Genomic DNA, 54829 nt, shown 5'->3' on the forward strand with positions numbered 1-54829 from the left:
TCTCGCCGAGGCCCTTCATGTCCACGACCGCTCGGAGCGACCGCCCGATGAGCCGCGAGATCTCGTGCGTCCGTCCACCGACCTTGCCCTTGATCGACTCGCGCTGCATGCGCTCGTTCGTCGACCGCGGCAGCATCGAGTACTCGGCGGTGACCCAGCCGGTGCCCTTGCCGGCCATCCAGCGCGGCACACCGTTCGTGAAGGACGCCGTGCACAGCACCTTCGTGTTGCCGAACGAGATGAGTGCGCTGCCCTCGGCCTGCGAACTCCACCCCCGCTCGATGCTGACCGGACGGTGGTCGGTGGCACTGCGGCCGTCGATGCGGGTGCTCATGGGGTCCTTTCGGTTCGGGGCAGCGTGATGGCCCCGGTCTGGAGGTGTCCGACGCTCGAGACCTCGGGACCGAGGAAGCGCCGGGCGAGCCGGATGAAGCCGTTCTTGTCGTCGCCGGTGGCCTCGAACGCGTAGGTCGGCGGTTCCGGGGTGGTGCGTTCGAGCCCGTGCTCGACGAGCCGACGGTAGACGTCGTTCGCGGTCTCCTCGGCGCTCGACACGAGCGTGACGTCCGGGCCCATCACGTACTGGATCGCCGCGGACATCAGCGGGTAGTGGGTGCACCCGAGCACGAGCGTGTCGACGTCGGCGGCGCGGATCGGCGCGAGGTACTGCGCCGCCACCTCACGGAGCGCCGGCGACGAGGTGTCCCCGGCCTCGACGAACTCGACGAAGCGCGGGCACGCCGCGAGGGACAGGGTGACGTCGGCAGCCACGGCGAACGCGTCCTCGTACGCCCGCGAGGCGATGGTCCCCACCGTCCCGATCACCCCGACCCGACCGGTCCGGGTCTGCTTCACGGCGGCACGGGCGGCCGGCTGGATCACCTCGACGACGGGGATGCCGTACGCCTGCTCGTAGCGTTCCCGAGCATCGCGGAGCACGGCGGAGGACGCGGTGTTGCACGCGATCACCAGCGCCTTCACGCCCTGGTCGACGAGGTCGTCCATCACCTCGAGCGCGTACCGCCGGACGTCGGCGATCGGCTTCGGGCCGTAGGGCGAGTGCACGGTGTCCCCGACGTAGCGGATGCTCTCGCGCGGCAGCTGGTCGATGATCGCCCGCGCGACCGTCAGTCCACCGACCCCGCTGTCGAAGACTCCGATCGGTGCATCCGTCACCCGCCCAGCGTACCGAGCCGCACCCGCCCGGCGCCCGACCACGCGCGCCCCGCGCCTCGGCACCGCGACGTCGCCCCGGCTCCGCGACGTCGCCCCGGCTCCGCGACGTCGCCCCGGCTCCGCGACGTCACCGCGGCACAGCGACGTCACCTCGGCACCGGGAGGTCACTAGTGTCGGACGCGTGACCAGCGCGCTCCTCACGGACCAGTACGAACTCACCATGGTGGACGCCGCCCTCAAGGACGGCACCGCCGATCGACGCTGTGTGTTCGAGGTGTTCGCCCGCCGCCTCCCCGACGGCCGCCGCTACGGTGTCGCCGCCGGTCTCGGGCGCTTCCTCACGGCGCTCACGGAGTTCCGCTTCGGCGACGAGGAGATCGGCTTCCTCCGCGACCGCGGCGTGATCGACGAGGGGACGGCTCGGTGGCTCGCGGACTACCGGTTCACCGGGGACGTCCGCGCCTACCGCGAGGGCGAGGTCTTCTTCCCCGACTCCCCCGTGCTGCAGGTCGAGGGGACGTTCGCCGAGTCGGTGGTCCTCGAGACCCTCGCGCTCAGCATCTTCAACGCCGACTCCGCCATCGCCGGCGCAGCCGCCCGCATGGTGTCCGCCGCCGACGGCCGTCCGCTCGCCGAGATGGGCTCGCGACGCACCGGCGAGTGGAACGCCGTCGCCGCCGCCCGCGCCGCGTACATCGCGGGCTTCGGCGCGACGAGCAACCTCGAGGCCGGCCGCACCTGGGGCATCCCGACGATGGGCACCGCCGCGCACGCGTTCACGCTCCTGCACGACTCCGAGGAGGCCGCGTTCCGCTCGCAGCTCGACGCCCTCGGCGACGGCACCACGCTGCTCGTCGACACGTACGACATCGAGGCAGCGGTGGAGACCGCCGTCCGGCTCACCGACGGCCGGCTCGGCGCGGTCCGCATCGACAGCGGTGACCTGCCGAGCGTCGTCGCCGCGGTCCGCGCGCAGCTCGACCGGCTCGGTGCCCCGGCGACGAAGATCACCGTGACGAACGACCTGGACGAGTACACGATCGCCGCGCTCCGGGCCGCGCCGGTCGACTCCTACGGTGTCGGCACGAGCGTCGTGTCCGGTTCGGGCCACCCGGCGGCCGGCATGGTGTTCAAGCTCGTCGCGCACCAGACCCCGGCGGGCGACGAGTGGGTCCCCGTCGCGAAGAAGTCCGCGGACAAGGCCTCGACCGGTGGGCGCAAGGAGGCCGGCCGGCGCCTCCGCAACGGCATCGCCACCGCCGAGGTCGTCCTGACCTCCGGTCGCCTCGGCCCCGACGAGCGACCCCTGCTCGTCCCCGTGGTGGACCACGGCGAGGTCGACCCGGCGTTCCTCGGGGTCGCCGGCGTCGAGGCGGCTCGGGCGCACCACGAGCGCGCCAAGGCGGAGCTCCCGGTGGACGCGTCCCGCATCGGACGCGGCGACCCGGCGATCCCCACCCTGGTGGTCTAGCGGACTACTCGGACTTCATCTTCTCGTAGATGGCCTTGCAGTCCGGGCACACCGGGAACTTCTCCGGGTCGCGGCCCGGCACCCACTTCTTGCCGCAGAGCGCCTTGACCGGCTTGCCGGAGAGTGCGGACTGCAGGATCTTGTCCTTCTTCACGTAGTGCGAGAACCGCTCGTGGTCGCCGGGCTCGATCGCCTCTTCCTCGAGGAGCTTCTCGAGCTCGCGGTCCATCACGTCGAGGCCGCCGCCGGGTTCCGTCATGCTCATGGGTCCAGGGTACGACGATGCGGCCGACGCCGCGACGGACGGGAGGCACGGGTTCGCCCCGCCACGCGGCTCACCTGCACCGAGGACGGACGGGAGGCACGGGACGGTCCCGCCACGCGCCTCCCGTCCGACGGTGCGTGCCGACGGGAGGCACGGCGTCGGGCCACAGCGTGCCTCCCGGCCGGCAGTCGCTCAGTTCCGCTGCGCCGCAGCGAGCAGGTCGGGACCGCGCCGGTCGAAGAGCCGACCGCCGACGGCCACGCCGGTCACGAGCACGACGACACCGACGGCGATGCCGACGAGGAGCGTCGCGAGTGCCCAGGGTTCCGGACCCTCGACCGCGGTGAGCACCGCCAGCCAGCCCGCGGGGACGAGCGACGCCAGGATGCCGACGATCATCGTCGTCTGCGCGACCGCGGCCGTCGTCCCGGCGGCCTGCGGCTGCTGGAACGGGTGGTCGCCGGGGCGGACGGTCGGGTACGGCAGCAGGACGGAGACGACGCTCGACAGCCCGAGCCCGGCGAGCAGTGCACCCACTGCGATGCCGGTGAGCACCGGGAAGGCCGTGGGGTCCCCGAAGAGCGCGGCGGACACGGCGGCGCCCGCCACGACGAGCGGCAGTCCGACGACGAGCAGGGGCACGAGTCGCCCGAGCCGGTCGGTCCAACCGGGAGCGCCCGACGCCACGTGCAGCCAGACCGCGGTGTTGTCGTAGGAGACGTCGTTGTGGGGCAGGAACCCGGCGATGAGTGCCATGAGCGGCAGCGGGACCAGCGCGGTCCAGTGCCACGGCACGCCGGCGACTCCGAGCGGGAGCACCACGAGCGGCACGAACAGGATGACCAGGTAGGACATCCGGTAGCGCGGGTCACGGCCCCAGTACGTCAGCGCCCGGGCGGCGACCGCGCCGACCGGCGTCGAGCCCAGGCCGGCGAACCAGCCGAGCCCGCGGTAGCGGCGGGTGCCGGCGCGTCCGTCCGCGGCCTCGAGTGCGGCGCCGACCAGCGCCCACCAGGCCCACGCGAGCAGTGCGACGGTGACCAGGGCGACCAGCAGCTTCAGGAGCCCCTCGCCGACGCGACCGCTCGCCACGTCCGCCGGGACCGCCCAGGCGGCACCCCACGGCGTCCACCCGGCGACGTCGGCGATCCGCTGGAGCTCGGTGCTGGCGGGGTCGAGCCAGTCGCTGCGGAACAGCAGCGACGCCACCGGCAGTCCCAGCACGACGATCACGAGGGCGGCGAGCCAGCCGGCGTCGCGCGACCGGTGCGGTCCGACGAAGGTCGCACCGACGGCGCTGCCGACCCGCAGCAGCAGGGCGCAGGTCAGGGTGCCGAGCAGTGCGGCGACGACGGCCAGCACCGCGGTGCCGCCGCTGCGCGACCACGCTCCGACCTGCCCGACCGCGACGACCGCGACGGCGAGCACCGGGACGCCCACGAGTCCGGCGACGCCGAGACCGACGGCGAGGTGACGGCGGTCGATCCCGTACACGGCGAAGCGGCGCGGGTCGAACTGGTCGCTGCGGCCGACGACGAGCGGCACCAGCGTGAGTGCGAGGGCGACGAACGTGCCGACGGGGACCGCGACCGACCGCGCGACCTCGACGGGTGCCTGCCGCAGCGCGAGGAGCTCGCCGGCCACCACCACGGCGGCGACCAGGCCGAGCAGGGACCCGAGCACCACGAGGACCGACCGTCGGGCTCCCCCACGGACCTCGCCCGCGAGCAGGTCGACCCTCAGTCGGAGAAGCTGTGCAACCATTCCATGCTCTCTGCCACGACGCGGCCGCCCGCGAGTTCGACGAACTTGTCCTCGAGGCTCTTGCGCCCGCGGACCTGCGCCATCGTGCCGGAGGCGAGGACCTTGCCGCCGACGATGATCGCGACGGAGTCGCACGTGCGCTGCACGAGCTCCATGGAGTGGCTGGAGAGCACCACGGTGCCGCCGCCGCGGGTGTACCGCCGCAGGATGTCCGTGATCGTCGCCGCGCTCACCGGGTCGACCGACTCGAACGGCTCGTCGAGCACGAGGACGCGCGGCGAGTGGATCAGGGTCGCGGCGAGCGCGATCTTCTTCGCCATGCCGACCGAGTAGTCGGCGACCTGGCGCCCGAGCGCCTCGCCGAGACCGAACGCCTCGGCCAGGTCGGTGCTGCGCTTCCGTGCGGTCGCACCGTCGAGCCCACGGAGCGTGGCCGAGTAGTGCAGCAGCTGCGCGCCGGTGAGCCGGTCGAACAGCCGGAGCCGGTCGGGCAGCACACCGAGGGCGCGCTTGGCCGCCGTCGGGTCGGACCAGACGTCGTGGTCGAGGACGGTCACGGTGCCCGCGTCGGGCCGGAGGAGACCGGTGACCATCGAGAGCGTGGTGGTCTTGCCGGCGCCGTTCGGTCCGACGACGCCGAAGATCGAACCCTGGCGGATCTCGAGGTCGACCTCGTCCGCGGCGAGGGTCTGGCCGTACCGCTTCACGAGGCCGCTCGCGCGGAGCACGACGGGCTGCTGCGCCTGTGCGGTCTGCGTCGCGGCGGCGGTGGCGGTCGGCTGGCGTCCGGGAGCGCGCTTCTCCTTCGCCGTGGAGCCGGCCGCAGCGGTCTTCGGCGTGCCCGCACGCTGGGTCGTCCCCGTGCTCGACGCGTCGTCCCCGGCCGCGCCGGAGCCGGTGGCGGTCGTGTCGGTGGGCTGTGCGGGCGTCGCGGGGCCCGAGGGTCGTGCGGCACGCCCCTTGCCCTTGCCCTTGCCCTTGCCCTTGCGGGGAGTGCGGTCCGACGCGGCGGCCGTGGCCGTCGGTGCGCCGGTCGCCGCAGCAGCGGTGGCGGGTGCGCTCGTCGCAGCAGCTGCCGGTCGCGCGGCGACGGCGGTCTCCGGGTCGGCGCCCTGGTCGGGTGCACCTTCGTCGTGGCCGACCGCGACGGCCGCACCCGTCGTGTCGTCGGTCATCTCGTCATCATCGGAGGCGTCGTCGCGCGCATCCTCGTCCCCCGTGTCGTCGTCGGCCGCGTCACCGGACGGTCCGTCCGCGTCCGCCAGCCAGGCGGCGTCGGACGTCGCGTACACGTCGTCGTCATCAGCTGCAGCCACCGCCCCACCGTACCAACGCGCCGGACGCGGCCGACCCCGACCGGCGGCGCGTCCGCGAGGGCCTCGGTACCGAACCGGTCACAGGATCACGAAATGAGCACGAAGCACGCAGGGGTGTACCCCGGAGCGCACTCGTTCCGTATCATTCACCAGGGCACGACGGAGTGTTCACCACATGGAAACCTGCCCGGACGGGCGCCCGTGGCCGCTCGTCCCCCGCACGAAGGTGCAGGAAGCGCACGCTCACGGCGAACTCGGACCCGGAGCGGGCACACTCGACGAGGCCCGCCCGTGCCCCACGCGGCGCGCGGGCGGACACCAGAAGGGACCAGCATGACCACGCAGATCGTCATCCTCGCAGCGGGGATGGGCAGCCGACTCGGTCGGAGCCTGCCGAAGCCGCTGACCGAACTCAGCGACGGCCGCACCATCATGCAGCAGCAGTTCGACAACATCCGAGCCGCCTTCGGCTCGAGCGCCCGCGTCACGATCGTCGTCGGCTACAAGTCCGAGTACATCGTCGAGGCGTTCCCCGAGGCGAACTTCGTCTACAACGAGTCCTACGACTCGACGAACACGTCGAAGAGCCTGCTGCGCGCGCTCAAGGCGACCGGCAAGAGCGGCGTCCTGTGGATGAACGGCGACGTCGTCTTCGACCCGCGCGCCCTCGTCCGTGCCGCGGACATGATGGACCAGGACCGCTCGTTCGTCAGCGTCAACACCGAGAAGGTCTCCGACGAGGAGGTCAAGTACACGGTCGACGCCGACGGCTGCATCAAGGAGCTCTCGAAGCGGGTCGTGGGCGGACTGGGCGAGGCCGTGGGCATCAACTACGTCTCCTCGCGCGACAAGCAGGCGCTCATCCGCCAGCTCGGCCGCGTCGACGACCAGGAGTACTTCGAGGGCGGCATCGAGGCTGCCATCGCCGAGGACGGGCTACGCTGGTCGCCGATCGACATCTCCGACCTGTACGCGGTCGAGATCGACTTCGCCGAGGACCTCCAGCGCGCGAACGACCTGTTCGCCTGAACCACTGTCAGGACCCCCTCGGCGGTTCCGCCCGGAGGGAAGCCGCGTGACCACAGCGAGTGCGCCGACCGCGCCCGCGACGACCGCATCGACGTCGTCCCGGAGCGCCGGTCGGCGGTACCGCCAGGCACTCTGGCTGCTGACCGTGCGGGACCTGCGCGTCCGGTACTCGACGTCCGCGCTCGGGTACCTGTGGTCGATCCTCGACCCGCTGGTGATGTCGGCGATCTACTGGTTCGTCTTCACCCAGGTCTTCCACCGGGGATCCGTGGGCGAGGAACCGTACATCGTCTTCCTGCTGTCGGCGTTGCTGCCGTGGATGTGGTTCACCGGAGCGGTGTCGGACTCGACCCGTGCCTTCACGAAGGAGGCGAAGCTGATCCGGTCGACGACGATCCCCCGGAGCATCTGGGTCGCCCGGGTGAACGCGTCGAAGGGCATCGAGTTCCTGCTGAGCCTGCCGGTGCTCGCGGTCTTCGCGATCGCCGCCGGTGCGCACCTGCACTGGGAACTGGCGCTGTACCCGCTGGCCATCGTGCTGCAGTGCGCCCTGGTCTACGGGATCGGGCTGATCGTCGCACCCCTGGTCGTCTTCTTCCGTGACCTGGAACGCGCCGTGAAGCTCGTCCTGCGGTTCCTGTTCTACGCGTCGCCGATCATCTACGGCACGCAGGCCCTGCCCGACCGGCTGCACGACATCGCCGCACTGAACCCGCTCAGCGGCATCTTCGGCCTGTACCGCTCCGCGTTCTTCCCCGGCCAGCTCGACTGGCTCGAGGTCGGCGTGTCGGTGGTGGTCACCGCCGTGGTCCTCGCCGTCGGTCTCGTCGTGTTCCGCCGGAGCGAGCACCGCGTCCTGAAGGAGCTGTGATGACCGCGACCGACCGGACCGCGCCGTCCACGAGCGTGGCGCCCGTGATCTCCGTGCGCGACGCCGGGATCCGGTTCAAGCGCAACCGCCGCGCGAGCCGGAGCTTCAAGGACCTGTTCGCCGGGAGCAACCGCCGCAAGCGCGCGGACGAGTTCTGGGCGCTCCGCAACGTGTCGTTCGACGTCCGACCGGGCGAGGCCATCGGCGTCGTCGGACGCAACGGTCAGGGGAAGTCCACCCTGCTCAAGCTCGTCGCGCAGGTCATGCTGCCGGACGAGGGACGGATCCGTGTCGATGCGGGTGTCGCTCCGCTCATCGAGATCACCGGCGGCTTCGTCGGCGACCTCACCGTCCGGGACAACGTGTACCTGACAGCGGGTCTGCACGGGATGTCCCGGGCCGAGATCCGCGACGCCTTCGACGAGATCATCGACTTCGCCGAGATCGGCGACTTCGTCGACACCCCCTACAAGCACCTGTCGAGCGGCATGAAGGTGCGCATCGCGTTCGCGGTGATCTCGCGGTTGGACGAACCGGTGATCCTGGTGGACGAGGTCCTGGCGGTGGGTGACAAGAGCTTCCGCGAGAAGTGCTACAAGCGCATCGAGGAGCTGCTGTCCGGTGGCCGGACGCTGTTCTTCGTCTCGCACAACGACAAGGACCTGCGTCGCTTCTGCGACCGGGGGCTCTACCTCGACAAGGGGCGTCTGCAGCTCGACGACACGATCGAGGCAGCCCTGGCGCGGTACGCGGCCGACCACGGGGCCTGAGCTCCGCTCCTCCACACCCGGGCCCCGCCGTCCCCTCGTCCACAAGCCGAGGCACCAGCGCACTCCCCCGGGCTCCCGACGTCGGCCCCTCCCCCTACCGTGGCCCGCATGCACCACCCACCCACGGCCTACGCAGTCCCGTTCACCGTCGACCGATCCTGGGCACCACGTCGCTACGACCTGGTGAACACCGGGCCGGAGCCGCTCCACGCGATCTCCCTCACGCACCTCGGCAGCGGGTACTGCCCGCCGCTGGCGGTCAACCGTCTCGACCCGGGTCGATCCCTGTCGATCGCGGTGTTCGGCGCCGACCCCGAGCAGACCGGCATCGTGGTCGTCCGGTGGCGGCGCCCGGACCGTTCCGAGTACCTGTGGCGGATGTCACTCGTGGGCGACCGTCTGGTCGGCCTCGCGTCGTGACGACCGCAGGGTCAGCCCTCGCCGCGCTCCCGGGCGACCTCGTGCCAGCGCGCCACGAGACGGTCGACGGCAGCGTGCAGCCGGCGCGTCGCGACGCCGGGTGTGGTGTCGCCGAAGTACCGCTCGACCCAGTGCTGCAGCGTCGCGAGCTCCTCGGCGTCGTTCGCGGCGGCGTCCACCCGCGCGACCACGTCGGCGGCGTCCTCGGCGAGCAGCCAGTTCGCGGCGCCGAGGTACCCGCGCTCGTCCACGTCGGCCTCGGGTGCCGCAGGACGCGTCACGAGCAGCGGCTTGCCGACGGCCAGTCGGTCGTAGATCATCGCGCTGATGTCGGTCACGGCGACGTCCGCGTCCGCGAGCTGCCACCCGAGCTGCGGGCCGTCGTCGTACACGTGGTGCGCAGACGGGTCGGCGGCGTTCGCGGCGGTGATCGCGGCGACGATGCGCTCGTGGGCAGCACGGTAGTCCTGGTCGAGCACGCCGCTGCGCGGGTGCGGCCGGTACACCAGCCGGTGTCGACCGGTCGCGAGCAGGCGCTCGGCGAGCTCGACCCCGTGCGACGCGATCGAGCCGTACGCGGCGGCGGCGCGGTCGCCCTCCCACGTGGGCGCGTAGAGCACCACGGTCCGGTCGTCGTGGGGGTACGGCACCGCGCCGGCGAAGTGGTCGGCCTGCGGGCGTCCGATGGCGATGGTGCGGTGGTCCACGTCGTAGTCCCACAGGGCGGCACGCAGGCGGTCCCTGGCGGCGTCTCCCGCGATCAGGGCGTAGTCGTACGCCTTGAACTGGTTGGTGGTCATGTACATCTTGTCGCTCTCGCCGTGGTTGACGAAGACGTGCCACATGCGCCCGTACCGCATCATCTGGAAGTTGCGGGCGTTCTGGTTGACGTACAGGACGATCTTCGGTGCCTGCTCCTCGACGAACCGTTCGAGGTCGACGACCTGGCGGGCGTACACCGCCGGGACGGGCGACTCGTCGAGCAGGGTCGTCATCGTGCCGGGGCTGCGGGAGATGATCGCGACGGGGTGCTCGCGGGCGAGTTCCGCCAACGGTGCGTACCACTGCCGGAGCTGGTACATGTTCACCTTGCCGTCGGCGAAGTAGACCGCGACCTCGATCGAGCGCGGTGCGAGCTCCGGGACCGCCGGGAGCCGGCGGGCGAGCTCCTGCCGGTTCTGACGGGCACGCAGCAGGCGGCGGGCGAGACGGATCGCGGTCCGGACGTCCTTGGTGATCGGCATGGTGGTCCTCAGGCTACGGGCGGTTGCTGGGCGGTGTGCTCGGCGACGACGGCAGTGACGAAGGGTGTGGTGCGGGCAGCGACGGGGTGCTCGACCGCGGACGCCCGGTCGGGGCGCCGGGACGTCCGGGCGGCGGTGTCAGACGACGGGTGGCCGACCGGCCAGCGTCATCCGGGCGATGGTCAACCACCCCATGGGCCGCGACGGTCCGCAGTCCGCCGTCCAGCCCTCCCGGATCCCCGCGAACCACGTCCGCAGGCGCACGGGGTGTCGCCACCAGCGCGCCACCTGGATCGCGGCCCACGACCCGACGTAGACGGGTCGCAGTGCCACCGGCAGGTTGCGGCGTGCCAGGAACACGCGGTTGCGGGCGTTCAGCCGGATGTACTCGGCGTGCCGGGCGGGGTCGATCGCCGGATGGTGCGCGACCAGGTCACCGGCGTACCAGGCGCGTCGACCGGCGTCCCACACACGCCACGCCAGCTCGATGCCCTCGTGCGCGTAGAAGTACGGTGCACCCCACCCGCCGACGGCGCGGTGGACGTCCATCGGCAGGAGCACGGCCCCCTCCCACACCGAGAAGACCGGCGACGAGTCGGTCGCAGCGCCCTTGCGGATGCGCGGCACCCAGCGACGGGGGTTCGCCGATCCGGTCGGGTCGACCACCCGCGGCTGCACCAGGCCGAGCGACGGGTCGCGTTCGAGCAGTGCCACGGCGTCACGCAGGAAGGTCGGCGACGGGATCGACGCGTCGTCGTCGAGGAAGAACACGTAGTCGCCGTCGACGACTGCTGCTCCGGCGTTGCGACCGGCGGGGATCCCGACGTTCTCGGGCAGCGCGAGCGCACGGACGCCCTCGGGCAACCCCGTCGGCTCCCAGCCGTTGCCGACGCACACGACGTCGAGCTCGACGTCCTGCTGCGCGAGCACGCTCGTCAGCCCACGGCGGAGGTCGTCCGGACGGGTGCCCTGGGACAGGCTCACGACGGCGATGCGCGGGCGCTGCCGGTGCGGGACGGCGTTCCGACGGTGGGTCCCGGGCAACGCCTCCGGTGTGGCGCCCGTCGTCGCCCCCGAGGTCATGCCCGCACCCGCTTCGACGAGATGATGGCGACGAAGTGACCGGCCGTGGCGAGGACGGCGAGCGGCAACAGCGCCCCGACCAGGACCCGGTCGACCAGCGGGCTGCCGACGACGAGCCCGAGCAGTGCGAACACGAACGCCAGGATGGTCAGCTCGACCGAGTGGTACAGGCGGTGGAAGGGCAGGAAGCGTGCGAAGCGACGGAGCGTCGCCAAGCGCCGCCCGGACGGGGCCGTGCCGGCGTCCCGGCGGTCGACGAGCTTCTCGAGCCCGGCGTTCGCGCGGGCGACGTGGACCATGTCGTTGAGCGCCTTGTTGAGCACGATCACCAGGCCGAGCGCGCACCCGATCGTCGTCCACATCCAGTCCGCGCCGTGGACCGGCCAGGTCGCGGCGCGGACGCCGAGCGCGATCGGGATGAGTCCCTCGGTCGTGTAGTGCCCGACCTTGTCGAGGAACACCCCGGCGGGCGACCGGATGCCGCGCCACCGGGCGACCTCACCGTCACAGCAGTCCACGAGCATCTGCAGCTGACCGAGCACGAGTGCGAGCAGTGCACCCCAGATGCCCGGGATCAGCAGCGCGGCGGCGACGCTCCACCCCACCAGGATCATCAGGCCGGTCACCTGGTTCGCCGAGACCCGCGTCCTGAGCAGCACCCAGGTCAGGTACGGCGACACGTCGCGCAGGTAGAGCGACGCCGTCCAGTGCTCGGCGTTCGCCCGCGAGCGGACCTCGTCGGGTTGGGCGACCGCACGGAGTTCGGCGATCGAGGTCGGGCGGGCGCTGCCGCGGCCGGTGGTGTCGTCGGTCAAGGGGTCAGGTCACCGTCCCGTGTGCGTGGTCAGCTCGGAGGTCCGGGTCAGGAACCCGATGATGAAACCGATGCCCCAACCGACGTGGATGCAGGGCAGCACGACGATCAGCCAGAGCATCGTGGGCAGCCCGGAACGCCGCGCCACGAGGACGGCGCCGAGCACGACGAAGAGCAGGTAGACGGCGGGGACGACGAAGCCCAGCGCCGCCCAGGCGACGGGCGACCCGAGCACGGCACCGACGATGCCGACGAGTCCGGCCACGATCCCGAGCGCCATCGCCACGACCATCGCCGGGGGCGCGAAGTACCGCAGGCCGTTGTTCGCCGGGAAGCGTCGGGCGAGCTCACCGCGCCACAGGCCCGTCGCGACGAACTGGCGCACCAGTCGTCGGAGGCTCGGCCGCGGCCGGTAGGTCACCACGAGTTCCGGGGTGAACCACACCGTGCCACCGGTCTGGCGCAACCGCCGGTTGAGTTCCCAGTCCTGGCCGCGCTTGATGCCCTCGTCGAAGAGTCCGACCTCGAACAGCCGGTCGCGTCGGAACACCCCGAGGTAGGCGGTCTCGGCCGGACCGGCCTTGCCACCGACGTGGTGCGGTGTCCCACCGAGGCCGACCCGGCTGCCGTAGGCGAGGGCGACAGCACGCTCGAACGGCGTGCGGCCCTCGGCGTGCATGATGCCACCGACGTTGTCCGCACCCGACTCGAGCAGCACGCGGACCGCGATCCGGGTGTAGTCCGACGGCAGCACCGAGTGGGCGTCGACCCGGATCACGATCGGGTGCACCGATGCTCGGATGGCGACGTTGAGCCCGGCGGGTGTGGAGCCGACGGGGTTCTCGATGGCCCGGACACGAGGATCGGCGGCGCTCATCTCGGCGACGAGTTCGTTCGTCCCGTCGATCGACGGTCCGAGCGCGAGGATCACCTCGAACGGACCCTCGTAGTCCTGCTCCAGCAGGCTCCCGACCGCCGCACGGACCTCGGTGACCTCGTTGAGCACCGGCATCACGTACGAGACCCCCGGCAGGGGCTGTCCGTCTGTCTGCATGCGGTCCTCGGGGTCGTGGCTGACGCGCGGAGCGCACCGTGGACCGGTACCGCCCCGGAGAGCAGCCATGAGCCTATCAAGCGGCCGGAGCACCCACCTGCGTCGGACCCGCCAGGGCGCCGACCGGCGGACCGCACCACGAGCCGCGGCGTGGCCGGACGACGGACGGGAGGCGCGGTGCCAGCCGGCACCGCGCCTCCCGTCCGTCGCTGGTCGCGTCAGCTCTTGTAGGTCCCGAGCGTGACGTCGGCCTCGCGCGTCTGACCGTCGCGGACGTAGGTGATCGTCGTCTTCGCACCGCCGGCGAAGAAGCGGACCTGCGCGGTCAGGTCGGTGGCGTCCGCCACCGATGCCGAGCCGATCTTCGTCACGACGTCGCCCTTCTGCAGACCGGCGTCCGCCGCCGCTCCGCCGGACGACACCGACTTGATGAGCGCACCCATCTGGGTGGCGTTCGCGTCCTCGGAGGCGTCGCCGACCGTCGCGCCGAGCAGACCGTGCGTCGCCGACCCGTTCTCACGGATCTCGTTCGCGACGCGCTGGACCAGGTTCGCCGGGATGGCGAAGCCGACACCGATGCTGCCCGACTGCGCGTCGGAGGACTGGGAGCTGCCCGCGCTCGCGATCGCGACGTTGATGCCGATCAGCTTGCCCTTCGAGTCGAGCAGGGCGCCGCCCGAGTTGCCGGGGTTGATCGACGCGTCGGTCTGGATGACCGGCAGCGAGACGGTCGTCTTGGTGGAGGATCCGCCGTTGCCCGGGAACTCGAACGGGCTGTCGCCGTTGCCGCCCTCGTTCGAGTCGCCGCCCTGGCTGGGGGCGCTCGAGGCGACCTGGATGCTGCGGTTCAGGGTCGAGACGATGCCGTCGGTGACGGTGTTCGACAGGCCGAGCGGCGCGCCGATCGCGACGGCGGTGTCACCGACGTTGAGCTCGGAGGAGTTCGCGAAGGAGATCGGCTTGGTGCCGGTCGCGTCGATCTTGATGACCGCGAGGTCGACCGTCGGGTCGGTGCCGACGAGCTTCGCCGGGTAGATCCTGCCGTCGGACGTCGTGACCGTGATCGTGCCGTTCGAGCTGTCACCGTCGAGGGTCACCACGTGGGTGTTCGTGACGATGTACCCGTCCTTCGTGAAGAAGACACCGGAGCCGGTGCCGCCCGCGGAGCCCGAGGAGACGTTGATCGTGACGACGGACGGCGTCGCCTGCGCGGCGACCGCGGTCACGACGGTGGCGTTGTTGTAGTCGTTGACCGTGAGGTTGCCGCCGTTCTGCGACGAGCCGGAGCCGATCACGGTGGTGCCGCCGCCCTGGGCTGCACCGGCCGCCCAACCGGCGCCGCCGCCGACCAGGCCGGCGAGCACCAGACCCGCGACGATCGGCAGGACGAGCTTGTTGCGGCCGCCCTTCCCGTTCGCGGTCGTGCCCGTTGCGGCACCCGTGGCGGTCCCGGTCGCCGCACCCGCGGCAGCGCCGCCGAAGTAGTGGCCGTTGCGCTGGTTCGAGCCGTCCACGTCGCCGAAGGCGCTGGCAGACGAGGGGGCCTGGGCGGAGCCGGGGTACGAGGCGCTCTGCGGTGCGCCGTACTGCGAGCCGACCTGCGGCGTGCCCTGGGCGTACTCGCCGTAGCGGGGCTGGCCCTGGGAGCGGCCGTACTGGTCCTGACCGTACGGGGTCGGGTTCTGGGTCTGGCCGTACTGGCTCTGGCCGTCCTGGCCGTACTGGCTCTGGCCGTACTGGTTCTGGCTCTGGCCGTACTGGTTCTGGCTCTGGCCGTACTGGTTCTGGTCCTGGCCGTACTGGCTCTGGCCGTACTGGCTCTGGTCCTGGCCGTACTGGCCCTGGCCGTACTGGCTCTGTCCGTACTGGCCCTGGCCGTACTGGCCCTGGTCCTGGTCCTGGCCGTACTGGCCTTGGCCGTACTGGCTCTGACCCTGGCCGTACTGGCTGTGCCCGTACCGGTCGTCGCCCCGCCCGTGGTGAGCGTTGTCGGAGCCGTAGGGGCTGGCCTGCTGCCCGGCATCGCTGCCGTCGCGGTCGCGGTCGATGGTCGGGTAGGGCGCGGTGTAGCGGTCCGTCGTGGTGTCGGTCCCCGCAGCGATGACGTCGGTCTCGGCCCCGTGGGCGTCGTCGATGACGTCGGTGTGGTCGTGGTCCGTACGGCGGTCGGCGGGCTGTCCGGAGACGTCCTGCGTCGACGTGCCCTCGCCGGAGGTGGCGCGCGAGGCGTCCTCGGCTGCGGCCCGGTGGTCGGTTTCCTCGGGGCGGTTGTCGTCGCCCTGGCCGTGTGGCGTGGTGTCGGTCATGCTGGACGTGCTCCTTTCAAGCTCGTGCAGTCTTCCGGACCCACCTGAGCGGTGCTCCTGCTGGCGCTGCAAGCGACCTATGGCGATCTTATGCGTGGGCTGTGGACGCGTTCCCGGTCTCGCGGCGCCGGGTGACCCGCAGGACGCGCACTGCCGATCCGTCCGACTAGGTTGGGGCCTCCAGGCCGTCGACCCGCGCCGCGCGCACCGGAGGGACCACCATGCACCGCACCGGACCCTGGCTCCGAGCTGCCGAGGGAGCGATGCTGCTCGGTCCCGACGGTGTCCCTGCGCCGACCGTCTTCGCCGAGATGAGCGCGCTCGCTGCCGCCACCGGCGCCGTCAACCTCGGCCAGGGCTTCCCCGACCAGGACGGCCCGGTCGAGGTGCTCGACGCCGCGGTCGACGCGATCCGCCGCGGTGTGAACCAGTACCCGCCCGGCCGCGGGGCGCCGGAGCTCCGGGAAGCGATCGCCGAGCACCAGACGCACTGGTACGGGCTGACGGTCGACCCGGACCGCGAGGTCCTCGTCACCGCCGGCGCGACCGAGGCCCTCGCCGCGACGCTGCTCGCGTTCGTCGAGCCGGGCGACGAGGTCGTCACCTTCGAGCCCTTCTACGACGCGTACGGGGCGCTGATCCGTCTCGCCGGCGGCACCCACGTCACGGTTCCCCTGACGGCACCGGACTTCCTGCCGGACGAGGACACCCTGCGTGCCGCGTTCACCGACCGCACGCGGGTCGTGCTGGTGAACACACCGCACAACCCGACCGGGCGGGTCCTCCCCCGCGAGGTCCTGGCCACCGTCCTCGAGCTCGCCGAGCGGCACGACGCCCTGGTCGTCACCGACGAGGTGTACGAGCACCTCACCTTCGGCGCACCGCACGTCCCCGTCGCGACCCTGCCCGGTGCAGCGGACCGGACGATCACGATCTCCAGCGCTGGCAAGACCTTCAGCACCACCGGCTGGAAGATCGGCTGGCTCACGGCGGCACCCGCACTCGTCGAGGCCGTCGTCTCGGTCAAGCAGTACCTGACGTTCGTGAACGGGGCTCCCTTCCAGCCCGCGGTCGCAGCCGGGCTCCGTCTGCCCGACGAGGTGTTCCACGGCATCGCGCGGGAGCTGTCCGAGAAGCACGAACTGCTCGCGGGCGGGCTCCGCGCGTCCGGCTTCGAGGTGATGCACCCGGACGGTGGGTACTTCGTCCTCGCGGACACCGCACCGCTCGGGTACGACGACGCCCGGGAGTTCTGCCTGCGGCTCCCCGGACTCGCCGGGGTCGTCGGCGTCCCCGTGTCGGCGTTCGTCCGACCGGAGCGCGCGGCGGGCTACCGGTCGCTCGTGCGCTTCGCGTTCTGCAAGCGCCGCGACGTCCTGTCCGAGGCCGTCAGCCGCCTCGCAGCCCTCGGCCCGACCCGCTGACCCGGAGTCGTGCCCGCACCCGCCCCCACGGCACATCCCGTGCTCCGGTGCGCCGCACCCGACGTGCACGTCCGCCGCCGTCCCGCGCGGACCAGCCGAGCGGGCCTCTTCTGCACTTCTCGCCGCACCGAGCCGCCGTTTCCGCCCGCTCGGCGAGGCCGGTCACCCGGTCACCGCGAGCGGGCCTTCTCTGCTCGTCTCGCCGCACTGAGCCGCCGTTTCCGCCCGTCCGGCGAGCGCCGGCCACCCGGTCCCCAGCCACCGCGAGCGGGCCTCTTCTGCACGTCTCGGCGCACCCAGCCGCCATTTCCGCCCGTTCGACGAGCGCCGGTCCCCTGTCACCGCGAGCGGGCCTTCTCTGCACGTCTCGCCGCCCCCAGCCGCCGTTTCCGCCCGTTCGACGAGCGCCGGCCACCCGGCCACCCGGCCACCCAGCCACCCAGCCACCCGGTCCCCCAGCCACCGCGAGCGGGCCTTCTCTGCACGTCCCGCCGCACTGCGTTCGGGGAGCGCAGCTCGTCGATCCGTCACCGGCCCGCGCCGGCTGTCCCCGCGAGCGGGTCGTTCCTGCATCCTTCGACACGCGGCTCTCCCGGTTCCGCCCGTTCGCCGTCGTTCGCTGGTCCGCGCGGCTCGTCTGGTCGCAGCAGAGGGCGAACACGACTGCACCAGGGGGGGGGCGCGAGCGGGCGGAATCGAGGGCGGAGCTCGCGCCGCGGTGCCGGTTCCGCCCGCTCGGGGAGACAGACGTGCGGCAGAGGCGCGGGCAGGCGCAGCCCGGGTCGCACGGGCGCGGGCGGGCGAGTGCACAGTCCGTGCCCGTGCGGGGCGTGCGCTCAGCGCGGGTGCACGTCGAATCGACGGAGCGCGAGCGAGGGGTTGACCGCACGGACCGCCTCGGTGGTCGCGGTGTCGATCGTCGCGACGACGGTGCCGGGCTGGGCTCCGCCGGCGGCGACCGCGACACCGGCGGGGTCGATCACCACGGAGTCGCCGATACCGATCGGCCCGGTCTGACCGACCCCGACGACCCAGACCGTGTTCTCGATCGCACGGGCGGTCAGCAGTGTGCGCCAGTGGTGTTCCTTCCCGGGGCCGCGCACCCACTCGGCCGGCAGGACCACCGCATCGGCTGCGCCGACCTCGGGTGCGGCCAGGCGCCGGGTGACCTCGGGGAAACGCAGGTCGTAGCAGGTCTCGAGGCCGATGCGGACCCCGCCGAGCTCGAACACCGGCAGCTGGTCGGCATCACCCGACTCGATGCGGTCGGACTCCTTCGACCCGAACGCGTCGTACAGGTGCACCTTGCGGTACGTCGCCGCGATCGATCCGTCGGGCAGCACCGCGACCAGGGTGTTCCGGAACCGTCCCGGCGTCCCCGCGGTCTCGGCCACACCCACGACGAGCGCGATGGCGTGCTGTCGCGCGATCGCCCGGAGCCCGGTCACGAAGGGCCCGTCGAGCGGCTCGGCGGCGGCGACGAACCGGTCGTCGATCTCCGCGCTGAAGTACGACGTGTACTCGGGCGTCACGAGCAGGTCGACCCCGCGCGCGGCGGCGTCCTCGGCAGCGGCCTGCACGGTGCGGAGGTTGGCTGCCGTGTCGTCGACGGGAGCGAACTGCGCGGCGGCGACGGTGAGGGTTGCCATGGCCCGAGCGTAGCCGCGGCACGTCCTCGCTGAACGCAGCGGCGAGGACGACCGGCGCGACGAGCACGACCAGCACGACCAGCACGACCAGCACGACCAGCACGACCAGCACGACCAGCACGACCGGCACGACCAGCAGCCCTCGCACGTCCGGGTGGAACGACGAAGGCCCCGGTCCGAGTGGACCGGGGCCTTCTTGTGACGCTTGGTTGCGGGGGCAGGATTTGAACCTACGACCTCTGGGTTATGAGCCCAGCGAGCTACCGAACTGCTCCACCCCGCGGCACATCCAATAGCCTACACACCCCGGTGGCGGGGCACAAATCGAGTGCCCCGCCACGGCGTGTCAGTTGCCGTTCTCGGCTTCGGTCGCGGCCTCGATGGCGTCCTGCAGGCGCTTGTCCGCCTCGGCCGCAGCGACCAGGTCGTTGTCGGCGTAGGCCTTCTGGCGGTCCTGCAGCGCGCTGCGCGCGTCGGCCAGGGCCCGGTCGAGCGCCTGGTTGCCGGTGTCGCTCGACGAGCCGCCCGAGCCGCCGGAGGAGGAACCTCCGGACGACGAACCGGAGCCACCCGAGGAGTCGGACGATCCCGAACCCGAGTCGGCCGAGCCTGCGCCCGACGAACCCGAGTCCGACGAACCGGTCGAACCCGACCCGTTCGCCGCGCCCTGGTCACCGGCGGCAGCACCGGAGTCACCGTCGAACAGCTCGTTGAGCGCCTGGTCGAGGGTGTCCTCGAACGCGATCTTGTCGCCGAAGGCCACGAGCACCTTCTGCAGCAGCGGGTACGAGCCACTCGAGGTCGACTGGACGTAGACGGGCTGGACGTAGAGGAACCCACCGCCGACCGGCAGCGTCAGCAGGTTGCCCTGCTTCACGGTCGAGTTGCCCCGCTTCAGGATGTTCAGCTCCTGCGACACGGTGGTGTCACCGTTGAAGAGGCTCTGCACCTGCGCCGGACCCGGGATGTTGTCCGTCTTCGGCATCGTCAGCAGCGTGAGCTTGCCGTAGTTCGACGCCTTCTCGCCCTTGCCGGCACCACCCGCGTCGGAGTCCACCGCCAGGTACCCGGTCAGCACGTTGCGGTTGTTCGCTCCGGCCGACTGCTGCGGGATGTAGGTCGTGTACAGCGAGTAGGCGGTGTCCTGCCCCGGCACCTTCATCGTCAGGTAGTACGGGTCCTGTAGGTTGCCCTGCGAAGCCGTGGTCCTGGTACCGAGGGCGTTCGTCGTCGTCTGCGACACCGTGTCCGAGTTGGCCTCGGAGTCGGTCGTGCCCGTGGTGGTCTCCTGCGGGGTGTTCCACGCGTCGTCACCCGAGTAGAACGAGTTCGCGTTCGTCACGTGGTACGTGCCGAGGATCGAGCGCTGCACCTTGAACAGGTCGGTCGGGTAGCGCACGTGGTCGAGGAGTTCCGCGCTCATCTGCGAGACCGGCTGCGTCGACGTGGGGAAGATCTTCTGCCACGTCTTGAGCACCGGGTCCTCGGTGTCCCACGCGTAGAGCGTCACCTTGCCGGTGTACGCGTCGACGGTGGCCTTCACCGAGTTGCGGATGTAGTTCACCTGGTCCGTGCGGAACGCCGACGAGTCGGTCCCGGCGACCGTGTCCGACAGGCTCTGGCTCTGGGAGTACGGGTAGGCGTCGCTCGTCGTGTAGCCGTCGACGATCCACTGGATGCGGTGGTCGACGATCGCCGGGTACGCGTCACTGTCGAGCTTCAGGTACGGAGCGACCTTCTGCACGCGCTGGATCGGGTCGCGGTCGTACAGGATCTGCGAGTCGCGGTTCACCGCGTCCGACAGCAGGATCTGCTCCGACTGGAACTTCGCCGCGTAGACGAGGCGGTTGAAGAACCCACCGAGGCTCGGTCCGCCGTTGCCCTGGTACGTCGTCGTGGCGTTGCCGCCGTCGCTGTCGTCGGAGCCGGCCGGGTAGTCGAGCTCGATGTTCTTCGAGCCCTCGGGTCCGCCCACGATGGAGTACGGCGGCGAGGTCTCACCGAAGTAGACACGCTCCTGGTAGTTGCCGAGCTGCCCGTTCGACGGGATGCCGGACTCGAGGAACACCGGCTTGCCGTCGCTCGCGCGCTGGTTGCCGTAGGCCGCGGTGACGCCGAAGCCGTGGGTGTAGACGAACGTCCGGTTGTACTGGGTGTTCGCCTGCGAGCTGAGCCCGTCGAGGTCGATGTCGCGGACCGCGATGACGGTGTCCTCGGTCTGGCCGTCGATGTCGTAGCGGTCGACGTCCAGCTGGTCGGGGAACTGGTAGTACTGCCGGTACTGCTGCAGCTGGCTGAACGTGTCCGAGACGATCTTCGGGTCGATCAGACGGATGTTCGCCGTGGTCTGGGCGTCCTGCGCCAGTGCACCGGAGCTCGCCTCGGTCGTGGCGTCGTAGTTCTGCTCCTGCACCCCGCTCACGCCGTACGCGTCGCGGGTGGCCTTGATGTTGCGCTCGATGAAGGCCGACTCGTAGGTCCGCTCCGACGGCTTCACCTGGATGCGCTGGACGATCCAGGGGTAGATGCCGCCGATGACGATCGCCGCGACGAGCAGCAGCCCGGTGCCGACGATCGAGATGCGCCAGCGGCCGATGACGGCGGTGACGATGAAGAGGATCGCGACGATCGCCGCGATGCCCGCCATGATCTCGCGCCCCGGGATGACGGCGTTGACGTCGGTGTACTGCGCACCCGTGATGAGCGGGTTGTCCTTCGTCAGCGCGGCGTACTGGTCGAGCCACAGGCTGACGGCCTGCAGCGCCACGTAGACCGCTGCGGTGACGGCGAGCTGGACGCGCGCGGCCTTCGAGATGCGGACCTCGCGACCGCCGAAGCGGAGCGCGCCGTAGAGGTAGGTCGCGGCGAGCGCGGCGATGCCGGCGATGAGGACGACGGCCGACGAGTACGCCACGATCGAGCGCCAGAACGGCAGCTCGAACACGTAGAACCCGATGTCCAGCCCGAACTGCGGGTCCTTCTGGCCGAACGGGGTCCGGTTGAAGTACTCGAGCACCATGCTCCAGCGACCGGCGGTCGCGAGCCCGGCGAACAGGCCGAGGACGACCGGGATGCCGATCATGACCGCGCGGCGCAGGGGCTCGATGACCTGCTGGTAGCGGTCGAGCTGCGAGTTGAGCTTGGCGTAGACCGGGCGGAAGCGGAAGGCGAGCGCGATGCTCACGTAGACCGGGACCGCCATGCCGAGGAACCCGGCCACGAACATGAGCGTGCCCGCGATCCAGCGCGTGGTGAGGACCTGCTGGAACCCGAGCTGCGCGAACCACGCGTAGTCGGTGTACAGGCTGGCGAAGATGAAGAAGCCGATCACCAGTGCGGCCAGCACGATGATCGTGACCACGATCGGGACCCGCGGCGAACGCCGCCCAGCAGTGCCCGAGGTGGACGAGGTTGTCGTCACTTGATGTGCTCCAGACGTGTCGGACCGGCGGGCCCGGCGCGCCGGGCCGTCAGTGCTCCGATCCTATTGGTCCGGACCGACAGCGAAACTGTACGGGGACTCAGGAAGGCGAGCCGAGCCTCCAGGCCGGTCGGCCGGGAGGCGCGGATCGCGTCGAGCGCGCACGTCGCGCCGTGCGGGTGATCGGGTCAGGAGCCGCAGCGTGCGAGCCCGGCGGTGCTCTTCCCCGCGGCGATCGTCTCGAGGTCGGTGACCGCCTGGTCGAGCGTGGCGACCTTGTAGACGTCGAGTCCGTCCGGCACGTGGCCGACGACCTCGTCGCAGTTGTCGGCCGGCGCCAGGAACACGGTCGCACCGGCGTCCTTCGCGCCGTAGAGCTTCTGCCGGATGCCACCGATCGGGCCGACCTCGCCGTCCGCGGTGATCGTGCCGGTGCCCGCGACGTGCTTCCCGCCGTTGAGCTCGCCCGGCGTCAGCTCGTCGATGATCCCGAGCGCGAACATCATGCCGGCGGACGGGCCGCCGACGTCCTGCAGCGCGATCTTCACGTCGAAGGGGAAGTCGTACCGTTCGGTGACGCCGACCCCGAGGAGCGGGGTCCCCTGCTCCTCGCGGGGGGTGACCTCGACCTGCTCGCGCTTCCCGTCGCGCAGCAGCGTCACCGTCGCCGGCAACGAGGTCCCGTGCTCCGCGACCGCCGCACGGAGCGACCCGGCGTCGACGTTCTCGGTCAGCTGCTCCCCGTCGAAGGCCGTGATGACGTCGCCCTCGCGGATGGTGCCGTCCGCAGCGGAGCCCTCCTGCACCGTCCCGACCCGGAGCTCGGTCGGCAGGTCGTGGCCCTGGTGGATGAGCGCGGCGGCGACGGCGGACTGCTGCGACGACCGCATGTCGGCCTCGTCCTGCTGGTTCACCTGCTCGGTGGTGGTGCCCTCCGGGTAGACGGCGCTCGCGGGGATGACCGCCTCGGAGCGCGAGAACAGCGCGCGGATCACGCTCGTCCACGACGGGCGGTTCGTGGCGTCACCCTGGATGCCCACGGTGAGCATGTCGAGCGCGCCACCCGTCGGGTACGTCTCCGCCCCGTCGATCTGGATGAGCTCGACGTCCTTCGCGTCCTTGCCCTGCCCCTGCCGCTGCGTGCCGATCGTGTTGTAGACCGGCCCGGGCACCTCGATCAGGTAGGGGCTCGGCAGGAAGCTCGCCAGGAGTCCGAGCACGACCGCGCCGATGACGAACGCCCAGCCGACGGTGCGTGCGCGGGAACGGCGACGGGGCGCGGGGGCGAAGAGGGTCACGGACGTCCTTCCACGGGCGGGGCGCCCGCGGGTGCGGGCGGTGCACCCGCGCGCTGGCGGGTCGGTCGCCCGCGTGCTCGCGGGCTGTTCGCCCTCGGCGCAGCGGTCCGGGCGTCCCCTCGGGAGCATCCCGGGCGCGGCCCCGTGAGCAGCGGTTAGCGTAGTCGTCATGCCTGATCAACCGCAGCCGGGGCCGGACGACGACTTCCAGGAGATGCTGCGCAAGCTGCTCTCCGGAGAGGGACAGATCGACCCGTCGCAGCTCGCGGGCGCGGCCGGACTGCCGAACGACCCGGCGTTCGTGGCGAACCTGATGAGCCAGCTCCAGCGCGCGGCGCAGTCGGGCAGGGACGGCATCGACTTCTCGGTCGCGTCCGAGCGTGCGACCGCGATCGCGCGCGACGGCGGGCACCCGGTCGACCCGGCGACCGCCCAGGCATCGGACCAGGCGTTCCAGGTCGCCGCGCTCTGGCTGGACGAGGCCACGAGCGTCCCCGAGCTCACCGCGACGCCGAGCCTGTACACGCGGGAGCAGTGGGCGAAGGCCACCACCCCGGTCTGGGCGCAGATCGCCGAGCCGGTGGCGCTGAGCATCGCGAACGCGCTCACCGAGGCGATCGACCAGCGCGCGCCCGAGCAGCTCAAGGCCATGCTCGGCGACGTCTCGAAGGCGATGCGCGGCGTCGGCGGCGCCCTGTTCGCGATCCAGCTCGGCCAGGTCGTCGGGCAGCTGTCGAAGGAAGTCGTCTCCGGCGGCGACGTCGGCGTACCGCTCCTGGACGAGCAGGTCGCCGCACTGCTGCCGCAGAACGTCGCCGAGTTCGCCGAGGGCCTCGACGTGCCCGAGGACGAGGTCCGGATCTACCTGGCCGTCCGTGAGCTCGCGCACGCCCGGCTCTTCCGGTCGGCCCGCTGGCTCCGGCTGCACATCATCTCGTCGATCACCGACTACGCACGGGGCATCCACATCCCGTTCGACCGGGTCGAGGAACTGGCCTCGGAGATCGACCCGACCAACCAGGAGCAGCTGCGCGACGCACTCGCGTCCGGGGCGCTCATCCCGCCGCGCACGCCCGAGCAGGAAGCCGCGCTCGGCCGGCTCGAGACGATGCTCGCGCTCGTCGAGGGCTGGGTCGACACGGTCACCGCCGCCGCGACGGTCCGGCTGCCGAAGTCCGACGCGATCGCGGAGATGGTCCGCCGTCGCCGTGCCGCCGGTGGTCCCGCCGAGTCGGCCTTCGCCACGCTCGTCGGCCTCGAGCTGCGCCCCCGCCGTCTGCGCGAGGCCGCTGCGCTCTGGCAGCGCGTCACCGAGGAGTTCGGGGCCGAGGAGCGCGACGCCCTGTGGTCGCACTTCGACGCCGTGCCGACGTCCGAGGACGTGGACGACCCGGACGCCTTCGTGCTGCGGCTGCGGAACCCGGGTCGCTCCGCCGAGGACGACGCGTTCGACAAGGCGCTCGAGGACCTGCTCAACGACGCCTCCGGCGACCGCCCGCGCGAGGACGAGAGCGGCGGCATCGAGGACGAGGGTGGCCCCGCGGACGACCGCGCTGCGGGCGACGACACCCCCGGCGCCGGACCCCGCTAGTTCTCCACAGATCGTGACGGCCGGTCCCCACGGGGCCGGCCGTTCCGCCAGCGTGGGTGCATGGGCATCCGCATCGACCCCACGCTCGAGTTCGTCTGGCGCGACCCGGGGACCGTGCAGCTCGGCGTCGACCCGCCGCGCGCCGTCGTCCCCGTCCCGACCGTGGCCGAGGAGCGCTTCCTCTGCGCGCTCCGGCGGGAGACGAGCCGCGACGCCCTGACCGCCCTCGCCGGGACGACGGGGTGCAGGCCCGAGGTGGCGGCCCGCGTGCTCGGTGACGCCTCCCCCGCCGTCGTCGACGTCCTGCCCGAGCCGCTCGCCCGGGTCGAGGTCCACGGGGACGGCGTCCTCGCCGACACCGTCGCCGAGATGCTCTCCGGCGAGGGCGTGACGGTGGCCCGGACGGCCGCGCCCCGCGGTGGGCCGGTCGTGCTGCCGGACCCGACCCCCGCACTCGCGGTGGTCGTCGTCGACCACGTCGTCGACCCGGCGCTCCGGTCGGCGTGGGCGCGGCGCGGGACCCCGCACCTGTCGCTCGTGGTCGGCGACGGACGGATCCGGCTCGGGCCGGTGGTCGTCCCGGGCGACGGCCCGTGCCTGCAGTGTGTCGAGTACGCCCGCGTGGACGAGGACCCGGCGTGGCCCGCGCTGGCCGCCCAGGTGTGGGGTCGGCCGGCAGCACCGCTGTCGCCCTGGCGACGCGCAGCGGTCGCGTCGGCCGCGGTGCGGATGCTCGTGCAGCGCCTGCCCCTGCGGACCCAGGTCCCCACGACGGAGCAGGTCGTCTTCGACCGCGACGACCTGACGGTCAGCCTGCTGCCGGTGGCACAGCACCCTCGGTGCGCCTGTCGAGCGCTGCCAGGAACCGACTCGGCGCCCGGGCACCCCCGCGCGTGGAACCCTGCCGTGACCACGTGACGGTGACCGAGCGACGCGCGCGGGTCAGCCCGACGTAGAACAGCCGGCGCTCCTCGTCGACCTCGGCGTCGGTCGTGGCGTGGGAGATGGGCAGCAGCCCCTCGGCGGCGCCCACGACCACGACGTGGGGCCACTCCAGACCCTTCGAGGAGTGCATCGTGGCGAGGGTCACGGCGTCGAGCTCCGGCTCGTGGTGGGTCGCCGCACGGTCGACCAGGTCCTGCGTGAACTGCTGCATCGTCGTGCCGGCGGGCGCGGCCTCGGCCAGGCCCATGACCGCCTGCAACGCCTCCCACTGGTCGCGGACCGCGCCGGTGCCGTCCGGCGGCAACGGGGTCCAGCCGCTCAGCTGCAGCACGAGCCCGACCCGGCGGGTGAGCTCGTCGTCGGTCTGCCGGACGGCCTCGCCGCGCATGTGGTGCACCGCGAGCTTCACCTCGGGCCGGTCGAAGAACCGCGTGCCGCCCTGCACCCGGTACGGGATGCCGGCGCGACCGAGGGCGGACTCGAGCGCGGCGGACTGCGCGCCGACGCGGAACAGGACCGCGCAGTCGCCGAACGCCGCTCCCGACGCCACGAGCTCGCCGATGCGACGGGCGACGGTCTGCGCCTCGTCGCCGTCGTGCACGCAGGGCAGCACCTCCGGCTCCGGGCCCCGCTCGACGGACTGCGCGACGAGGTCGAGCGCACCGGGCTGCCCGCGCATCAGGGTGTTCGCGGCGTGCACCACCTCGGGCGTCGACCGGTAGTTCCGTTCGAGGCGCACGACCGACCCGCGGGGGAACTCCGACCCGAAGCCCAGCAGGTACCGGCTCGACGCGCCCGCGAACGAGTAGATCGTCTGGCTGGCGTCACCGACCACGCACACGTCGTCGCGGCCGCCGAGCCACGCGCGCAGCAGGTCGTGCTGCACGGGCGAGACGTCCTGGTACTCGTCCACGACGAAGAACCGGTACTGCTGTCGGACGTACGAGGCCACCCGCGGCTCCGACTCGACCATGCCGAGCGTCGCGAGCAGGACGTCCTCGAAGTCGAGTTGCCGACGGTCGTCCTTGAGCTGCTCGTACGCCTTCATGAGGTCGATCACCCGCCGGGGCGGGGTGTCCCGCGGCATCACCCGGTCGGCCGCAGCGGCCTCGTACTCGTCGTAGGTGAGCATCTGCACCTTGCGCCACTCGACCTCGGCCGCGAGGTCGCGGAGCACCGGGGTGTCCACGTGGATCCCGACCGTGTCGGCGGCGTGCGCGATGACCCGACCCTTGGACTCCACGATGCGCGGGGCGTGCCCGCCGACGGTGTCCGGCCAGAAGTAGCTGAGCTGTGCCATCGCCGCGGCGTGGAAGGTCCGCGCCTGGACCGTCCCGGCGCCGAGCGCGCGCAGCCGCGACCGGAGTTCCCCGGCCGCCCGTGTCGTGAAGGTGAGCGCGAGGACGTGGTTCGGCGAGTACGTGCCGGTCGCGACCCCGTACGCGATCCGGTGGGTGATCGCCCGGGTCTTGCCGGTCCCTGCGCCGGCGAGCACGGCGACGGGGCCGAGCAACGTCCGGGCCACGGTCTGCTGCTCGGCGTCGAGCGCCGCGAGCAGTTCGTCCGGCGACGGCGGGCGCACCGGTGCGGCACCGGTCGACGCGCGGGGATCGGTCACGGCACGTCCAGCGGCCCGCCGTACCACTCCTCGATGATCGCGCGGGCGATCGACGTGCGGCCGGGCAGCAGCAGGGTGTCACCGGCACGCTCGCGGACCTCGTCGCGCGAGAACCACCGGACGTCGAGGATCTCGACGCCGTCCGGTCGAGCGGTCGAGGGATCGCCGTCCACGGCGCGTGCGCGGAAGCCGACCATGAGCGACGCGGGGAACGGCCAGGGCTGCGACCCGAGGTACTCGGGCTCCTCGACGCGCACGCCGGACTCCTCCCAGACCTCGCGGCGGACGGCGTCCTCGAGGGACTCCCCCGGTTCGACGAAGCCGGCGAGCAGCGAGTAGCGGTCGGCGTCCCACGCGGCGTTCGACCCGAGCAGGATGCGGTCGTCGGCGTCGGTGACCCCGACGATGATCGCCGCGTCGGTCCGCGGGAAGAGCTCGTGCCCCTCGGGGTCGCGGCGGACCCACCCGCCGCTGACGACGTCGGACGGCGAGCCGGTGCGCGGGGAGAACCCGTGCACGGCGTGCCAGTTCGCCATCGCGACGGCCTCGACCGCGAGGCCCTGGTCGCGGGCGGACAGCTCGGTGCCGAACATGCGCAGGCTCGACCACGCCTCGTCGTCGGGCTCGATCGCGGCGGCGGCCGTCGCGTCGAGCAGCGCGGCGGCGAAGCGCGTGCCGGCAGGAGCGTCGGCGGCGTCGGTGACCGCTCGGCCGAGGTAGAGCGTCACCGCGTGCTCGGGCACCGCGTCGGCGCCCACGAACCGGAGCGCGCCGTCGGCGTCACGGAGCAGCTCGGCACCGCGGACGGGCAGCCACCGGGTGTCCGGGTCGGCCCGCAGGACGCGGTCGAGGTCGGGGGTGGTCCGGAACTCCGCGTCGCGGTCGAGTTCGTTGCGGGACAGCGGGAGTCTGGCGGCGAACTCGACGGTCACGGCGGGGTGCTCCTCGATCGGGACGGGCTTCTCAACGGGACCCTGTGGACGGTGCCCGGGCTTGCACAGGCCAGCGTGGCGTGCGCTCCGGCACCGGACGCGGACCTACCCTGAGGGGCATGGCGGGATCCCAGTTCACTCTAGCCGCGTTGGCGACCACGGCCGTTCCCGGTCTGGTCGTCACGGGCACGCGCACACTCGGCTCGGCCGCCTCCGGTGACTACGAGTCGGCCGTCCTCCGCGACGCGGACGGCGCGCTCAGTGCGATCCGTCGCCCGCGCAACCAGCGGGCCGAGGCCCGGCAGTCCGCGGACCTCGTCGCGATCCGTGCCCTGAGCGCCGGCATCCGTTCGCGTCTGCCGTTCGCCGTCGCCGAGTACCGCGGTCAGGCGCCGATCGGTTCGACCCGGGCGATCGTCACGACCTACGTTCCGGGCATCCACCCGACGCTGCGCGACCTGACCGAGCGTCCCGACCTCGCGACCGCCGTCGGCCGTGCCGTCGCGGCCGTCCACCAGCTGCCGACGAGCTTCGTGACGGACGCGGGACTGCCGTCGCTCACCCCGTTCGAGGTCCTGCGCTCCGCCGTCTCCGTGATGGACCGCGCGGTCGCCACGAAGCTCGTGCCCGCCGCACTCGTCGAACGGTGGGAGGGCGCTGCGCGCGACCAGCAGCTCTGGCAGTTCACCCCGACGGTCGTGCACGGTGCGCTGGGCACCGGGGTCGTCCTGGTCGACGGCGACTCGGTCACCGGCGTCCTCGACTGGGGCGAGCTCCGACTCGGCGACCCCGCGAAGGACCTGGCCTGGGTGCTCGCCGGTCACCGCGACGCCTTCGACACCGTGATCAGTGCGTACGAGGCGAACGGCGGGGGTCGGGACCGCCAGCTCGCCCAGCGCGCCCGCGTCCACCACGAGCTCGAGACCGCCCAGTGGCTGCTGCACGGCGTGCAGGCGAAGAGCACCGAGGTGGTCGACGACGCGGTCGCGATGATGCACCGGCTGGTCGACGCCGTGCAGACCCCGAGCGCGGCGCCGCTGCAGTCGGTCTCCCCCGAGACGATGGAGATCGGCGAGGTCGAGCAGTTGCTGTCGTCGACCGAGCGTCGACACGGCTGACCCGGCCACCGCCCCGTCCGTCGCGACCACCCATCGGACGGGAGGCTCCCCGCGGCCCCGCCCCGCGCCTCCCGTCCGACACGGCGTCGGTCCACGTGCCGCAGCGGCCCAGCCCTGATCCGGCCGGCCGACGCACCGGGCCCGGCCGGTCGACGCACCCGGCCGGTCGACGCACCGGATCAGCCGAGTGCCTCCTGCCAGGCGCGCTCGAGACCGGCACGATCGAGCAGCGCCGTGGGCCGTACCTCGAGGTCGTCCGCGACGAAGTAGAAGACGGCGTCCACCTCGTCGACCGGTCGCCCGGTGAACTCGGCGTACGCCACCCGGTACAGCGCGAGCTGCAGCTGCCGCGCGGCCAGGTCCGCCGTGCCGGTCGGTGCCTTGCCGGTCTTCCAGTCCACCACCTCGGCGCGACCGTCGATCTCGTACACCGCGTCGAGCTTGCACACCACGCTGTGCCCGAGGAACGGGATGTGGATCTCGCGCTCGACCTCCACCGGCGTCAGGTCGGCCCAGCGTGACCGGGCGAAGGTCGCCTGGAACGCCGCCAGTCGTCGTGCGTCGTCGTCGGTGACCGCGGCGTCGGTCGAGGCGTCCACGGCCTCGTCCGCGTCGAGGTCGCGTTCGTCGTCCCACAGGTCGAGGGTCTCGAGCGAGCCACCGCTGCGCGCGCGCTGCTCGACCCACTGGTGGAAGAGCGTGCCGAGCCTGGTCGCACGGTACGGCCGCTCCGGCATGGGCCGGCGCAGGCGCTCGGCGACCGCGTCCGGCTGGCCGATGTAGTCCTTGAACCCCGAGGCCGGGACACGGTGCGGGATCGCGACGCGGCGCCGGTCCGACCGTGCAGCCTGCCGCTCGGCGAGCAGCAGGTCGATGTCCGCCGCGAAGCGCCCGGCCGCACCGGGGTTCGCGTTCCGGACGCGCTCGGCTGCCGCGAGGACCCGGGCACCCCGCTGCCCGAACGGCACGTGCGGCCAGGCCTGGGTCGCCCCGTCCCCGCCGAGGGGGTTCTCCTCGTGCACGGTGCCGTCGGGGACGGCGTCGGCAGCGACGACCCCTGCCGCGACGAGGTCCCGGAGGTACCGACTCGGCGGCGTCGGCTTGACCCCGCCGGCCCACGACGACCCGGACACGAGCAGGTCGTGCCGTGCCCGCGTCAGCGCCACGTAGGTCAGCCGACGCTCCTCGTCCTCGTTCCGGGCCTTCACCTGCTCCTTGTAGGCCTCGATGGCGTCGACGACGCCCTTCTGGTCCGCGTGCCCCCGCCACTCGAGCCGCGGGAGCTCGTCGGCGTCCCCGCGGAACTCGTACGGCAGGCGGCCGAAGCCGAGCCACCCCGAGGATCCTTCCTGCGGTCGGGCGGGGAGCGCGCCCTCGACGAGCCGCGGCACCGCGACCGCGTCCCACTCCAGGCCCTTCGACCCGTGGATCGTCAGGATCTGCACCGTGCCGGCCTCCGGCTCCTCCGACCGCGGTCCCATGTCGTCGCGGCGGGCGGCGGCGTCGATCCAGCCGAGGAAGGCACCGAGGTCGGCGCGGTCGTCGGTCGTCACGAACCCGGCGAGCTCGTCGACGAACGCGTCGAGGAAGGCGGCGCTCCCCTGCTCGTGGGCGGCGACCTCGACGTCGAGCCGCATCTCCTGCACGACCAGGGTCACGAAGTCGACCAGGTCCCCGGCCGCCCGGGCCCGGAGCGCGGCGAGCTGCTGCCCGAGCTCGCGCATCCGCTGGCGGCCGGCGGGACTGATGCCCTCGAGGGCGCCGTGCTCGTCGGGGGCGCTCGCGACGAAGTCGAGCGCGTCGACGATCGATCCGTGCTCCCCGGCGGCGACGGACGCGCGGAACGCCGCGGTCAGCTCGTCGTCGAGGCGCTGCTGCGTGTGGTCGCGGCGGAACAGCCAGCGGGCGAGTTCGTGCAGCGCGGCGACGTCGGCGGCACCGACCCGCCACCGTGCGCCGGCGAGCAGGCGGATGAGGTCGTTGCCGGCCGCCGGGTCGTGGAGCACCCGGAGACACGCCACCAGGTCGACGATCTCGGGTCGCTGCAGGAGGCCGCCGGTGCCGAGCACGTGGAACGGCACCCGGTGTGCACCGAGCGCGGCGGTGAACGCCGACAGGTCCTTCCGCGAGCGCAGCAGCAGCGCCATCGAGCCCTCCGGCGAGGCACTCCGGCGGTCCGCGAACCAGCGGGCGACCGCGTCCGCCTCCTCGGGCAGGGTCTCGGGGAAGACGGCCGTCACCGTGCCGGCGTCCGCACCGGGTCGCGGCGCGAGTCGCTCCACGGCGACCTCCGACGCAGCCGACAGCGGGTCGACGACGGCGTTCGCGCCGGCGAGCACGTCGACCGGGTTGCGCCAGCTCGTGGACAGGGCGAAGGTCACCGGCGCCGGCGTTCCGGCACCGTCCGTCCCCGCGACCGGTGCGTCCGGTGCGACCGGTGCGTCCGGTGCGTCCGGTGCGACCGGTGCGTCCGCGAAGTCGCGCGGGAAGCGGGCCAGGTTCGCCGCGCTCGCCCCGCGGAAGCCGTAGATCGACTGGTGCGGATCGCCCACCGCCATCACCGGGTGTCCGCGGAAGAGCCGGGCGAGGAAGCGTGTCTGCACCACGGACGTGTCCTGGTACTCGTCGAGGAGCACCACACGGAACCGGCTCCGCAGGTCGTCGACCACCCGCGGGGCGGCCTCGGCCGCGGCGAGCGCGAGGGCGATCTGGTCCGAGAACTCCACGAAGCCGCGGTCGACCTTCTGCCGTCGGAACTCCTCGACGAGGTCCACGAGCGGCTCCAGCGCTCCGATCGCCGCGACGGTGTCGGTCACGGCCTTGTAGGGGTTGCCCCTGGCGTTCCCGGGCAGCTCGAGCAGCGCGCCGAAGTCGATCGCGAAGCGACGCAGGTCGGCCGGGTCGACGAGGTGCTCGGACACCGCGCCGGCGAGGGCCACGACGGCAGCGGTCACGGTGTCGACGTCGCGGTCGAGCCCGGCGAGCCGGTCGTCCCGCGCACCGACGACCACCCGACGGGCGAGCTGCCAGGCGGAGGGCTCGGTGAGCACCTGGGACTCGCCGTCGCGTCCGACCAGCAGGGCGTTCTCGCGGAACACGGCGTTGGCGAACGCGTTGTAGGTGGAGACCGTCGGGGCCTCGAAGGCGTCGCCGGCGGTCAGGAGCCCGACGTCCTCGAGCGCGCGGATCCGGTCGTTGATGCGCACGGACAGCTCACCGGCCGCCTTGCGGGTGAACGTCAGCCCGAGCACCTCGGCGGGACGGACGAACCCGTTCGCGAGCAACCACACCACCCGCGACGCCATCGTCTCCGTCTTGCCGCTGCCGGCTCCCGCGACGACGAGCGCGGGAGCGAGCGGCGACTCGATGACCGCACGCTGCTGGTCGGTCGGGCGCGGTCGGCCGAGGGCGTCGGCGATCGCGTCGGCATCGTGGATCGCCGGGGGCGCGTCGGCGTCGTGGGCCGCCGGGGGTGCGGCGGTGTCGACACCTGCGTCGGCCCCGGGCTGCGTGTCGGTACCGGTCGTCACCAGGTCACCTCCCCCACCACGTGGATGCGGCACTCGACGCCGGTCCGCGCCCGGTCGCAGTGGTCGTCGACGTTCGCCAGGAAGGTCCGGCCGGCCATCCCCCGCGCGACGGCGTGCAACCGTTCCCGGTAGGCCTCGCGCGCCTCGTCGTCGAAGGCGTGCTGCGTGCGCTCCGAGTACGCCTGTCCCGAGCGGGGGTTCTGCACGAAGACGAGTCGGGCGTCGGCCATCGGCGCGCCCGCCGGGACCCCCTCGACCGCGCCGTCCTCGACCGCGAGCTGGTACGCGCCGAGCTGGGGGTGCTCCGGCATGTCGTTCTTCTCGCTCGGCATGGAGCGCCCGGTCTTCAGGTCGACGACGCTGACCCGCCCGTCGGGGTCGACCTCGATGCGGTCGATGCTGCCGCGCATCCGCGCCGGCCCGGTCACGAGTGCGAACGACGTCTCCGCGCCGAGCAGCCGTCGACCGGCGCTCGCGAACGTGCGCAGGTAGTCGCTGAGCCCCTCGATCATCCGCCGGGTCCGCGCGCGTTCGCGGTCGGCGACCCACGGCGACTCGAAGGTCAGCTCGTCCCAGCGCCCCTCCACGTGGTCCCACAGCGACTCGACGTCGACCGCGGTGGCCTGCTCCATCGCCTCGTGGACGATCGTCCCGATGCCCATCGCCGGGCTCGGCGCGCTGCCACCGAAGGTCTGCACGAACCAGTGCACCGGGCACTCCTCGAAGGTGCCGATGCGCGAGGGCGACACCGCGACCGTCGGGGCGACCGGCTCACCGTCCTCGTGCTCGGGCGCCGGCGGGGCGTCCAGGTCGACCAGCGGGTCCTCCGTCGTCGGCTCGGCCGTCCCGTACCACTCGTCCGGTGACGCACCGGCGACCCCGGCCTCGGCGAGCCGTGCGAGGGCGGATGCGGCCTCGTGGTCGCCCGAGGCGACGACGCGGCGCCGCAGCGAACCCGCCATGCCCCGGAGCGACAGCGGGTGCACGGTCGGTTGCCGGTCCGGCGGCACCGGGACGAGCCGGACGAAGGGCGACGGTGCCTCGTCGTCGTTGGCGACCGTGCCGATGACGACCTGGGTGGTGGCGCGGGAGACGGCGCGGGCGAACAACCGGAGCTCGTCCGCGATGACGGCTGCCCGGTCGTCGACGGTCTGGTCGTCGATGCCGGCGGCTGCGCGGACCAGCCCGTCCGGGTCGAGCAGGCTCCCCCGCACCCGGGTGTTCGGCCAGACACCGTCCTGGAGCCCGAGCACGACGACCACGTCGCACTCGAGCCCGATCGTGGCCGAGGGGGTGAGCACGCGCACGCGTCCGGCCGTGCGGTCGGGGCCGATGGAGTCCTCGGGCAGGTCGGCGCCGAGCAGGTCGTCGACGAACACCCGCGCGGGCGCGTCCGGGGTGCGCTCGACGAAGCGCTTCGCCGCGGTGAAGAGCCCGACGACGGCGTCGAGGTGCCGGTCGGCCTCGGCGGCCCCGACACCTCCTGCCGCGGACTGCCCGCCCCAGGCCGTCGCGAGGCCGCTGCGCTCCCACAGTCCCCACAGGATCTCCTCGATGCTGGCGTCCGCGGCGGCGTCCGCCCGCGCCTGCACGAGGCTGCGGGCGAGTCGGGTCGCGCGTCGGGCGAAGCCGGCGTCGACGGTGGCGAGCCGTTCGGGGGCACCGAGCGCCTCGACGAGCAGCTCGTCGGCGGTACGGGTCCCGCCGCCCGCGAGTTCCTCGCGACGCAGGGCGAGCCGGAGACGTCGCATCGCCAGGGTGTCCAGGCCCCCGAGGGGTCCGGTCGCGAACGACGTCGCCAGGTCGGCACCGAGCGGGAGCACCCCGAGCGCGACCGCGGCGGCGTCGAGCAGCGCCCGGGCAGCGCTGTCGTCACGCGGGCGCACCGGGGCGGCGCCGGCCGTCGCGGGCACCTCGGCGACGGACAGGGCACGCACGAGCTCCGGGATGGCCGCTCCGCTGCGGGTGACGACGGCCATCCGGTGCCACGGCACGCCGTCCAGCAGCCGGTGTTCACGGAGGCGCCGGGCGACGGCGACGACGAGCGCCGAACGGCTGCCGGCCTCGAGGTGCAGCACGGCGTCGCTCCGGGCACCGGTCGTCGACGCGACGGCGGTGCGCTGGCGTCCGGCCGCGGCGGCCCCGATGCGCGCCGTCACCGCGCCGACGAGCTCCCGGACCGGTGCCGCGTGCCGGTGCACCGTGCCGAGCACGACCTCGTCGACGCGCGCCACACCGAGCCGGGTGGCCAGGCGTCCGAGCACGTCCGGCTCCGCACCGCGGAACGCCGAGGCCGCGATGTCCGGATCTCCGAACGCCACGACCTGCACCCCGGAGCGGGCGAGCGCCCCGAGCAGGGCGACCTCGCCCTCGACGAGTTCCTGCGTGTCGTCCACGACGACCAGGCGCAGCGCGGCGACACTCGCCGGGACCTCGTGTCGCAGCACCGCGGCGGTCGCGAACGCCACGAGCTCCGCAGCGTCGAGACTGCTGCCACGGAAGGCCGTCACCGCTGCGCGGTACTCGTCCACGAAGTCACCGACCGCGCGCCACTCGGGGCGACCGCGCTCGTCGGCGAGCTCCCGCATGTCCTCGGGCTCCACCCCGGCGGGCACGGCGCGCATCATCACGTCGCGGAGTGCCGTGCGGAAGCCGGCCCGTTCCCGCACGACGGCGGTGATCGGCGCCGGCCACTCCGGTCCGACCCCGTCGGTCTCGTGCCCCGCGAGCAGGTCGGCGATGATGCGGTCCTGCTCGCCACCCGTGAGCAGCGTCGGCGGCTCCTGCCCCTGCAGCGCGGCGGCGTGCGCGACGACCTGGAAGGCCAGGGAGTTGACCGTCCGGGCGAGCGCGCCCGGGACCGCCCGGTCGACCGCGGCCGCCAGGCGATCGCGGAGCGCCGTGGCTGCGGTGCGGGCCGAGGTCAGCGCGAGCACCGTGGCGTGACCGTCCGGCGAGACCGCGTCCGGACGGGAGAGCCGGTCGGCGACGAGCCGCGCGAGCGTGGTGGTCTTGCCGGTGCCCGGCGCGCCGAGCACGGCGGCGTGCCGGCCCTCCGGCAGGGCGAGCACGGCGTCCTGCGCGGGGTCGGCGACGAGCGGGCGGACGACCCCGACGTCCTCGGGGAGGGTCGTCAGCGTGGTCCTGGGCACGCGGACACGGTACCGAGGACGGCCGACAGCAACGCTCGACGCACCGGGACCGCCGTCGGCGGTGCGCCCCCGGCGAACGCCCGGGCCGACGGGGTACCGCTCGGATACGCTGTGCTCGTGGACATCAAGATCGGCATCATCAACAGCCCGCGCGAGATCGCCTTCGAGACCGCCCAGAGCGCCGAGGAGATCGAGCAGGCCGTGGCAGCGGCCCTCGAGTCGCAGTCGACCCACCTCTCCCTCAAGGACGAGAAGGGCCGCCGGTTCATCGTGCCCGTCGCCTCGCTCGCCTACGTCGAGGTCGGCGCAGAGGAGTCCCGCCGCATCGGCTTCGTCGCCTGACGTGGAGCTGCTCTTCGCCGTGCTCGGCGGCCTCATCGCGGGGGCCGTCGCGCACGTCGTGGTGCCGTGGCGCTCGACGCGCGGAGCACTGCTCGGCCCCGTCGTCGGCGGCGTAGTGGCGGCCGTCGTGTGGGAGGCCCTGACCTGGGCCGGTTGGCCGTACGACGGCGGATGGATCTGGGTCGTGGCCCTGGTGGGTGCCGGGGTCGTCGCCGTCGTGACCGAGTGGGTCCTGGGTCGTCGTCGCACGGCCGCAGACGAGCACGCCTTCGAGCGCGCACGCACCGAGCGCGTCTGACCGAGCAGGCCCGAGCGAGCGCGCCCCGCGCCCCGGGCCGTCGACGCGGCCCGCGCCTCAGGCGGTCAGGCCGAGTGCGTCCATCCGCCGTGTGTGCGCAGCGATGAGCTCCGTCCACACCGGCTCGAGCTTCTCCTGGTCCTCACGGGCGTGGACCGCCAGCGCCGACCGTGCCACGAGCAGCGTGTCCCCCACGAGCCGCCGGCCCCACATCGCCAGGCGCGACCCGACGCGCGGGTCCTGCTCGATGTGCGCTGCCAGCTCCTCGACGACCGCCGGTTCCTCGCGCGCGTCGAACACCGTCCGCAACCGCTGTCGGACGTCGAGCGGCAGCGACCGGAGCAGGCTGCCGAAGAGGTCGTTGAGGATCCCTGCCGTCACGTAGCCCGTGAGCATCGACTCGTACCAGTCAGCGCCGCTCGTGCGCAGCAGGAAGCGGTCGATCGCCTCGCGGTGGGGCTCCATGAGCTCCGCCGGCGCCCACCCGCCTCGTTCGATCTCGGCGACGATCGTCCGGTGCCGCTCGAGCGCGGTCGTCGCGAGCACGCCCGTGACGAGTCGCCCGGACATCGTCGGCGCCGCGGCACCGGCTCGACCCATCGTCTCGTAGAGCGACAGCTGCAGGTAGGCCGCCTGCCCCAGGTACACGTCGAGCTCGGGACTCACGTCGTCCAGCTGCAGGCGCTCCACGGGCTTGGCGTTCCGCGGGTTCCGCGACGCCAGCCACGCGGCGGCGAGCTGCGCAGCGCGCTTCCGGTTCCACCACGACACCACGCCCCAAGCATACGGGCCGCGGGCACCACTCCCGCCCGGCGGGCGCTGTCCTCGCCCGCCGTCGGTAGACTGGCCTGGACTTCCACCAGGACTAAGGTGATTCTTTGACTTTCGCAGACCTCAACATCGAGCAGGACATCGTCGACGCGCTCGCGACGAAGGGCATCGCCGAGCCCTTCCCGATCCAGCAGCAGACGATCCCGCTCGCCCTCACCGGCCAGGACATCATCGGCCAGGCCAAGACGGGTACCGGCAAGACCTTCGGCTTCGGCCTGCCGCTGATCCAGCGCCTCGGTGCCGACCCGGAGCACGGCGTGAAGGCGCTCGTCGTCGTCCCGACCCGCGAGCTCGCGGTCCAGGTGACCGAGGACCTCGAGCTCGCCACGTCGAACCGGTCGACCACGATCGTGTCGATCTACGGCGGCAAGGCGTACGAGGGCCAGATCGAGCAGCTCAAGGCCGGCGCGCAGATCGTCGTCGGCACGCCCGGTCGCCTCATCGACCTGCAGCGCCAGCGCCTGCTCGACCTGTCGAAGGTGCAGGAGGTCGTGCTCGACGAAGCAGACCGCATGCTCGACCTCGGCTTCCTGTCGGACATCGAGCGCATCTTCCAGGCCGTCCCCGCGGTGCGCCACACCATGCTCTTCTCGGCGACGATGCCGGCTCCGATCGTGGCGCTGGCCCGCCGGTTCATGACGCGCCCGGTGCACATCCGCGCGACGGACCCCGACGAGGGCCTGACGCAGGCGAACATCAAGCACGTCATCTACCGCGCGCACTCGCTCGACAAGGACGAGGTCATCGCCCGCATCCTGCAGGCCGAGGGCCGCGGCAAGACCGTGATCTTCACGCGCACGAAGCGCGCCGCCGCGAAGCTCGTCGAGGAGCTGAAGGACCGTGGCTTCAACGCCGCCGCCGTCCACGGCGACCTCAACCAGGAGCAGCGCGAGCGCGCGATGGCGGCGTTCAAGGCCGGCAAGCGCGACGTGCTGATCGCGACCGACGTCGCGGCGCGCGGCATCGACGTGGACGACGTCACGCACGTCATCAACCACACGATCCCGGACGACCCGGACACGTACCTGCACCGCGCCGGCCGCACCGGTCGTGCCGGCAAGACGGGCATCGCGGTCACCTTCGTGGACTGGGACGACCTGCACAAGTGGACGCTCATCGACAAGGCCCTCGAGTTCGGCATCCCCGAGCCCGTCGAGACCTACTCGTCGTCGCCGCACCTGTTCGCCGACCTCGACATCCCCGCCGGGACGAAGGGCCGCCTGCCCGGTGCGCCCTCGCACGCGGCCGAGGCAGGTTCCTCCGCCGGCCGTGGCGCGCAGCGGACCGGTGACCGTCGCGGCTCCGAGCGCAGCGGTGACCGCCAGGGCGGCTCGCGTCCGCGCTCGCGCACCCGGTCGGGAGGCTCGTCCGACGCCGTCACGTCGGCTCCGGCCGCCGAGTCCACGGGTCCCGACGCCGCGCAGCCCGCCGGCGAGGGCTCGACCACCGACGGGGCCGCGAAGCGCCGTCGCCGTCGTCGTCGCCGCAGCGGTTCCGCCGAGGCGACCACCTCGGCACCGCAGGGCACCGGCGAGGGCGAGTAGCGCCTCCCGTCCGAAGGCCCCGTCACTCACCTGACGGGGCCTTCGTCACGTCCGCGGGCCTGCCCGCCGGGGACCCCGACAGGGGCGGACGTCAGGCCAGGCGGGAGCCCGCTCCGTGCACCGGGTCGCTGCCGGTGGCCTGGTCGACGATGGCGTCGAAGGAGTGCCGCGCGGTCCGGTGCTCGCCGAACCGGTTCGGCTTGCCGGTGCCGTGGTAGTCGCTCGAGCCGGTGACGAACAGGTCGTAGCGACCGGCCCAGTCGAGCAGCGTCCGCTTGCCGTGGGCGAGGTTCTCGCGGTGGTCGACCTCGAGCCCGCCGAGGCCGGCGTCGACGAGGTCACGCAGCATGGGCTCGTCGATCACGATCCCGCGCGAGGACGCCGCCGGGTGCGCGATCACCGGCACGCCACCGGCTCCGCGGATGAGCTCGACGCCGCGCAGGGGCGTCGGCGCCTCGTGCGGTTCGTAGTAGCCGGAGGCCGGGTGCAGGATCCCGCGGAACGCCGCGCTGCGATCCGGTTCGAGCCCTCGGGCGACCAGGGCGTCGGCGATGTGCGGCCGACCGATGGTGGCGCCGTCGCGCGCCTGCGCGAGGACGTCGTCCCACGTGATCGGGTGGTCGCGACCGATGCGCTCGACCATGCGTCGTGCCCGCGCGAACCGGCCGTCGCGGATCCGGGCGGTCTCCGCGACCAGGGCCTCGTCGGTCGGGTCGACCAGGTAGCCGAGCACGTGCACGCTCCGGTGGCCGACGCGGGTGCTCAGCTCGAGGCCGGGGAGCAGCGACATCGGGCGGTCGCGGACGGCGGCGGTCGCCTCGTCCCAGCCGGCCGTCGTGTCGTGGTCCGTCAGGGCGACGCCGTCGAGGCCGGCAGCGGCGGCGGCAGTGACGAGCTCCGCCGGCCGCTCGGTGCCGTCGGACACGCTCGAGTGGGCGTGCAGGTCGATGAACGGATCGGGCACGTCGACCATGCTACCGACAGGTGAACAGCCGCTCAGGCCGGAGGGTCAGCTCGGTGCGATGATGGGTGACATGGCCGACACCACTCCTCGCGCGACGAGCAACCGATCCACCACCCCCGGGTCCTCGACCTTCAAGGACCACATCGCGTCGCAGTGGGCGGACCGGGAGCGCCCCACCCCCGAGCCGCGCGAGCAGTCGCCCTTCGCGGCGGAGCGACGTGCTCGCATCTCGGAGCTGCACCCCGGACGCACGATCGTCGTCCCCGCGGGTCAGGCGAAGGTGCGGTCGAACGACTGCGACTACCCGTTCCGTCCGCACTCGACCTTCGCGCACCTGACCGGCTGGGGCACCGACACGGTCGTCGGCTCCGTCCTGGTGATGACCCCGAACGGGTCCGGTCACGACGCCACGCTGTACTTCCGCGCCACGGCCGGCCGTGACTCCGAGGAGTTCTACGCGAACCCCGAGATCGGTGAGTTCTGGGTCGGGCCCCGTCCCTCGCTCGACGAGGTCGCCGCCGACCTGGGTCTCGCGACGGCCGACCTCGGCGCCTTCGCCGGGGTGGCCGACGGCCTCGACGCATCCGTCCTGCTCGTCCGCGATGCCGACGCCGAGCTGACGCGCGCTCTCGACACCCGACTCGGCACGACGGTCGGCGGTGCGGACGCCGTGGACGGGGCCCCGGCGACCGAGGACGTGCTCTCCCGTGACCTGTCCGAGCTCCGGCTGGTCAAGGACGCGTACGAGGTGCGCGAGCTCCGGAAGGCCGTCGAGGCCACGGGGTCGGGCTTCGACGACGTCATCGCCGACTTCGACGCCGTGCTCGCGCACCCTCGCGGCGAGCGCATCGTCGAGGGCACGTTCAACCGTCGCGCACGGGCCGACGGCAACACGGTCGGCTACGACACGATCGCCGCGTCCGGCCACCACGCGTGCATCCTGCACTGGACCCGCAACGACGGCGCGGTGCAGCCGGGCGACCTGATCCTGATCGACGCCGGCGTCGAGGTCGACTCGTTCTACACCGCCGACATCACCCGGACGCTCCCCGTGTCGGGCACCTTCACCGACGTGCAGCGCATGGTCTACGAGGCCGTGCTCGAAGCCGCCGACGCCGCGTTCGCGATCGTGAAGCCGGGCATCACCTTCCGCGAGGTGCACGCGACCGCGATGGAGGTCATCGCGAAGAAGACCGCCGAGTGGGGCTTCCTGCCCGGTACGGCCGAGGAGTCGCTGCAGCCGGACAACCAGTTCCACCGCCGCTACATGGTGCACGGGACGAGCCACCACCTCGGGCTCGACGTCCACGACTGCGCGAAGGCCCGCCGCGAGATGTACATCGACGGTGTCGTGCAGGCGGGCATGGTGTTCACGATCGAGCCCGGCCTGTACTTCCAGCAGGACGACCTGACCGTGCCCGAGGAGTTCCGCGGCATCGGCGTCCGGATCGAGGACGACGTCCTGGTGACCGAGGACGGCGCCGAGAACCTGTCGGTCGGCATCCCCCGGACCCCCTCGGAAGTGGAGGGGTGGATCGCCCGCACCGGCCGCTAGCCTGAGCGGGTGACGATGCCCGACGCCTCCCCCAGCACGACGTCCGCCCCGACCGACGGCCCGATCGCGCCGCGCGGGCTGGTGATCGACGTCGAGCACTTCGACTCGCCCGACGCACAGCGGCTCCGCGCCGCCCAGCGTCTCGAGATCGACCGGGCCTACGGCGGGGACACCGAACCGGGCGAGAAGCCGACGGCCGACTCGATCGCGGTCTTCTTCCTGGCCCGCGACGAGGACGGCACGCCCCTCGGCTGCGGTGGCCTGCGCCTGGTGCAGGACGGCATCGCCGAGGTGAAGCGGATGTACGTGCGGCCGGAGTCCCGCGGGGCCGGTGTGTCGAGCGCGATCCTCCGTCGCCTCGAGGAGGCCGCGATCGACCTGGGTTCCCCGGCGCTCGTGCTCGAGACCGGCGACGAGCAGAAGCGCGCGATCGGGTTCTACGAGCGCGAGGGCTTCCGCCGCATCGCGCAGTTCGGGCCGTACGTCGGAGCGGCGCGGTCGATGTGCTACTCGAAGGTGCTCTGACCACCGAGCCCTGACCGGCGAGCCCTGAGCGGAGCCCTGACCGGTCATGTGCCGCAACGGAGGACGCCCGCGTCGACGATCGTCGACGCGGGCGTCCTGCGGTTCGGTCCCTCCGTCAGCCGCGCTCGCCGTCGCGGCGGTCGTCGGGTGCCGAGCCGGGCCGCTGGTCCGTACCGGCGGGGCGCTCGTCGGCACCGTCGACGCGCTCCCCGTACTGCGGGGGCTGGCCCGGTCGTGACTGCGGGACACGCGGGTCCGACGTCGGCGCGGGCTGCTGCGCCGTCTGCGGGGTCTCGCCGTACCGCGGGCCGTCGTTCGTCCCGTACCGCGGGCCGTCGTCGGTCCCGTACCGCGGACCGGCGGCCGACGGGCCGGACTGCTGCGGGCCTCCAGGCCGGTGCTGCTGCGGCTGGTGCGGCGTCGCGTGCCCACCGTAGGGCGAGCCCTGCTGGGGGCCCGGACGCCACGGCTCCTGGCCCTGGGACGGACGGGCCTGCGAACCCGGCGCGCCAGGCTGCGGAGCGTCGTTCCAGTGCGTCGACGGCGTCGCGCCGTGCTGGCCGAGGATCCGCTGCGCCTGGCCGGTGAGCTGCGGGTCGACGACGATCTGGTAGTTCGTGGCGAGCACCTGGTGCACGCTCGTGAAGTCCCGCTGCCGCTTCGTGATCGCGAACGAGACGATGCCGTACAGCATGCCGAACGCGGCACCGATGATCGCCGCGGCGATGATCAGCCCGCCCGCCGTCGGTGAGAACAGCGTCAGGACGATGCCGAAGAAGATGCCGAGCCAGAGACCGGAGAGCGCGCCCGCGATGGCCGCACGGCCGTATGTCATCTTCCCGGTGACGCGCTCGACGGTCTTCAGGTCGTTGCCGACGATCGAGATCTTGGCGACGGGGAAGTCCGCCTCGGCGAGCTTCGCGACGACGCGCTGGGCATCGGGGTAGCTGTCGTAGGTGCCGAGGACGTCCCCACGCGGCAGCGTCGGGAAGGCCTGGGCGGTGCGTCCGGCGAACGGGCTCTGGTTGCTCACCCAGCCATCATCCACCGGGCACCTTGCGATCACACGTGCGCCTCCCGGGAACCTCCGGGGCAGGGGCGCAGCGGCTGGTGCACCGAGCCGCGCGTCCCCTCGGTGTGCGCAGGGTGCGCTCGTCCCCGGCCCGCGCGGCAGCGACTACGCTGGACGGGTGAGCGCCACGAAGGTCTTCGTCGCCCGCCTCGCCGGGTGCTCCGTCTTCGACCCCGCGGGCGACCGCGTCGGTCGCGTCCGGGACGTCCTGGTCGTGTACCGCCGCGTCGACGCCCCGCACGTCGTCGGGCTCATCGTCGAGGTGCCCGGCAAGCGCCGCATCTTCCTCAGCATCGGCCGCGTCACGTCGATCGGCGCCGGTCAGGTCATCACCACCGGCATCGTCAACATGCGTCGCTTCGAGCAGCGCGGGGGTGAGGTGCGCGTCATCGCGGAGATGCTCGGCCGCAAGGTCCTGCTGACGCGCGACCGCATCCGCGCCACGATCGAGGACGTCGCGATCGAGGACCGCGGACAGGGCGACTGGGAGGTGTCGCAGCTCTTCCTCCGCAAGCCGAAGACGACGCCGTCGCCGTTCGGCAAGGGCCCGACGACGTTCGCCACGTGGAACGAGGTCACCGAGGACGAGCTCCCCGGCGAGGCCCAGTCCGCCGAGCACGTGATCGCCGCCTACTCCGACCTGGTCCCCGCCGACCTGGCGTCGACGCTCCTCGACCTGCCCGAGGAGCGCCGGTTCGAGGTCGCCGAGGAGCTCCCCGACGACCGGCTCGCCGACGTGCTCGAGGAGATGCCCGACCAGGAGCGCATCGAGATCCTGACCCGGCTCGAGGACGCCCGCGCAGCCGACGTCCTCGACCAGATGCAGCCCGACGACGCCGCCGACGTGCTCGCGCAGTTCCCCGACGACCGGAGCGAGGCGCTGCTGCAGCTCATGGAGCCGGAGGAGGCGCAGGACGTCCGCATGCTCCTCGAGTACGAGCCGGACACCGCGGGTGGTCTCATGACCACCGAACCCGTCATCGTCTCCGCGGACGCGACCGTGGCCGAGGGGCTGGCGCTCATCCGCCGGCACGAGCTCGCCCCGGCGCTCGGCGCGAGCGTGTGCGTGGTGCTGCCGCCGTACGAGCCGCCGACCGGTCGGTTCCTCGGGCTCGTGCACTTCCAGCGCATGCTCCGGTACCCGCCGAACGAGCGCCTCGGCACGCTCATCGACCAGCAGACCGAGCCGGTCCGCGTCGACGCGAGCGCTGCCGAGGTCACGCGCGTGATGGCGACCTACAACCTCGTGTCCGTCCCCGTGGTCGACGACGCCCACCGTCTGGTCGGGGTGGTGACGATCGACGATGTCCTCGACCACGTCCTGCCGGACGACTGGCGAAGTCACGGCGAGGGAGATGCCCCCTCGCGACTCCGCCAACGCCAGCGCAAGACGCCCGTGACGACGGGGAGGAGGACCACCCGTGGCCCGAACGGATGACAACCGCCAGGAGCGACTCGACTCGCCCAAGGGCATGCGCACGCGTGTGCTCCCGACCCGCCGCCGTGGCCGCGGGGACACCTTCGGTCGGGCGACCGAGGGCATCGCGCGGGCGATGGGAACGCCCTGGTTCCTGGTCGGCCTGACCCTCTTCTGTGCCCTGTGGATGGGCTACAACACCCTCGCTCCGAAGCCGTGGCAGTTCGACTCGGCTGCGATCGGCTTCACCGCGCTCACCCTGGTGCTCTCACTGCAGGCCTCGTACGCGGCGCCGCTCATCCTGCTCGCGCAGAACCGGCAGGACGACCGCGACCGTGTGCAGTTCGAGCAGGACCGCCAGCGCGCCGAGCGCAACCTCGCCGACACCGAGTACCTGGCCCGCGAGGTCGTCGCCCTCCGCCTGGCGATGCGGGAGATGGCGTCGAAGGACTTCATCCGCGCCGAGATCCGGTCGTTGCTCGAGGAGCTCGACCGGCGGGACGCCGAGGAGGCAGCGCTGCGCGCCGACTCCGTCGACGACGGTGAGGGAGCGGCGAGCACGCGTGGCTGACGGCACCGCAGCGACGCCCGACGAGCAGCTCGGCGCCGCGGTCCTCGCTGCGCTCGGTCGCGTGATCGACCCCGAGATCCGCCGCCCCGTCACGGAGCTCGACATGATCCGCGGGGTCGACGTCCGGCCGGGAGGCTCGGTGCGGGTCGACCTGCAGCTCACGATCGTCGGGTGCCCCGCCGCCGACACCATCGAGCGCGACGTGCGGTCGGCCGCCGGTTCCGTGGACGGCGTGCACCACGTCGAGGTCGACGTCGACGTGATGAGCCCGGCCACCCGCGCCGCCCTCACCGAACGCCTCCGTGCCGGCCGGCCGCGCGGCGTGCAGTTCACCCCGGACTCCCTGACCCGCGTGATCGCCGTCACGAGCGGCAAGGGCGGGGTCGGGAAGTCGACGGTCACCGTCAACCTGGCCGTCGCGCTCGCAGCGGCCGGTCAGCGGGTCGGCATCGTCGACGTCGACGTGCACGGCTTCAGCGTGCCCGGCCTGATGGGGTTGACCGACGAGCACGGCGTCGCACCCCGGCCGACCCGCGTCGACAGCATGATCCTGCCGCCGGTCGCCCACGAGGTGAAGGTGGTCTCGATCGGCATGTTCGTCGACGACGTCTCGACCGCGGTGTCCTGGCGTGGACCGATGCTGCACCGCACGGTCTCGCAGTTCCTGACCGACGTGTGGTTCGGCGACCTCGACGTGCTCCTGCTCGACCTGCCGCCCGGCACCGGCGACGTGGCGATCTCGGTCGGGCAGCTGCTCCCCCACGCCGAGGTGCTCGTCGTCACGACGCCCCAGGCCGCGGCCGCCGACGTCGCCGAGCGGAGCGGGGTCGTCGCACGGCAGACCGGGCAGAAGGTCATCGGTGTGGTCGAGAACATGGCCGGGCTCGTGCAGCCCGACGGCAGCGTCCTGCACCTGTTCGGCGAGGGCGGCGGCGACGAGACCGCCGCTCGGCTCTCCCGGGGGCAGGACGTCCCCGTGCCGGTGCTCGGCCGCGTCCCCCTGTCGGTCCCGCTCCGGGAGGGCGGCGACGCCGGTGTGCCCGTCGTGCTCGGCGCCCCGGAGGACCCCGCCGCGGTCGCCCTGCGGTCCGTCGCCGAGACCATCACCACGATGGGACGGGGCCTGGCCGGACGGAAGCTCGGGCTCAGCCTGTCCTGAGCGATCGTCGCGCACGGGCCGACGCGCCCGCTAGCGTGGCCGCATGGACAGCTCCGACCACGTCAGCGTCGACTGGGACGCCGCCCGCGCGACGAACCGCGCGAACTGGGACGACCGGGTCCCCATCCACGAGGGCGCGTACGACGTCGCCGCGCTCGACGACCCGGCACACCGGTCGGACGTCGTGCGCGACGACCTGCCCGCGCTCACGCCGTGGCTGCCCGGCGGCACGCTCGCGGGGCTCGACGTCTGCCACCTGCAGTGCCACATCGGCACCGACACGGTCTCGCTGGCCCGCGAGGGTGCACGCCTCACCGGGGTCGACTTCTCGGCACCGGCGCTCGCGTCGGCAGCGGCCCTGGCCGACCGGCTCGGCCTCGACGTCACGTGGGTGGAGACCGACGTCCTCGACGCCCGCGCGGCCGTCACGGGCGACTTCGACGTCGTCTACACGAGCATCGGCACGATCTGCTGGCTCCCGGACCTCGACCGCTGGGCCGCGCAGGTCGCGGGACTCCTCCGGCCGGGCGGGGTGTTCTTCATCCGCGACGGACACCCTGCGCTCTACGCCCTGGACGAGGACGCGCCGGAGCTCGTGACGCGGCACCGGTACTTCCCCGACGGCACGGCCCAGCAGTGGGAGGACGCGGGTACCTACGTCGGCGAGGGCACCGTCGCGAACACCCGGACGTACGAGTGGCCGCACCCGCTGTCCGAGGTCGTCAACGCCCTGCTCGGCGCCGGACTGCGTCTCCGCCGTCTGGACGAGGGGCGCACCCTGCCGTGGCGGTTCAGCCCGCGAATGGAGGAGGACGGCCACGGTTCGTGGGTGTGGCCCACCTCGGACCGCGACCGGATGCCGACGACGTTCACGATCGTCGCGACGCGGGACTGACGGACGGGAGGCCCGGTGCCAGCTGGCACCGGGCCTCCCGTCCGTCGTGTCGCGACGGAAGCCGCGTCAGGTCGCCTCGGTGTCGAAGGGGGCCGGCTCGCCCTCGGCGAGCGGCACCACCGGCGCCGTCGCACGCACCTTCGACGCGGTGACCTGCGCGGTCTCCACCGCGGCCATGCTGCCGGCGGCGGTGCCCCCGGAGTCGAGCAGGGCGTCGCGGATGATGCGACGGGGGTCGTACTGCCGGGGGTCGAGCTTCTGCCAGTCGACGTCGTCGAACTCGGGGCCCATCTCCTCGCGCATGCGGTCCTTCGCGGTGTCCGCGAACCGGCGGATCGCCTTGACGAACTCGGCGAGCTTCTGCGCGTACATCGGCAGGCGCTGCGGCCCGAGCAGCAGCACCGCGATGATCCCGATGATCAGGATCTTGTTGAAGTCGATGGACACGGCAACGAGCGTAACCCGTCCCACTGCGCCGCACCCGTAGAGTTGTCTCCCGAACGGAGTGTGCGTGTCAGAGAAAGAGTCGAACTGGAAGTTCGCCGAGGACATCGTCTCGGAGCCCGAGGTGATCGCCCGAGCGCGAGAGCACTCCCTCGAACTCGGGGTCGAAGCCGTCTCCCCCGCGATCGGCGCCCAGATCGCCGTGGTCGCAGCGGCATCGCGCGCGACGAGCATGATCGAGATCGGCACCGGGCTCGGCGTCTCGGGGCTCTACCTGCTGCGCGGCGCGCCCGATGCGACCCTCACGACGATCGACGTCGAGGTCGACCACCAGCAGTACGCCCGTGACGCCTACGTCGCCGCCGGCACGGCGCCCTCGCGCGTCCGGCTCATCCCGGGTCGGGCGAACCAGGTGCTGCCCCGGATGAACGAGGCGTCGTACGACGTCGTCCTCGTCGACGCCGACCCCGAGCACGTGATCGAGTACGTGGAGCACGGACTCCGCCTCGCGCGCGTCGGGGGCACCGTGCTCGTGCCGCACGCGCTCTGGCGCGGTCGCGTCGCGGACCCGGTGCGTCGGGACCGCGCGACGACGGACTTCCGACTGCTGCTCACCGAGGTCTCGACCTCGGGCGCGGTGCGGAGTGCGCTCTCCCCCGCCGGGGACGGGCTGCTGCAGATGACGAAGGTCTCGGCCTGACCCGCCGGACGTCCTGACCCGACGGACGTCCTGGACCGACGGACATCCTGATCCGATGGACGTCCTGGATCGACGGACGTCGCGGCCCGGTCTGCCGGTTCCGTCGGCCACGACGCACACGAGAGGCCCGGAGCGTACGCGCTCCGGGCCTCTCGTCGTGGTGCGTCGACGGACTAGGCGGAGACGACCTCTGCCAGAGCGTCGTGGAGTTCCTTGGCCTCGGCGTCGTTGACCGAGACCACCAGGCGGCCTCCACCTTCGAGCGGAACCCGCACGATGATGAGTCGACCCTCCTTGACAGCCTCCATCGGCCCGTCACCGGTCCTCGGCTTCATCGCTGCCATCAGATGTCCCCTTTCGTGCAGAAGATGCAGGCCCATTATCCCGTACCGAGGGGGCAACTGCGAAACCGCCCAGGTTGGGGGTGTCGGAATGCGACGTTCTCGCGGCTCCGGGTGGTCACCTTGGCGTGTGCCGAACATCCGCTCCATGCTGCGTCCACAGGTCGATCCGGTCGTCGAGGCGGTGCCGAGGGGCATGCGCATCGCCGGAGCGTTCTCGTGGCGCTTCCTCGTGGTGGTGGCTGCCCTCGCCGTCGTCGTCGCCCTCGTGGTCCTGCTGCAGGACATCCTCGTGCCGTTCCTGGTCGGGCTGCTCGTCTGCGCACTGCTCGCCCCCTTCTCGGCGTTCCTGCAACGTCACCGGTGGCCGAAGTGGCTCGCCGTGCTCACGGCCTGCATCTCGGTCGTGGTCGTCCTCGGTGTCCTGGCGCTCGTCGTGACGGCGCAGATCCGCTACGACCTGCCGACGCTCGAGCGTCGACTGACGAGCAACGTGCAGACCTTCCAGACCCTGCTCGCGTCCGAGCCGTTCGGCATCACCTCGGCGCAGGTCACGAAGTACCTGGCGGAGGCGACGAAGTTCCTGCAGACCCACGTCGCGTCGATCCTGTCCGGGGCCGCCGAGGCGGGCAGCGGGCTGGTGCACGCGCTCGAGGGGCTGTTCATCGTGGTGTTCACGACGATCTTCGTGCTCATCGACGGCCGCCGGATCTGGTCGTGGGTGGTGCGGATCTTCCCGCGACGCTCGCGCGGACGCATCGACGCCGCGGGTCAGGCGGGGTGGAAGACCCTCACCAGCTTCATCCGCGTGCAGCTCGTCGTCGCGGTGACGGACGCACTCGGCATCGTCATCGGCGCGCTCGCGCTCGGCCTCCCGCTCGCCGTCCCGATCGGAGTGATCGTGTTCTTCGGCGCGTTCGTCCCGGTGGTCGGGGCGATCGTCGCCGGCATCGTCGCCGTGCTCATCGCGCTGGTCTTCAACGGACTGGTGCCGGCGTTGGTCATGCTCGCCGTGGTGGTGGTGGTCCAGCAGCTCGAGAGCCACGTGCTGCACCCGTTCCTGACCGGCTCGGCCGTCCGGGTGCACCCGCTCGGCGTCGTGCTCGGCGTGACCGCGGGCACCACGATCGCCGGCGTCGTCGGAGCCTTCTTCGCCGTACCGTTCATCGCGACGGTGAACGCGATGGTGCACGCCGCGGCCGACTGGCGCCCGGGCGAGGACCCCTCGGCGACACCCGCCGCCGAGGACTCAGACGACCGCGAGGTCGATCACGGCGGCGTCCAGTCGTAGCCGTCGACCCACCAGCAGGTGTACAGCCAGACGAACTGCAGACCGAGACAGACCGCGACCACCAGCACCCGGTAGCCCGACGACCGCGGGAGGGCCACGATGCCGAGGAGCGGCGCGATCGGCAGCAGGATGCGCCAGGTGCTCGACTGCGGGAAGAACACGGCGAGCAGGTACACGACGTAGGCCACGCCCCACAACCGCAGCTCGAGGCCGACGCGCCGCACAGCGGGGTGCGCGACGAACACCGCGAACCCGACGAGCGCCACGGCGAGCAGGATCGCGCCCGCCGGCTGCCCGAACCACCAGCCGGCGCCCTGGATCCACGGCGCGAACGGGACGAGTTCCCGCCACCCGATGTACGACGACCGCCAGGCGAGCTCGGTGTCGGTGTACGCCTTCGGGACCCCGGTCACCGCCCACGCGATCGCCGGCCATGCGAGTCCGACGAGCCCCGAGACCGCACCCACGACGAGTGGCGGCAGAGCGGTGCGCAGGGTCGGTCGCTCCACCTCGCGCACCCATGACGGCCGGATCGTCCAGGCGGCCAGGAACAGCACCACGAGGAACGCGAACGCGAGCCCGGTCGGTCGGGTCATCCCGAGCAGCAGCACGACCGGCAGCATCGTCCACCAACGGCGGTCGACCATCAGCAGCAGGGCGACCAGGAGCAGGAAGAGCCCCATCGCCTCGGCGTAGGCGACCTGGAACACGGCGGACACCGGCGCGACGCAGAACAGCACCGTGGCGAACGTCGCCCGGCCGTCGTCGAGGAAGCGGCCCATCAGCCGTCGGAACACCAGCGCAGCGCCCCACCCGGCGACCAGCGACACGGTGACCGCGACGGCCTCGAACGACGCCCCGGTCAGCACCATCAGCCCTCGGACGAGGAACGGGTACGCGGGCATGAACGCCCATGCGTTCTCGGTGACGTGGCCCGCGGCGTCCACCGGCAGGGTCGACGGGTACCCGTTCGACGCGATCACCCGGTACCAGGCGCCGTCCCAGATCGATGCGAAGGACAGGTACGACGGACGCGCACCGGTGAACGAGTTGGCGGTCTGCACACCGGCGAAGGCCAGGAGCATCGCCCCCGTCACGAGACGCGCGACCACGTAGACGACGGTGACCCGGACCCACCAGGGCACGAGCCGGTAGCGCGCGCGCCAGCGGCCGGCGCCGTGGAGCCCCGCGACGGTGCGCGCGGGGCCGGTGGTCACGCCGTCAGCCACCGACGCAGGCCGTCCTCGACCGCGGTGATCTGGTCGACGGGGACCTGCTCGTCGTCGTGGTGGGCGAAGACCGGCTCGCCGGGACCGTAGTTGACCGCCGGGACCCCGAGCGCCGAGAAGCGGGCGACGTCGGTCCACCCGTACTTCGGACGCGGGGCCGGGCCGCCGACCGCTGCGACGAACTGCTGCGCGAGCGGCGCGTCGAGCCCGGGGCGGGCGCCGGCGGCGAGGTCGACGATCTGCACGTCGTACCCGGCGAACAGCTCTCGGATGTGCGCGACCGCCTCGTCCGCGCTGCGCGACGGCGCGAAGCGGTAGTTCACGTGCACCATGGCCTCGTCCGGGATGACGTTGCCGGCGATGCCGCCGGTGATGCCCACGGCGTTGAGCCCCTCGCGGTACTCGAGCCCGTCGACCGTCACGGTGCGCGGTTCGTACGCCGCGAGCGTCGCCAGGATCGGTGCGGTCTTGTGGATCGCGTTGTCGCCGATCCAGCTGCGTGCGCTGTGGGAGCGCTTGCCGAAGGTCCGGACCTCGGCGCGGAGGTTGCCGTTGCACCCACCCTCGATCTGGGCGCCCGACGGCTCGCCGAGGATCGCGAAGTCGCCCGCGAGCAGCTCGGGACGGGTCCGCGCCAGCCGACCGAGGCCGTTCAGGGAGTCGCTGACCTCCTCGTGGTCGTAGAACACCCACGTGACGTCGACGTTCGGCTCGGTCAGGTCGTGCGCGAGCTTCAGCTGCACGGCGCACCCGGCCTTCATGTCGACCGTGCCGCGACCCCAGAGGATCTCGGTGCCGTCGTCCGCGGTCCGGAACTCGGTCGGCAGGTTGCCGTTGAGCGGCACCGTGTCGATGTGCCCGGCGATCACGACCCGGCGCTCGCGACCGAGCTGCGTACGTGCCACGATCGCATCGCCGTCGCGCACGACGTCGAGGTGGGGCAGCGACGACAGCGCCGCCTCGATCGCGTCGGCGAGGGGTCCTTCGTTCCCCGACACCGACTCGATGTCGCAGACGGCGCGCGTGATGTCGATGGACGAGGCGGTGAGGTCGAGCTGCTCCGGCATGCGGTCAGCGTACCGGCCGCTTCCCTCAGCGGACGGTGAGGCGACCACCGGTGGACGGTGCCGATCCGTCCACAGCACCTTTGCCTCCAGGCCGGCCTGGTCTCGTCACCGACGTTCTCCACAGACCGTCTCCCCGGACGGGTCGCCGACCGGCCCGCTCGCTACCCTGGGGGCGTGACCGACGCGACCGCAGCCACCGACCGACCCACGCACGCCTGGGGCCACGGCCTCGCGACGATCGCCGCCGACGGCACCGTCCTCGACACCTGGTACCCCGAGACGCACCTCGGTGCGCGTCCGGCCGACGCGGTGTTCCCGCCCGAGCTCGAGGCGCACGTCGGCGACGACCCCCGGCGCGAGGTCCGGATCGAGGCGGTGACGACCGAGATCGTCATCGACGACGCACCCACCAGCACGCCCGATGCGTACCTGCGGCTGCACCTGCTGAGCCACCTGCACGTCCGGCCGAACACCGTCTCGCTCGACGGCGTCTTCGGTCACCTGCCGATCGTCGCCTGGACCAACGCCGGCCCGGTGCACCCGGACGCCCTCGTCCGCCTTCGTCCGGTCCTGCAGCGTGCGGGCATCGCGGTGCACGCGGTCGACAAGTTCCCCCGCCTGCTCGACTACGTCGTGCCGGACCGGGTGCGCATCGGCGACGCCAACCGGGTGCGGCTGGGCGCACACCTGGCTCCCGGCACCACCGTCATGCACGAGGGCTTCGTGAACTTCAACGCCGGCACGCTCGGTGACGCCATGATCGAGGGTCGGGTGTCGCAGGGGGTCGTCGTCGGAGACGGCACCGACATCGGTGGGGGTGCGTCGATCATGGGGACCCTGTCCGGCGGCGGGACGCACCGGGTGTCGCTGGGCGAGCGGGCGCTCCTCGGGGCGAACGCCGGCCTCGGCATCTCGCTCGGGGACGACTCCGTGATCGAGGCCGGACTCTACGTGACGGCCGGCACCAAGGTCGTCCTGGTGGGTGTCGCACCGAACCCGGACGGCACGCCGCGCACCGTGAAGGCCGCAGAGCTGTCGGGCGTGCCGAACGTGCTGTTCCGGCGCAACTCGCTCTCCGGTGCGGTCGAGGCCCTGCAGCGCCAGGGCCAGGGCATCCAGCTCAACACGGCGCTGCACGCGTAGCGCGGCTCCCGACGAGAGACGGCATGGGGGCGACGATCGCGGGGCCGCACGGACCGGTGCCCGTCCGGCGGTACGGACGCCCGGGCGGACCCACCCTGGTCTGGTTGCACGGGGGCGGGTTCTTCCGCGGTGGCCTCGACCAACCGGAGTCGCACGCCGTCGCCACCGCGGTGGCCGCCCACGGGCTCGCCGTCGTGACCGTCGACTACCGCCTCGCTCCGCTGCCCGGGCTGCCCTGGGTCGGACGCCGGGGGGCTCGGCCCCGGGCGCGGTGGCCCCACGCGCACGACGACGTGCTCGCGGTGGTCCGACACACGAGGGCGCACACCGACGGGCCGCTGCTGCTCGGTGGGGCGAGCGCGGGGGCGTGCCTCGCGTCCGCCGCGACGCTCGGCCTGCTCGACGCCGGCGACCCGCCGGAGGGCGTCGTCCTCGCGTACGGGTTCCACCACGCCCGACTCCCTCGCGACCGCGCCGTGCAGCGCACCGTCCGCGGACACCGCCGTGTGACGCACGCCCCGTGGGCACTCGACGTCGCGAACCGGAACGCGGTGCCCCGGACGGCACTCGGGCAGCGGACCGCGTTCGCCGGCGGACAGGACCTGACCGGCTTCCCGCCCGCCTTCGTCGTCGACGCCGCGTCCGACGCGATGCGGGCGTCGGGCGAGCGGTTCGCTGCCGAGCTCGTCTCGGCGGGCACGTCGGTGGAGCGACACGTCCTGCCCGATCGGCACGCCTTCCTGAACCGACCGGGCACGCCCGCGTTCCGTGCTGCCGTCGACCTGCTCGGGACCTGGGCGACGGGCCGGTTCCCGGCGGCGGCGCACCGCGCCTGCTGAACGCCGCTCCCGAGCGCGGCGCCTGACCGCCGCTCCCGAGCGCCGCTCCTGAGCGCCGCGAGGAGTTCGCCGCGAGCCGGGTGACGCCGCCGGGGACCGACGGACCCCGGGCGCACTCACGGAACCGGGCGCACCCAGCAGAACCGGGCGCGCCCAGCAGAACCGGGCGCACCCAGCAGAACCGGGCGCACCCAGCAGAACCGGGCGTACCCAGCAGAACCGGGCGTACCTGATCCGCAGGATCGACCAGGTACGCCCGGTTCCGCCTGCCATGGCACGCGTGTCGGGAAGGAACGAGCTGCGCGCCGGACGGGAGGCGCGGTGCCGGCCCGCACCGCGC

At 72.6% G+C, this 54829-nt stretch carries 46 protein-coding genes and 1 tRNA gene (1 of these 47 only partly in view); 22 read left to right on the forward strand and 25 right to left on the reverse strand.

All coding sequences use genetic code 11. The annotated features are described in order from the left end of the window. Both rph and murI read right to left on the reverse strand, forming a co-directional pair. Positions 1 to 334, reverse strand: partial view of a ribonuclease PH gene (gene rph, locus PIJ49_RS04860; protein WP_066652919.1) — the start only. Its footprint begins 398 nt before the window's first position; the window shows 334 of its 732 coding nt (coding positions 1–334); it begins with the start codon at positions 332 to 334; its stop codon lies beyond the left edge, outside the window. Then, entirely contained in the window at positions 331 to 1176 is an 846-nt protein-coding gene (gene murI / locus PIJ49_RS04865) for a glutamate racemase (RefSeq protein WP_066652917.1), read from the reverse strand. The genes rph and murI overlap by 4 nt, the downstream gene beginning before the upstream one ends. On the opposite strand from murI, the gene PIJ49_RS04870 reads away from it, so the two are divergent. Beyond that, positions 1164 to 2648, forward strand: a complete 1485-nt coding sequence (locus PIJ49_RS04870) for a nicotinate phosphoribosyltransferase (protein WP_442874600.1) — start codon at positions 1164 to 1166, stop codon at positions 2646 to 2648. The two genes, murI and PIJ49_RS04870, sit on opposite strands and share 13 nt — an antisense overlap. A 4-nt stretch (positions 2649 to 2652) precedes the next feature. Here the strand turns inward: PIJ49_RS04870 and PIJ49_RS04875 are convergent, their stop codons facing one another. The 3 genes from PIJ49_RS04875 to PIJ49_RS04885 all read right to left on the reverse strand — a co-directional run bounded on the left by PIJ49_RS04875 (position 2653) and on the right by PIJ49_RS04885 (position 5993). Continuing rightward, complete coding sequence (locus PIJ49_RS04875; RefSeq protein WP_144411249.1) at positions 2653 to 2913, reverse strand: DUF3039 domain-containing protein; 261 nt, start codon at positions 2911 to 2913, stop codon at positions 2653 to 2655. Between the two features lie 192 nt (positions 2914 to 3105). Continuing rightward, positions 3106 to 4677 (reverse strand): ABC transporter permease, encoded by a 1572-nt coding sequence (locus tag PIJ49_RS04880; protein WP_144411248.1) that lies wholly within the window; start codon positions 4675 to 4677, stop codon positions 3106 to 3108. Beyond that, the gene (locus tag PIJ49_RS04885; RefSeq protein WP_271825986.1) at positions 4653 to 5993 is read right to left on the reverse strand and encodes an ABC transporter ATP-binding protein; all 1341 of its coding nucleotides are present in this window, start codon (positions 5991 to 5993) and stop codon (positions 4653 to 4655) included. The genes PIJ49_RS04880 and PIJ49_RS04885 overlap by 25 nt, the downstream gene beginning before the upstream one ends. A gap of 333 nt (positions 5994 to 6326) precedes the next feature. On the opposite strand from PIJ49_RS04885, the gene PIJ49_RS04890 reads away from it, so the two are divergent. The 4 genes from PIJ49_RS04890 (at position 6327) to PIJ49_RS04905 (ending at position 9083) form a co-directional block, all read left to right on the forward strand. Next, complete coding sequence (locus PIJ49_RS04890; RefSeq protein ID WP_066652912.1) at positions 6327 to 7022, forward strand: phosphocholine cytidylyltransferase family protein; 696 nt, start codon at positions 6327 to 6329, stop codon at positions 7020 to 7022. A 46-nt stretch (positions 7023 to 7068) separates the two neighbouring features. Continuing rightward, entirely contained in the window at positions 7069 to 7893 is an 825-nt protein-coding gene (locus PIJ49_RS04895; RefSeq protein WP_251154730.1) for an ABC transporter permease, read from the forward strand. Next, positions 7893 to 8663, forward strand: a complete 771-nt coding sequence (locus PIJ49_RS04900) for an ABC transporter ATP-binding protein (RefSeq protein WP_271825987.1) — start codon at positions 7893 to 7895, stop codon at positions 8661 to 8663. The genes PIJ49_RS04895 and PIJ49_RS04900 overlap by 1 nt, the downstream gene beginning before the upstream one ends. 108 nt (positions 8664 to 8771) lie before the next feature. Next, complete coding sequence (locus PIJ49_RS04905) at positions 8772 to 9083, forward strand: hypothetical protein (RefSeq protein ID WP_251154728.1); 312 nt, start codon at positions 8772 to 8774, stop codon at positions 9081 to 9083. Positions 9084 to 9094: 11 nt separating this feature from the next. Here PIJ49_RS04905 and PIJ49_RS04910 read toward each other — a convergent pair whose 3' ends face one another. The 5 genes from PIJ49_RS04910 to PIJ49_RS04930 form a co-directional block, all read right to left on the reverse strand. Further along, positions 9095 to 10327 carry a CDP-glycerol glycerophosphotransferase family protein gene (locus tag PIJ49_RS04910; protein WP_271825988.1) on the reverse strand — a complete coding sequence of 411 codons (1233 nt, stop codon included), beginning with the start codon at positions 10325 to 10327 and terminating at the stop codon, positions 9095 to 9097. Between the two features lie 138 nt (positions 10328 to 10465). Beyond that, on the reverse strand, positions 10466 to 11410 hold the full coding sequence (locus PIJ49_RS04915) for a glycosyltransferase family 2 protein (protein WP_271825989.1): 945 nt from the start codon (positions 11408 to 11410) through the stop codon (positions 10466 to 10468). After that, complete coding sequence (locus tag PIJ49_RS04920) at positions 11407 to 12225, reverse strand: CDP-alcohol phosphatidyltransferase family protein (RefSeq protein WP_271825990.1); 819 nt, start codon at positions 12223 to 12225, stop codon at positions 11407 to 11409. Before PIJ49_RS04920 ends, PIJ49_RS04915 begins: the two co-directional genes overlap by 4 nt. Positions 12226 to 12234: 9 nt before the next feature. Further along, positions 12235 to 13278: a glycosyltransferase family 2 protein gene (locus PIJ49_RS04925; RefSeq protein ID WP_251154726.1), complete on the reverse strand. Its 1044-nt coding sequence runs from the start codon at positions 13276 to 13278 to the stop codon at positions 12235 to 12237. Positions 13279 to 13496: 218 nt separating this feature from the next. Further along, positions 13497 to 15584, reverse strand: coding sequence for a S1C family serine protease (locus PIJ49_RS04930; RefSeq protein ID WP_271825991.1), 2088 nt, complete (start codon positions 15582 to 15584; stop codon positions 13497 to 13499). Between the two features lie 221 nt (positions 15585 to 15805). Here PIJ49_RS04930 and PIJ49_RS04935 point away from each other — a divergent pair, with 221 nt between their 5' ends. Continuing rightward, positions 15806 to 17008 (forward strand): aminotransferase class I/II-fold pyridoxal phosphate-dependent enzyme, encoded by a 1203-nt coding sequence (locus PIJ49_RS04935; protein WP_271825992.1) that lies wholly within the window; start codon positions 15806 to 15808, stop codon positions 17006 to 17008. Positions 17009 to 17844: 836 nt separating this feature from the next. On the opposite strand, the gene PIJ49_RS04940 is transcribed toward PIJ49_RS04935, so the two are convergent. The 4 genes from PIJ49_RS04940 to PIJ49_RS04955 all read right to left on the reverse strand — a co-directional run bounded on the left by PIJ49_RS04940 (position 17845) and on the right by PIJ49_RS04955 (position 23376). Beyond that, positions 17845 to 18657, reverse strand: coding sequence for a carbon-nitrogen hydrolase family protein (locus tag PIJ49_RS04940; protein WP_066652896.1), 813 nt, complete (start codon positions 18655 to 18657; stop codon positions 17845 to 17847). A 206-nt stretch (positions 18658 to 18863) separates the two neighbouring features. Then, a tRNA-Met gene (locus tag PIJ49_RS04945) sits at positions 18864 to 18940 on the reverse strand. Between the two features lie 63 nt (positions 18941 to 19003). Next, complete coding sequence (locus tag PIJ49_RS04950) at positions 19004 to 22018, reverse strand: UPF0182 family membrane protein (protein WP_271825993.1); 3015 nt, start codon at positions 22016 to 22018, stop codon at positions 19004 to 19006. A gap of 248 nt (positions 22019 to 22266) precedes the next feature. Beyond that, entirely contained in the window at positions 22267 to 23376 is a 1110-nt protein-coding gene (locus PIJ49_RS04955; RefSeq protein WP_271825994.1) for a YlbL family protein, read from the reverse strand. A 169-nt stretch (positions 23377 to 23545) separates the two neighbouring features. On the opposite strand from PIJ49_RS04955, the gene PIJ49_RS04960 reads away from it, so the two are divergent. Both PIJ49_RS04960 and PIJ49_RS04965 read left to right on the forward strand, forming a co-directional pair. Continuing rightward, positions 23546 to 24967: a zinc-dependent metalloprotease gene (locus tag PIJ49_RS04960; protein WP_209683613.1), complete on the forward strand. Its 1422-nt coding sequence runs from the start codon at positions 23546 to 23548 to the stop codon at positions 24965 to 24967. Between the two features lie 60 nt (positions 24968 to 25027). After that, the gene (locus tag PIJ49_RS04965; protein WP_271825995.1) at positions 25028 to 25885 is read left to right on the forward strand and encodes a hypothetical protein; all 858 of its coding nucleotides are present in this window, start codon (positions 25028 to 25030) and stop codon (positions 25883 to 25885) included. Here PIJ49_RS04965 and PIJ49_RS04970 read toward each other — a convergent pair. Both PIJ49_RS04970 and nudC read right to left on the reverse strand, forming a co-directional pair. Then, on the reverse strand, positions 25776 to 27530 hold the full coding sequence (locus PIJ49_RS04970; RefSeq protein ID WP_271825996.1) for an ATP-dependent helicase: 1755 nt from the start codon (positions 27528 to 27530) through the stop codon (positions 25776 to 25778). The genes PIJ49_RS04965 and PIJ49_RS04970 overlap by 110 nt on opposite strands. Continuing rightward, a complete protein-coding gene (gene nudC, locus PIJ49_RS04975; protein ID WP_066652885.1) occupies positions 27527 to 28462 on the reverse strand; it encodes an NAD(+) diphosphatase in 936 nt (311 codons plus the stop codon). The genes PIJ49_RS04970 and nudC overlap by 4 nt, the downstream gene beginning before the upstream one ends. Before the next feature lie 119 nt (positions 28463 to 28581). On the opposite strand from nudC, the gene PIJ49_RS04980 reads away from it, so the two are divergent. Beyond that, a complete protein-coding gene (locus PIJ49_RS04980; protein WP_251154717.1) occupies positions 28582 to 29580 on the forward strand; it encodes a phosphotransferase in 999 nt (332 codons plus the stop codon). 179 nt (positions 29581 to 29759) lie between these two features. Here PIJ49_RS04980 and PIJ49_RS04985 read toward each other — a convergent pair whose 3' ends face one another. Together PIJ49_RS04985 and PIJ49_RS04990 are read right to left on the reverse strand one after the other, a co-directional pair. Next, on the reverse strand, positions 29760 to 33110 hold the full coding sequence (locus PIJ49_RS04985; protein WP_271825997.1) for an ATP-dependent DNA helicase: 3351 nt from the start codon (positions 33108 to 33110) through the stop codon (positions 29760 to 29762). Next, positions 33107 to 36262 (reverse strand): UrvD/REP family ATP-dependent DNA helicase, encoded by a 3156-nt coding sequence (locus PIJ49_RS04990; RefSeq protein ID WP_271825998.1) that lies wholly within the window; start codon positions 36260 to 36262, stop codon positions 33107 to 33109. The genes PIJ49_RS04985 and PIJ49_RS04990 overlap by 4 nt, the downstream gene beginning before the upstream one ends. Positions 36263 to 36379: 117 nt before the next feature. On the opposite strand from PIJ49_RS04990, the gene PIJ49_RS04995 reads away from it, so the two are divergent. After that, on the forward strand, positions 36380 to 36604 hold the full coding sequence (locus PIJ49_RS04995) for a DUF3107 domain-containing protein (RefSeq protein WP_066657860.1): 225 nt from the start codon (positions 36380 to 36382) through the stop codon (positions 36602 to 36604). Position 36605: 1 nt separating this feature from the next. Beyond that, positions 36606 to 36902 (forward strand): hypothetical protein, encoded by a 297-nt coding sequence (locus PIJ49_RS05000; protein ID WP_066652875.1) that lies wholly within the window; start codon positions 36606 to 36608, stop codon positions 36900 to 36902. A 57-nt stretch (positions 36903 to 36959) separates the two neighbouring features. Here the strand turns inward: PIJ49_RS05000 and PIJ49_RS05005 are convergent, their stop codons facing one another. Further along, positions 36960 to 37676, reverse strand: coding sequence for a ferritin-like fold-containing protein (locus tag PIJ49_RS05005; RefSeq protein WP_066652872.1), 717 nt, complete (start codon positions 37674 to 37676; stop codon positions 36960 to 36962). Positions 37677 to 37780: 104 nt separating this feature from the next. Here PIJ49_RS05005 and PIJ49_RS05010 point away from each other — a divergent pair, with 104 nt between their 5' ends. Further along, on the forward strand, positions 37781 to 39277 hold the full coding sequence (locus PIJ49_RS05010; protein WP_066652870.1) for a DEAD/DEAH box helicase: 1497 nt from the start codon (positions 37781 to 37783) through the stop codon (positions 39275 to 39277). 91 nt (positions 39278 to 39368) lie between these two features. Here the strand turns inward: PIJ49_RS05010 and PIJ49_RS05015 are convergent, their stop codons facing one another. Then, entirely contained in the window at positions 39369 to 40241 is an 873-nt protein-coding gene (locus PIJ49_RS05015; protein WP_374191719.1) for a PHP domain-containing protein, read from the reverse strand. Between the two features lie 70 nt (positions 40242 to 40311). On the opposite strand from PIJ49_RS05015, the gene PIJ49_RS05020 reads away from it, so the two are divergent. Both PIJ49_RS05020 and PIJ49_RS05025 read left to right on the forward strand, forming a co-directional pair. Further along, positions 40312 to 41796 (forward strand): aminopeptidase P family protein, encoded by a 1485-nt coding sequence (locus PIJ49_RS05020; RefSeq protein ID WP_209683626.1) that lies wholly within the window; start codon positions 40312 to 40314, stop codon positions 41794 to 41796. 15 nt (positions 41797 to 41811) lie between these two features. Next, a complete protein-coding gene (locus PIJ49_RS05025; RefSeq protein ID WP_081985226.1) occupies positions 41812 to 42321 on the forward strand; it encodes a GNAT family N-acetyltransferase in 510 nt (169 codons plus the stop codon). 115 nt (positions 42322 to 42436) lie between these two features. On the opposite strand, the gene PIJ49_RS05030 is transcribed toward PIJ49_RS05025, so the two are convergent. Further along, the gene (locus PIJ49_RS05030; RefSeq protein WP_271825999.1) at positions 42437 to 43354 is read right to left on the reverse strand and encodes a general stress protein; all 918 of its coding nucleotides are present in this window, start codon (positions 43352 to 43354) and stop codon (positions 42437 to 42439) included. 157 nt (positions 43355 to 43511) lie between these two features. Here PIJ49_RS05030 and PIJ49_RS05035 point away from each other — a divergent pair, with 157 nt between their 5' ends. Genes PIJ49_RS05035 through PIJ49_RS05050 form a run of 4 tightly spaced genes read left to right on the forward strand, consistent with a single transcriptional unit; the run spans position 43512 to position 47435 of the window. After that, positions 43512 to 44831 carry a magnesium transporter MgtE N-terminal domain-containing protein gene (locus PIJ49_RS05035; protein ID WP_066652860.1) on the forward strand — a complete coding sequence of 440 codons (1320 nt, stop codon included), beginning with the start codon at positions 43512 to 43514 and terminating at the stop codon, positions 44829 to 44831. A 34-nt stretch (positions 44832 to 44865) separates the two neighbouring features. Further along, positions 44866 to 45381, forward strand: a complete 516-nt coding sequence (locus PIJ49_RS05040) for a DUF1003 domain-containing protein (protein ID WP_066657854.1) — start codon at positions 44866 to 44868, stop codon at positions 45379 to 45381. Further along, positions 45374 to 46540, forward strand: coding sequence for a P-loop NTPase (locus tag PIJ49_RS05045; protein ID WP_271826000.1), 1167 nt, complete (start codon positions 45374 to 45376; stop codon positions 46538 to 46540). Before PIJ49_RS05040 ends, PIJ49_RS05045 begins: the two co-directional genes overlap by 8 nt. A 43-nt stretch (positions 46541 to 46583) precedes the next feature. Then, entirely contained in the window at positions 46584 to 47435 is an 852-nt protein-coding gene (locus PIJ49_RS05050; protein WP_271826001.1) for a class I SAM-dependent methyltransferase, read from the forward strand. A gap of 66 nt (positions 47436 to 47501) precedes the next feature. Here the strand turns inward: PIJ49_RS05050 and PIJ49_RS05055 are convergent, their stop codons facing one another. After that, positions 47502 to 47882, reverse strand: coding sequence for a twin-arginine translocase TatA/TatE family subunit (locus PIJ49_RS05055; RefSeq protein WP_271826002.1), 381 nt, complete (start codon positions 47880 to 47882; stop codon positions 47502 to 47504). Between the two features lie 64 nt (positions 47883 to 47946). Between PIJ49_RS05055 and PIJ49_RS05060 the strand changes: the two genes are divergently transcribed. Then, complete coding sequence (locus PIJ49_RS05060; protein ID WP_066652851.1) at positions 47947 to 48579, forward strand: O-methyltransferase; 633 nt, start codon at positions 47947 to 47949, stop codon at positions 48577 to 48579. A 173-nt stretch (positions 48580 to 48752) separates the two neighbouring features. Here PIJ49_RS05060 and PIJ49_RS05065 read toward each other — a convergent pair whose 3' ends face one another. After that, positions 48753 to 48923 (reverse strand): DUF3117 domain-containing protein, encoded by a 171-nt coding sequence (locus PIJ49_RS05065; RefSeq protein ID WP_017887054.1) that lies wholly within the window; start codon positions 48921 to 48923, stop codon positions 48753 to 48755. Positions 48924 to 49068: 145 nt separating this feature from the next. Here PIJ49_RS05065 and PIJ49_RS05070 point away from each other — a divergent pair, with 145 nt between their 5' ends. Then, positions 49069 to 50211: an AI-2E family transporter gene (locus PIJ49_RS05070; protein WP_158407733.1), complete on the forward strand. Its 1143-nt coding sequence runs from the start codon at positions 49069 to 49071 to the stop codon at positions 50209 to 50211. Here the strand turns inward: PIJ49_RS05070 and PIJ49_RS05075 are convergent. Next, positions 50190 to 51428, reverse strand: a complete 1239-nt coding sequence (locus tag PIJ49_RS05075; RefSeq protein WP_271826003.1) for a putative hexosyltransferase — start codon at positions 51426 to 51428, stop codon at positions 50190 to 50192. The two genes, PIJ49_RS05070 and PIJ49_RS05075, sit on opposite strands and share 22 nt — an antisense overlap. Continuing rightward, positions 51425 to 52507 (reverse strand): succinyl-diaminopimelate desuccinylase, encoded by a 1083-nt coding sequence (gene dapE / locus PIJ49_RS05080; protein WP_271826004.1) that lies wholly within the window; start codon positions 52505 to 52507, stop codon positions 51425 to 51427. The genes PIJ49_RS05075 and dapE overlap by 4 nt, the downstream gene beginning before the upstream one ends. A 174-nt stretch (positions 52508 to 52681) precedes the next feature. Between dapE and dapD the strand changes: the two genes are divergently transcribed. Further along, a complete protein-coding gene (dapD, locus tag PIJ49_RS05085; protein ID WP_209683644.1) occupies positions 52682 to 53650 on the forward strand; it encodes a 2,3,4,5-tetrahydropyridine-2,6-dicarboxylate N-succinyltransferase in 969 nt (322 codons plus the stop codon). Between the two features lie 23 nt (positions 53651 to 53673). After that, positions 53674 to 54489, forward strand: a complete 816-nt coding sequence (locus PIJ49_RS05090) for an alpha/beta hydrolase (RefSeq protein WP_271826005.1) — start codon at positions 53674 to 53676, stop codon at positions 54487 to 54489. Positions 54490 to 54829: the final 340 nt, after the last annotated feature.

Source organism: Curtobacterium uvaldense (assembly GCF_028307415.1).
GTDB lineage: Bacteria > Actinomycetota > Actinomycetes > Actinomycetales > Microbacteriaceae > Curtobacterium.

Bases quoted from the DNA above. Each gene is read 5' to 3' on its own strand.
- PIJ49_RS04875 (WP_144411249.1), bottom strand. From the start codon at position 2,913: ATGAGCATGACGGAACCCGGCGGCGGCCTCGACGTGATGGACCGCGAG.
- PIJ49_RS04880 (WP_144411248.1), bottom strand. From the start codon at position 4,677: ATGGTTGCACAGCTTCTCCGACTGAGGGTCGACCTGCTCGCGGGCGAG.
- PIJ49_RS04890 (WP_066652912.1), top strand. From the start codon at position 6,327: ATGACCACGCAGATCGTCATCCTCGCAGCGGGGATGGGCAGCCGACTC.
- PIJ49_RS04900 (WP_271825987.1), top strand. From the start codon at position 7,893: ATGACCGCGACCGACCGGACCGCGCCGTCCACGAGCGTGGCGCCCGTG.
- PIJ49_RS04905 (WP_251154728.1), top strand. From the start codon at position 8,772: ATGCACCACCCACCCACGGCCTACGCAGTCCCGTTCACCGTCGACCGA.
- PIJ49_RS04910 (WP_271825988.1), bottom strand. From the start codon at position 10,327: ATGCCGATCACCAAGGACGTCCGGACCGCGATCCGTCTCGCCCGCCGC.
- PIJ49_RS04915 (WP_271825989.1), bottom strand. From the start codon at position 11,410: ATGACCTCGGGGGCGACGACGGGCGCCACACCGGAGGCGTTGCCCGGG.
- PIJ49_RS04925 (WP_251154726.1), bottom strand. From the start codon at position 13,278: ATGCAGACAGACGGACAGCCCCTGCCGGGGGTCTCGTACGTGATGCCG.
- PIJ49_RS04930 (WP_271825991.1), bottom strand. From the start codon at position 15,584: ATGACCGACACCACGCCACACGGCCAGGGCGACGACAACCGCCCCGAG.
- PIJ49_RS04935 (WP_271825992.1), top strand. From the start codon at position 15,806: ATGCACCGCACCGGACCCTGGCTCCGAGCTGCCGAGGGAGCGATGCTG.
- PIJ49_RS04940 (WP_066652896.1), bottom strand. From the start codon at position 18,657: ATGGCAACCCTCACCGTCGCCGCCGCGCAGTTCGCTCCCGTCGACGAC.
- PIJ49_RS04960 (WP_209683613.1), top strand. From the start codon at position 23,546: ATGCCTGATCAACCGCAGCCGGGGCCGGACGACGACTTCCAGGAGATG.
- PIJ49_RS04965 (WP_271825995.1), top strand. From the start codon at position 25,028: ATGGGCATCCGCATCGACCCCACGCTCGAGTTCGTCTGGCGCGACCCG.
- PIJ49_RS04980 (WP_251154717.1), top strand. From the start codon at position 28,582: ATGGCGGGATCCCAGTTCACTCTAGCCGCGTTGGCGACCACGGCCGTT.
- PIJ49_RS05020 (WP_209683626.1), top strand. From the start codon at position 40,312: ATGGCCGACACCACTCCTCGCGCGACGAGCAACCGATCCACCACCCCC.
- PIJ49_RS05025 (WP_081985226.1), top strand. From the start codon at position 41,812: ATGCCCGACGCCTCCCCCAGCACGACGTCCGCCCCGACCGACGGCCCG.
- PIJ49_RS05040 (WP_066657854.1), top strand. From the start codon at position 44,866: ATGCGCACGCGTGTGCTCCCGACCCGCCGCCGTGGCCGCGGGGACACC.
- PIJ49_RS05050 (WP_271826001.1), top strand. From the start codon at position 46,584: ATGGACAGCTCCGACCACGTCAGCGTCGACTGGGACGCCGCCCGCGCG.
- PIJ49_RS05065 (WP_017887054.1), bottom strand. From the start codon at position 48,923: ATGGCAGCGATGAAGCCGAGGACCGGTGACGGGCCGATGGAGGCTGTC.
- PIJ49_RS05070 (WP_158407733.1), top strand. From the start codon at position 49,069: ATGCTGCGTCCACAGGTCGATCCGGTCGTCGAGGCGGTGCCGAGGGGC.
- dapE (WP_271826004.1), bottom strand. From the start codon at position 52,507: ATGCCGGAGCAGCTCGACCTCACCGCCTCGTCCATCGACATCACGCGC.
- PIJ49_RS05090 (WP_271826005.1), top strand. From the start codon at position 53,674: ATGGGGGCGACGATCGCGGGGCCGCACGGACCGGTGCCCGTCCGGCGG.